We start from the raw sequence: 57671 nt of genomic DNA on the forward strand, positions 1-57671 counted from the left end.
CGGCCGCCGGCCGGCATCGCCCGATAGATGTTGCGCAGGATGGTCAGTTGGGTTTCCGGGGCGTAGTCGTGCAGCATCCATCCCAGGTGGATCAGGTCATAGCCGCCGATCGGCAGATCGCCGCTGATGACATCGCCCTCCACGACGTCAATGCGTTCGCCATAGCCTTGCAGCGTCAGCTTGTCGCGCAAAAACGCCGAGGCCTGCGGCAGTTCGCAGATCGCCAGTGCGATCCCCGGATAAGCGTCGGCGATCGCCATCGGCAGGCTGCCGATCCCGCTGCCGATATCCAAAAACGCACGGTGTTGCGAGAAGTCGTAATCGCGAACAAAGCCGGCGATAAAGGGCGCGGCGAATTTACCGAGAAACTCCTGGAAGTCCGCCACGTCGTCCGGATTTTGGTACAGGATGTCGAACCAACTGCGGTCATCGCCGAATACCGTGCGGCGCTGGTGGGCATCGTTTCGCACCGCCGTTTTCAGCTCGCCCCACAGCGGATACAGGAAGGTATCGATGTGGCGGCCCAGCCATCCCAGCCACTGCGGTTCGTCGCTCAACAGAAAAGCCCGGTGGGCGGCGGGCAGATGATAAAGGCCGTCTCGTTGGTCGAGATACCCCATGGCCCGCAGCGCGATGAGCAACTGCTCGGTCGAACGCGCCGGGCAGTCAAGCCGCGCGGCGATGTGCGCCGCGTCGGCGTCCCGATCGCGCAGCTGATCGAACAGCTTCAGCGCCAGCGCGGCGGTCAGCGCCTTGGCCTGGAAAAAGCCCATCATCTGATTGACGGCATCTTGCTTGGTTAAAGGCATTGCAGGCTCCCTAGTCTAAAAAGGTGGAGAGTTCCTCGCACACCGTGGCAAAGGCGCCGACGAAACGGTCGATCTCGGCTTTGCTGATGATGAGCGGGGGTTGAATACGGATCACCGTCGAGCTGTTGGCGGTAATGAAGGTCAGGATCTTGTGGTCCTGGCACAGCTTGGTGACGAATTTCATGCAGAACATTTCGCCGAGCGCCTGTTCCATGCGATCCATCGCCGCCCGCAGATGGGCTTGCACCGGATCGGGCAAGAATTTCCAGGTGGTGTGCCAATCGCCCGGCAGCCGGGTGGCGAATTCGCGGGCGGAGGCGTTGACCGCGCCGGTGAACGCCTGGTCGAACTGGATCCCCAGCATCAGGCCGCGGCCGCGCACCTCGCTGACGAACGGATAGCGGGCGGCGATCTCGCTCAGTGCCTGCTTAAAGTAGGCGCCCATCCGTTCGGCATGGCCGACCAAATCCTGCGCCAGGATCTCGCGCAGCGCGCTGAGGGCGACGACCGAGGCGAGGTTGCCGCCGCCGTAGGTGGAGCTGTGCACCAGGAAGCGATCCGCCGTGCCATAGGCTTTTTGCCAAAGATCGGCTCGGCACAGCGTGGCGCCGATGGGGATCAGGCCGCCGGACAGGGATTTCGACAGCATCAGCACGTCCGGCTCGATACCGTCCCATTCGCAGGCGAAAAGTTTGCCGGTGCGCCCAAGCCCGGTTTGCACTTCGTCCACCATCAGCAGCACGCCGGTCTCGCGGCAGAGCTGCTGCACCGCCTGCAGGTAACCGGCGGGCGGGATATGCACGCCGCCTTCGCCCTGGATCGGTTCGATCATCAGCGCGCCGACGTCTTCACGGTTCAGCGCTTCCCGCAGCGCGGCGAGATCGCCGAACGGCACTTCCACCATCGCGTCCAGCAGCGGTGTGAAATAGCGGCGGTGTTTGTCTCGTCCGGTGATGGACAACGCGCCCAGCGTTTTACCGTGGTAACTGTTGCGCAGATAGGCGATGCCCGGCTTGCCCGTCGAGGCCTTGGCGATCTTCATCGCGGCCTCGACGGCTTCGGTGCCGGAGTTGCTGAAGAACACCCGGCCCATGTTGCCCGGCGCCAGACGACAGAGCACTTCGGCCAGCTTGGCGGTCTGTTCGGGAATGGAAATGTATTGAATGAAGTTGGGGCCTTGAGCGTCGAGGTAGTTTTTCAGCGCGTTGACCACTGGCTGCGGGTTGTGGCCCAGGTTTAGGCACCCGTAGCCCGCCACCATGTCCAGGAAAGCCTCGCCCGCATCGTCATACAACTGGGTGCCGGCGGCGCTGCGGAAAACGTTGTCGCAGCGCTGCAACTTGAGGAAGTCCACCATCATGGGGTTGATGTATTGATGATAGCGGTCGAGGGTGTCTTCCCTGGCCGGCGTTTGGGCGATGACCGCGTCGATAAACGCCAGGCGCGATGCGGGCAACGCCGCATCAGCCGATTCCCCGGCATAGATGTCATGGTGGTAGTAGCGCTTGAGATTGGTCACGCTCTGCCGATCGATGCGCTCGCCGTACGAGGCCAGCGGATAGGCGAAGAACCCGTGGCGCTCGGCGATTTCACCGATCTCCAGCACTTTTTCCGGCGCCAGATAGCGGCCCAGCGAAAAGTTTTCCCGCCGGTTTTCCAGCGCCAGCACAATGGTTTCCGCCATGCAGCCGTTCAATTGTTGCTTGATGGTGACGTTGAGCGATTCTCCACCCAACTTGACCGCATCGGTGGCGGTGACGCAGCCGCCGTCGATGATCAGAATGTCATCCCGCGCCGGGCGCGTTTCCGAAGCGATATCGCGCGGCAGCGCCACGTCGATGAAGATCGAGCCGGGTTGCAGTCTGGCGGGGTCGATCACGCCGCCGGCGGAGGTCGCGGCGGCAAACAGTTTGCAGCGCGGGTAGAGATCTTCGGGATCGCTGGTCAGGGTGACGCGCGAGTGATACTCCTCGGGCAAATGGCTGAGCAGTTCGCTGCGATCATGGTTGCCGGCGCGGTGCAGCAAATGGAGAGAGAAACCGTGCGCCAGCAGCAGACGGCTTAGCGCCAGGCAGATCGATCCCGGATAGCCGACGATGGCGACGGGTTCCTCCTCCGGGCGGATTTCCAGCCAGGACTGGATCTGCATCAAGGCCTTGTAGCCGGCGTAGGTGGTCAGCGAGTTGCCGGAGGTGACCGGCACCGGCGACTTTTCCGCAGTGGCTTCGCCGCGTCGCCCAACGATAGAGGTAAAACCGCCGAGACCGACCAGTTCGGCGCCATCGCCGGCCAGCTCTTCGATGCCTTGGACCACCCTGGCGGCGATACCGCGTGCGTCGGCCAGCATTTCATCCGCCACCAGCGGCATGTATTTGATCACCCCTTCGCAAGTGGCGCCGGTCGCCGAGGTGATCCTGGCGAAGTTCATAAAGGGAACCAGGTTTTGTCGTTCCCACAGTTCACGCGTATAGCCGCTGTGCTGCTCGGTCGAGTTGCGTTGCAGCAGATCGAGCATTTTGACGTAACGTTTCAACCCCAGCGAGGTGGGATGAGCGATGAATCCGAATTTCATGAGGTGGCTTCCTGTGTAGGATCTTGGTCGAAGGCGGTGCTGGTCGATTCGGGCTGTTGGGCCGCCCAGGCTTTGCGCTCCTGCAGGGCGTCGTGGTCGCTCGGATCGCGCTGCCAGCCTTTGGCGGTGGCCAGCGAGATACCGTCGCCTTCATTGTTGTGCCCCAGCACCACGGAGAACAGATTGAGTCGGTGCGGCGTGGTCAGCGCCTGGCGAATGACGTCTTCGTCGAAATGCGTAAGCGTTTTGCTCTGGATATGGAAGTTATTGACCGTTTGTTCGACGTCCGGCTGTTCGACGTTCACCAACCGCATTTGCCGTGAGGTGCGGTTGAACAGAATGCGTTCCTGATAGGTATTGATGACGGACAGCCCGCCGTTGCATAAATAGAAGACGGTGATGCTTTTATTCAGCAACTGCGGATGGGTAAGAATGTTGTCGATAAAAGCCGGCAGGATGTCCGGTACGATCCCTTTAGCGCCGTCGCCGATAAACGCCATCACGTGGCTTGGGCTGGTGTAAGCCAGGTAGCCGGTGGCCAGCAGAGCGTCGCCCATCAGGGCGCGGCCATACCAGCCGGAAAAGCCGCGGCGCGTTTTGGCGACGTTGCGCGCGGCGGAGATGCCGCACCGGCCGACGTCATATACGCCGGTAAAATCGAACCCCTCCGTTTCGATCAGCTCTTCAATCACTCGGTTCAACTGGCAGAAGAAGTAGTTGGCCGACATGGGCAGACTGGGAAGCTGGCTGACCACGTCGGAAGGCGAATCGAGATAGGCGGCGATCAGCGCGCGGCGTCTTTCCCGCAATGCCGGATCGACGTCGAGATGCGCTTTCACCGTGCGCAGGAACGCCAGACAGTTCATGTGCAGGTGCAGATCGGCATAGGGCGACAGATGGCGCTCATCGTGCGTGAGCTGCACCAGGTGAACCTTGCGTTCCAGCCTGCCGTCGGAGAAGGGGGTGGTGATCTGAGCGACGCGGCTTTTGATCATAAACAGGCTCTGCTCGCTCATGGCGTTGAGCTTGTCGTTGGTGTGCAGGAAGTTGTAGACGCGTGGGCTGTAGCCGTAAATCGCCAGGGTGCCCAGGTAGTGGGGATTGCGCCGACCCTGATAATATTTCGGCGCCGAGCCTGGATGGGCCAACGAGTCCACCAGGGCGATGCCGGCGGCGTCGGCGATGTCATGGATCAGGGCGTATTCGTCGTCGCTGACCGGGCCCAGCTGCCACACCAGCCGTTCCGGCCCGCGGTTGATCAGCGCTATCGCCTGTGCCAGGCTTTCGCTCATCGGCAGCGGATCGTCCGCCGACAGAACCGGGATCGGCGAGGGATCGCAGACGGCGCCCTCCAGCGACAGGGTCGACTCCAGCACGTTTTGCGTCGCCAGAATCACCACCGGCCCCTGGCCTTGATGATAAAGGCGGAAGGCTTCCGTCAAACCGGTGCCGATCGTTTCGACGTCATCGATATAAACGAACGGGATGCGGCGGGCGACGAGCACTTCACGCATGTCTTCCGTCGGCGTCAGCGTTCCCTGGAAGCTGTACCATTGATTGCCGCGGTTTTCCGCCGCGACGATGATGCCCTGGGCGGCGGTTTCCTTGAGGTTGGCCAGCGTCCCCTTGAATTCATCCATCATTCCGGAGGTCACTACGCCGAGGAACGGCATGCGATACAGCTGCCAGTTGGCCATGGCGCCGCAGGCGATGGCGTGTTCGTTAGGGCCGCGCAGGATCAGCGCGCCGCGCGCCTCCGCATGCCGATCCAGATAGCCGATCAGATTGGAGATGATCGACCCGGTGTAATAGGACACCAGCCAGCGTTCGGCAGCGGTACGCTCGAAAAATTGAATCAACTGCTCACCCAGCGTGTTGTGCAGCGCCAGCGCGCCGATCGGCTTGACCCGGCGGTTGGTGTAGTTCATCTCGAAGAAGTCCATCCACAGGCACAACAGCTCGGTTTGGAAGATCGCCGGATCTTCGCTGCGCACGATTTCGCGGTATTGCTGCGGCAGGTAGCGGAAGGGCGATCGCAGCTGGCGAATGAACGCAACGGTGGAGAAGGTGGTGTAAAACGCGGGAATGCCGCTGCGCTGCAAGGCGCTGTAAAAGGCGTCCAGATCGCGATCGATCTGTTCGATGCTGTCATCGACGCCGGCCGGCGTGGTCTGATCGTAGAACAGCATGCCCAAATGAAATTCGGGACGCTGTTCCAGCGCATGGGTATAGATGATCTTGCCGGTGGCTTCGGCCAGGCTGGCGCATTGGATGATGCGAACGTTGATAGCCTTGTTTTGGCCTTTGAGAAAGTGCAGCGCCTTTTCGCGCGCGGCCTGATAAAGCGAGTCCGCCGCCAGATCCAACAGTTTCAGCGGCATCTCGGACTGGATATGCACGCGGTTGAAAACATAATCGCGGATATCGTTCAGTACGCTGAGCCCGGTTTGGAAAAACGCCGGGTTGCGCGTCACCACCACCACGCCGACCGTCAGAGTGTCGGGATCTGCGTCGGTGCGGCAGGCCTGGCGCTCCGCTTGCCACACTTGCTCGTAGGCGGCGGAGTTGGTGAGTCTTGCTTGTCCTGTCAGGGTCGTCATGATGAGTTCCTTGTGCAGCCAAAATGGAGTGACGGCTTCAGCCAGGCGGGCAAATTCGGCACGACAAAGCCCGCGACGGTCTCTGCAGGCGGCGGTTGCCGCGCGCATCACCTTCGTTGAATTGTGCTGTTTTCAGGCGGATGGTTTACCTTCGCCGGATGTGGTGCTGACTAGCCATCGGCACGTTCTCCGCGTTGAATAATGACCGTCCCGCTGTCGCCGTCGAGAATCAAGGTGTCGCCGCTGTTGATCAGCTGGGTGGCGTTCTTGAGATTGACCGCCGCGGGGATGCCGAATTCGCGTGCGACGATGCAGCTGTGGGACAGCGCGGAGCCGATATCGGTGACGATGCCCGCCGCCAGCGCGAAGAGCGGGGTCCAGCTGGCGTCGGTAAAGCGCGCCACCAGGATTTCGTTGGGCTGCAGCTCGCCGGCCTGCGCCAGCAGATCGGTGATGACGCGCGCCTTCGCCACCACTTTGCCGGGGCTGGCCGCCAGGCCGGACAGCATGCCGGCGGCGTTTTCCGCCGTGGGGGCTTTCATCCTGGGCTGATACCCCCCGACGATCGCCATCGGCGGCTCTTCCGCATGCAGGTTCAGCAGATGCTGGTGGCGATTGCGCTCGATCAGATCGGCGGCGAACGCCTCCTGCGCCGACTGTTCCCCCGCCATAAACGCGCGGAAGCGCTCGAAGTCCACATAGGGCAGATCGGCCTGTTTGACCAGGCCTTGCGCCTCCAGGCGCCGCAGCACTTCCAACATGATGCGGCGGTAGAACCAGGTTTCGGTGACGAAGGTTGGCCGGGTCGCTTCGCGGCGTTCGGCCATCACGCCATACAGCTTGGTGATGAACTTCAGCTTCATCCGGCCAAACCAGGGCATCGCTTTAAGCAGCGTCGCGCTGTCTTCATGGCGCAGCCGCTCTGTTTCCCGCAGTTTCGTGTGCAGATCCACCGGATGTTGCAGATACATTTTCATCACTTGCAGCAGGTAGCTGGGATCGTCGTTCCAGCGCGGAAGACTCAATTCGAACTCCTGGCGGCCACGGGCGCCGAACTCGAACAGGAAGGCGCTGAAGTCGCTTTGCCAGAAGGCGCGCGATTCGGGATCGGTGGGCAGGACGGTGACCAGTTCCTGTGCGCTGTGTCGCTCGAACACGGCCTTCAACGCCGGTTGACGATTGACCGTCTCCACCAGGCTGAGAATGCCCAGCGTGACTTCGATGGTGCGCAGGTTGTTCATCGACGCCTTGATGCGATTTTGCAATCCGTTGCCGCGGCCTTTGAGGTAACGTTCGCAGGTCAGCGCCAGCGCATCGTAGAGCGCGAACGACTGAAGGAAGAAGGGCATATAGGCGGCGCAGCTGTCGAGGAAGTAACCGTCGATGCGGCTGAGTTCCCGCTCCAGCTCCTGATGCGTCATGGTGGTCAGATCCAGCGCCAGAAAGCGGCGCGTCTCGCGCTGGCGCAGGGCGATCATGGCATCGACGGTCGCGCCGGCGCTGCGCAGGTTATGCCTCTGCTGTTTCAGCCAATGCCAGGCGCTCTTGAGATAAGCCCATCCCTGTACGCCGGGGCCATAGGGGTTTTTGTACCCGCTGAAATCGATATCGGCGGTGGCGTAGCGGGTCGTGAACTTCATTTCGTCGCGGGTGGGCGGGCATTGGCGGAGCATGTAGGCCGATCCGGAGATATTCAGATAGACGTAGCCTTGCAAATACCCCATATAAATCTGCCAATCGCCGATATCCGCCAGCCCCATGGTTTTGATCGCCGGGCCATGAATATGCTTTTGGTAGAACTGGCAAAACGACAGCCCCAGCGGCGTCATCAAGCCGGTGACGATCTCGCCGGTGTCCATTCGGGAGAAAAAGGCCCGTTCCTTGATCGCCGGATCGCTTTCCCACGGGTTGGCGTAAAGCATCTGAACCGGTTTGGCCTGCGTGGTGATCGGCCGCGCCTGCAGGAGCCACACGCGATCGTCTTTCACCGCCCATTCGATATCCAGTTCCGCGCCGTAAATCATCCGCGTTTGCCTGGCCAGCCTGGCAAGCTGTTGCAGCTGTTCCGGGGTTAGGCTGGGGGCGTCTCGCCTGACTTCAGGCGTTTGCAGCAGCGTGACCCGTCCCTGCGGATCGCGTTGGCAATAGTGCGGTTTGTGACGAATTTGCCGCTCGCGGATCTCGCCGCTCGCCTTATCCAAAATGAAGCTGTCGGTGGTGACCTGTCCGGAGACCACGCCTTCCCCCAGCCCCCAGCAGCTGTCGATGACGATGTGGTTGGCATCGCCTGTCAGCGGATCTTGGGTAAACATGACGCCGGCGGCGTCTGCATCCACCATGATTTGCAAGACGACGGCGATATCGCTCTGCGCCGCCGATGTCCGGCTATACTGGGCGGCGCGTTCCGCCCAGAGCGACGCCCAGCAGGATTGCACCTTGCGCACCACCTCGTCATCCCCGCGCACGTGCAGGTAAGTGTCGTATTGCCCGGCGAAAGAGTGGGTCAGGCCGTCTTCTTCCAGCGCCGAAGAGCGCACGGCGAGCGAGGCGCCGTCGCCCAACTGTTTGCAGGCGTGACGGATCGCCAGATCGAGCGGGGCGGGGATGGCGGTGCTCAAAATCATATCGCGCACGTTGCCCGGCGCGCCCGTGTCGAGCAGCGCTCCCGGCACGGCGAATTCGATAAACTGCCGGTAAGCCTGCGCGGTGATGCAAAACGCCGGCGGCACCGGCAAGCCCGCCTGAATCAAATGATTCAACGAATGGGCTTTGCCGCCCAGGCGATGGGGTTCCAGCGTTTTATCGCCGGAAAGTTCAACCACCAGGGTAGGATTCATGACATCACCTCCGCAGGCGTAACGGGCATTGCGAGGCGTTCTCTCACCGCTTTGGCGGCGTTCAGCCCGGCTAACACCGCGCTTTCGATATTACCGATGCCCACGCTGTCCTGATTGGCGAAGTGAATATTCTCAAACGGCATGCTGGCCTGGTGAAACACGCCCTGAGCCTGTTGTCCGGCGACCGAGGTCACCAGACCCGCGGGCCAGAACCAGATTTGAATGTCTTCAATGATGTCGGCGTCAATGCCCATGTTGCCCAGCACTTTGGCGATTTCGACATAGGTCTGTTGCTGCAGCGCCGGGAACTCGTTCTGCGCGGTGCGACCTTGCCGCTCTGGGCGAGTGGTCGGTTTGAGCAGGGTTAATACCCCGGTTTCCGCGCTGAGGTGATTGTCCATCCAATTGGCGATCAGGCAGGTGCCGGCTTTGCTCCAATAGTAAGGTGTGCGGGTGTTTTCCGGCTCGATCAGATAGCCGCCGAACGAGTGTTCGAGGATCGGCTTTTTCAACAGCACGTTCGCCAGGTAGTAATCTTCATGGCGGATCTGACGGATCGCCGCCAATTGCTCTTTGGGCAGGGTGGGTAACCAGGTGGGCACATGCGTTTTGGGGGCTGCCCAGATCACTTGTTTGGCTCTGATTTCGCTGGCCGCGCCATTGACGCTGAACCGGATCACCGTTTCGTCGCCGCCGGGCGTGATGGTTTGAAGCTGTACGCGGCTTTGCAGCCTGACGTTGTTTTGCTCCTCAAGATAGTCGAGCAGACCGGCGCTGATGCTGCCGTTACCGCCCGGCAGCGTGACCAGATTGCCGCGTAAATACCCCACCAGGAAGTGCAATCCGACATAGGCGGAGACTTCGCGAATATCGAGACATTCCACGCGCAGCGTGGTGCTGACGGCATTCTCTACCAGCTTGCCGAATTTTCTCGGTGGCCGCAGATCCGCCGGGATCTGATCCAGTTTGTGCGGTTCGAACAGATAAGTGTACAGCGGGATAGTGTCGAGCAGCGCCATATTCGCTTTGCTCCAGGCGCTCTGCGGCGTCCAGGGCAGGCTGGGGTACCGCTCGCCGCGCGGCGAGAAGGTATCGAGGAAGGCGTACAGATCGGCAAAGATCGGATCGCCCAGCTGTTTTGCCGCGATAACATAAGGTTTACCGATCAAGGCATGCAGGAATAGTTGTCCCGTCAGGCGCCAGACGGCGGGTTTCAGCAGGTAGACCGGCTGTTTGAGAAAACCAACGACGACTTCACCCAGGCATCGGAGCAGCAAGAAGGTATCGAAAAACACCAGCGTGTCCTTTTCATTGGACTTGTAGGCGCCGCTCAGACCGATTTTCTTCAGCAGTTGCAACATGAACGAACCCGGCAATGGCTCCTGGAAGCAGACGCCGGCGATGGGAAACTTCAGGCGATTCACCGCGCGGTAGCGCGCGTTGCCGCCAAAGGAAGCGCTTTTTTCCAGCACCAGAACCCGGCGTTCGGTCAGTTCGCTGGCCGCGGCCAAACCGGAGACGCCGCCGCCGATGATCACCACGTCATACTCGCCGTCCAGCGTGGGGGTTACCGAGCCGGCTGACGCCGGCGTGGGCGTGGAAAAGTCGCGCGTGGGGAACGTGCGTGGCTTGGGTTTGCGGTGGTGTTGCTGCCGCAGCATGTACAGCGCCGCCAGCGCGAAAATCGCATCGAGCAATATGACCTGCGGCTGGGCGCGGTGCAGGATCGTGACAAATCCCGCCATCATCAGCAGCTGGCAGTAGATGATCAATGTCGTCCAACGCGGGTTGAACATCAAGACCGCACCGGAGGCAAACAGCGCCACGCCGATCAGCGCGTTAACCGCTGTACCCTGCGCCGCCAGCCAAGCCGTCGCCCCGGCGTACCAGGTGCCCTGGTTCGCCACGGCCGCCTGCTGCAGAATATCGGCGACGTTTTCCAACTGAGGGAAGGCTTTCGCCAGGCCGGCCAACATATAGAGCACGGCAAAAACGCGTTGAACGATCATCATGCGCCTCCCCGCAGACCCAGCTTGCGGGCGACAATTTCTTTTTGTATCTCGTTGGTGCCGGAGAAGATCCGGCTGGGGATCACGTTCAGCAAGTGGCGCACCAGACCGAGTTCTTGATCCATGCCGGCTCCGCCGAAGATTTGAATCGCGTCCAGCGCGGACTGCACGGCATATTCGGAAATCAACAGTTTGCTCATTGCGATGTCGATCTCGGCATCCTGGCCCCGATCGTGTTTCCAACAGGCGCGGTAGAGCATTAGCCGACACTGTTCCAGACGCAGTTTCATCTCGATGATGCGGTTGGAGACGGACTGAAATTGGCCAATCGCTTTGCCGAATTGTCGGCGTTGTTTGGCATAGTCCAGCGCGCTGTCGAACACGCGCTCCATTGCGCCGATAAACAGAGCCGACAGGCAGCCTTTTTCCCAGATCATTGAATCGTGGAAGATGGCGCCGCCGGCGCCCGGCATGCCGAGCCGTTGGGCCTCTGGAATGAAGACGTCGTTGAAGGTCAGTTCGCTCCACGGGCAGTTGGAGAGGCAATCTTTCGGGCTGACGGCGCCTACGTTTAAGCCTGGCATCCCTTTCTCGAGCACAAATGCGGACACGCCCATAAAGCCATGTTCGGGATGGGTTTTCGCATAGACGATGAAGATGTCGGCAATCGGCGCGTTGGTGATGAAAATTTTGTTTCCGTTGAGCCGGTAGCCGCCTTCACAGGGTTGAGCGGTTGATTTCATGGCATAAATATCGGAACCGGCGTCCGGCTCCGTCGCCGCATTCGCCGCGATCAGTTTTCCGGCCGCCAACGCTTCGAGATACTGCGCTTTTAATGCTTCGGAACCGAAGCGGGAAAGCGGGATCACGCAGGCGCACAGATGGGCGCAGAGCGAAAAGGACATGCCGATGTCGCGGCTGCCTTTACCCAGCGCTTCAATCATCAGCGCAGTATCGAGCGCGCTCATGCCCAATCCGCCGAACGCGGTCGTCACGGGGGCTCGGGTAAAACCATAGGCGGCGGCTTGTCGCCACAAATCCAGGCTTAATACCTGCCGTGAAAGCCGATCATGCGCATCCTGATCCAGCACCTCGCGGGCAAAACGCTGAGCGGATTCGCTTAGAGCCTGCTGCTCGCTTGATAAGTTAAAATCCATGACGAACTCCGCCATCGGGTTGAGAGATTAAATTAGCTAATATTTCTAGTTTGGAGGTGGCCAAAACTCAAACAGGCGCAGTAATGGCAAATGTAAATAAATGTTTATTTGTGTGGTCTATTATTACAATTTTGTTAATTTGTGTTTTTATTTTGTTGTTTTAATTGTGTTTTATTTTGTGTTATTTATACACAAAAATTTACATATAATAAAAATCTTAATTTGATCAAATTTTAATAGGTTAGATTGTCTATTGTTTTTTGATGAATACTTTGCAGGTGAAGTATCTATCTTTTGGCTGTGGCTATCGGTTTCTCATCGCTATCGACGGTGGGCGTTGAGGCTTGGTGAGTGGCGGAAAGCGTCTTAAGATAGAGGGTGAGCAGGAGCATTCCGGAGGAAAAAATGAATATTAGCGACGTCGCGAAAAAGACCGGGTTAACCAGCAAGACGATTCGTTTTTACGAAGAGAAAGCGCTGATTACCGCACCGATCCGCAGCGATAACGGTTATCGCCATTATTCCGCCAGGCACGTTGAAGAGCTGACGCTGCTGCGCCAGGCGCGGCAGGTGGGCTTCAACCTGGACGAGTGCCGTGAGCTGGTGGCGTTGTTCAACGATCCGGCCCGCCACAGCGCCGACGTGAAGGCGCGCACGCTGCAGAAGGTGGCGGAGATCGAAAGGCACATCAGCGAACTGGGAGAAATGCGCCAACGCCTGTTGACGCTGGCGGAACAATGTCCGGGCGACGAGGGGGCCGAGTGCCCCATCATCAATAATCTGGCGGGATGCTGTCGTTCGAATTAACGGCTGATGGCGCGGATCACCAGTGTGACCCCTTCCACCGCCACCACTTCCACTTCGGTGCCGGCGGGCAGATCTTCCGCCGCCTGCGCGCGCCAGCTGCTGTCGCCGATATTGATGCGCCCCATGCCGTTGTGCATCGGCTCCGTCAGCGTGGCGCGGGTGCCGATCAGCTGACGGTTGCGCTGGTTGAGCACCGGTGAACCGCCGGACGCGGCCGCCGGGCGCCGGCGCAGCCAGTACCACCACAGGTAGGCGACGACGACGGTCAGGACGGCGAAGATCACGCCTTGCCATTCCCAGGTGAGCGTCGGCAGCAGCCAGATCAAGGCGCCGACCAACAGCGCCGCCACGCCGCTCCACAGCAGGTAGCCGCCGGCGCCGAGCATTTCCGCCGCCAGCAACACGCCCCCGAGGGAGAGCCAGAACCACAGCGGATTCGCCGCGATCAGTTCGAGCATGATTATTTGCCTTTGCTTTCTTTCAGCAGTTCGGTAATGCCGCCGATCGAGCCGAGCAGGCTGCTGGCGTCCAGCGGCATCATCACCACTTTGCTGTTGTTGGAGGAACCGATCTTCTGCAGCGCGTCGGTGTATTTCTGCGCCACGAAGTAGTTCACCGCCTGAATGTTGCCGCTGGCGATGGCGTCGGACACCAGCTGGGTGGCGCGCGCCTCGGCCTCGGCGGCGCGCTCACGCGCTTCCGCCTGCAGGAACGCCGACTGGCGTTCGCCCTCGGCCTTCAGGATTTGCGATTGTTTCTCACCCTCGGCGCGCAGAATGGCCGCCTGGCGCACCCCTTCCGCCTCCAGGATGTCGGCGCGCTTGGTTCGCTCGGCCTTCATCTGGGCGTTCATCGAGGCGATCAGTTCCGCCGGTGGGCGCACGTCGCGGATCTCGATACGGGTGATCTTCACCCCCCAAGGGTTGGTCGCTTCATCGACGATGTGCAGCAGGCGGCTGTTGATGCTGTCGCGCTGCGACAGCATTTCGTCCAGCTCCATCGAGCCGAGCACGGTGCGGAAGTTGGTCATGGTGAGGTTGACGATCGCCTGTTCGAGGTTGCTGACCTCGTAGGCGGCGCGCGCCGGGTCGACGACCTGGATAAAGCACACCGCATCGATGGCGACGTTGGCGTTATCGCGGGAAATCACTTCCTGCGAAGGGATGTCCAGCACCTGCTCCATCATATTGATTTTACGGCCGATGCGGTCCATGAACGGCACCACCAGGTTCAGGCCCGGCATCAGCGTTTTGGTGTAGCGGCCGAAGCGTTCTACCGTCCATTGGAACCCCTGCGGCACAATTTTGACGCCGGCGAACACCACAATCAGCGCGACGACGATCACGATGGGAATAAAAGTAAGCATGCAAACCTCCTGTCAGACATATGTAAACAGATATTACGCCAGCGCCGGAAAAATGCCTACCGATACCGCGACTTAATCCAGGGCGTTGGTGATTCCGCCATAAGCGGAACCGCTGTTCCGAACAGGGAGAAAAACGTTATTGAAATAAGTCTGGCACAGTTGGCAGATAAGTATGCCTAAATGGCATGATTTCAATAATTTTTATTCATTTCATGATGTTGCTCGCCTTGGCTAGAGTAAAAACACCCCCGTGTTTACCGTCAAAAATTTGTCATTTTTATTTGCGACTATGCTTTTTGAAATGACATTTCGGCCAAGGATTGTTATGGATTCGCTCAGTGTTGATGAACTCGCCCAGAAGAAAGACCGCTGGTATCGCATTGTAGAGGAGATGCTGGCCGAAGCCGGCGTCGCCATCAACGGCCCGCGCGCCTGGGATATCCGGGTGCATAACCCGGCGCTGTTCAAACGCATTTTGCAGGAAGGCTCGCTCGGCTTCGGCGAGAGCTATATGGACGGCTGGTGGGAATGCGAACGGCTGGACATGCTGTTTACCCGCATTCTGCAGGCCGGCGTCGATGAGCGGCTGCCGAAAAGCCTGAGCGACATCGCGCGCATCGCCTATGCCCGGCTGTTCAACCGCCAATCGCGCAAGCGCGCCTGGCAGGTGGGCAAAGAGCATTACGACATCGGCAACGACCTGTTCCGGGCGATGCTCGATCCTTACATGCAATACTCCTGCGGCTACTGGAAAGAAGCGCAGACGCTGGAGCAGGCGCAGCAGGCCAAGCTCAGGATGATCTGCGAAAAACTGCAGCTGAAACCGGGCATGACGCTGCTGGATATCGGCTGCGGCTGGGGCGGGTTGGCGCAGTTTGCGGCGCAAAACTACGGCGTCTCGGTGCACGGCGTGACCATTTCAGCCGAGCAGCAGAAGCTGGCGCAGGCACGCTGCGCCGGGCTGGACGTCGAGATCTTGCTGCAGGATTACCGCGATCTGGATCGTCAGTTTGATCGCATCGTGTCGGTCGGCATGTTCGAGCACGTCGGGCCGAAAAACTACGAGACCTATTTCAGCGTCGCGGCGCGCAACCTGAAGCCCGATGGCCTGTTTTTGCTGCACACCATCGGTTCCAATCAAACCGACCTTAACGTCGACGCCTGGATAGACAAATACATCTTCCCCAACGGCTGCCTGCCTTCGGTGCGGCATATCGCCGAGGCCAGCGAAGGGCGTTTCGTGATGGAGGATTGGCACAATTTCGGCGCCGATTACGATCGCACGCTGATGGCCTGGCTGGAGAATTTCAAACGGGCGTGGCCGGAATTGGCGGGCGGTTATTCCGAGCGCTTCGAGCGCATGTTCACTTATTACCTGAACGCCTGCGCCGGCGCGTTTCGTTCGCGCAACATTCAGCTGTGGCAGGTGTTGTTCAGCCCGGCGGGCGTGGAGGGCGGGGTGCGGGTCTATCGCTAATTCCCGTCATCTTTCAAGCTGCTTCTGTGTTGGCTGCGTTTGCGCGTCCCGGTCACTGACTTGAGTAGGTTCCCGGGGACTTGCAAACACAGCCAACAACGATGCGGCTGGAAAGAAGCAGGGTATATCAGTACAGCAGGGAGTACAGCTGGCGGCGATATTTAGCGGCCAGCGCGTCGCCGGTGCCGAGTGCGGCCAGAATGTCCATCAGGGTCTTGCGCGCGTTGCCGTTGGCGGCGGCCAGATCTTTCTTCAGATGCCCCATCAGCAGTTCCAGCGCTTCTTCGTTACGCCCGACCTGATGCAGTTGCAGCGCCAGCTGCACCGCCAGCTCGACGTTGTCCGGCTCTTGCTGCACCTGCTGTTGCAGCTGTTGGATTTCCGGCGTGTCCGCTGCCTGCTTCAACAGTTCAATCTGCGCCACCAGGCCCTGATAGCGGGTATCGCGATCCTGCAGCGGGATAGTCGCCAGCACCGCTTCGGCATCTTCGCTGCGGCTGAGCGCGATCTGGGTTTCGGCCAGCGTCAGACCGATGTCGCTGCGCTGCTGGCTGCTCTGCCAGGCGTCTTTCAGCAGCGGCAGCGCTTCGGCGGCGTTGCCGGCGGCCAGCAATTCCTGCGCCTGCGCCAGTTTCAGATCTTCTTCCTTCGGCAGGAAACGCTGCAGCAGGTCGCGGATCGCTTCTTCCGGCTGCGGGCCCTGGAAGCCGTCGACCGGCTGGCCATCTTTAAACAGGTAGACCGTCGGAATGGAACGCAGCCCGAACTGGGAGGCGATCATCTGCTCGGCGTCACAGTCCACCTTGGCCAGAATGAACTGACCGGCGTATTCCGCCGCCAGCTTGTCCAGCACCGGCGTGAGCTGCAGGCAGTGTTGGCTGCGCTCGGACCAGAAGTAGAACAGCACCGGTGTGGACATCGATTGTTCCAGCGTCTGGTGCAGGTTAGTTTCGTTAATATCAACAACAGCTTGAGCTAGCATCTTTTTTCTCTCTGATCGTGCGGAGCCATGGGGTGTAAATGGGGGCGCGCCGCCATTCTTCAACCCCGTCGGGCGAATTAAGCGTTGCTGCGCAGCAGCCAATCCAGACAGCGGCCCGGCAAAATGCGGCGCAGCACGCTCATCGCGTGCGCCAGCAGGGTGACCGGATAGCGCAGTTTGGCGCGCGGGCTTTCCAGCGCGTGGCGCAGTTTGGGCAGAATGGCCTCCGGCGGCAGCGTCAGGCGCTTGGCGATGCCGGGGTTGTGCACCGGCTTGTCGCTCTGCGCCTGGTTGACGTTCTGGCTAAAGTGGGTGGAGATCGGCCCCGGTTCGATCAGGCTGACCTGAATGCCGCTGCCGTGCAGCTCCATGCGCAGCGCGTCCGACCAGGCTTCCAGCGCGAACTTGCTGGCGGCGTAGGCGCCGCGCCCGGCGCTGGAGACCAGACCCATCACCGAGCTGGTCTGAATGATGCGCCCTTCGCCGTGCGGCAACATTGCCGGCAACAGCAGCTGGGTTAGCTGGTGGGTGCCGAACAGGTTGGTGGCGAACTGTCGCTCCAGCTGGCTGCGCGAAATGCGGCTGAGCGGGCCGTAAACGCCGAACCCCCCGTTATTGAACAGGCCGTACAGGCGGCCGTCGGTCAGCGCGATCACCTCGGCGGCGGCGCGCTCGACGCTGGCGCTGTCGTCCAGATCCAGCTCGATGCCTTCCAGCCCGAGCTGGCGCATGTTTTCCACGTCCTGCGGCTTACGGCAGGCGGCCAGCACCCGGTAGCCGCGGTTGCGCAGATCCTGCGCCGCAATCAAGCCAATCCCGCTGGAACAGCCGGTTATCAATACCGCTTTTTGCATAACTTTACCTAGTGAACGACCCTAATTTAGTGAGACTCATGCTTTACTAGCGGTTCCAGGCGCTCCGCCATCCATGTGGCGATAAACGGCTGAGCGTCCCCATTGGGGTGCAATCCGTCATCCTGCATCCATTCCGGCTTTACCACCACCTGTTCCATATAGAACGGCAGCAGCGGAATGTTGAACTGCTTGGCCAGCGCCGGGTAGACGGCGCTGAACGCCTCGGTATAGCGGCGGCCGTAGTTAGGCGGGATGCGGATCTGCATCAGCAGCGGCTGCGCGCCGGCATGCTGCACCCGTGTGATGATTTGGCCGAGATCGCGCTGTACGTCCTGCGCCGGGAAGCCGCGCAGGCCGTCGTTGGCGCCCAGCTCGATCAGCACCCAGCGCGGCTGATGCTGTTTCAGCAGCGCGGGCAGACGCGCCAGCCCCTGTGCGGCGGTGTCGCCGCTGATGCTGGCGTTGACCAGCTGCGGCGCGCCCGGTTTTTTCTGCCACTGTTCGGCCAACAGCGTCGGCCAGGCCCGCTCGATCGGCAGGCGATAGCCGGCGCTTAAACTGTCGCCCAAAATCAATAAGGTATCGGCGGCGGCAGCGCGTAAACTGAATAATCCCAACAGCAAAAGGAAGGGAAGATGCCAGCGGAAAACGTTCTTGAAGTTCATCATCTTAGTAAACACGTTGGTCAGGGTGAGCATCAGCTCACCATCCTTACCGGAGTCGAGCTGCTTGTCAAACCCGCGCAGACGATCGCCCTGATCGGCGAATCCGGATCGGGGAAATCGACCTTGCTGGGCATTTTGGCCGGGCTGGACGACGGCAGCGAGGGCGAGGTGCGTTTGCTCGGCGAGTCGCTGACCGCGCTGGACGAAGAGGGGCGCGCCGCGCTGCGCGCCAGGAACGTCGGCTTTGTGTTTCAGTCGTTCATGTTGGTGCCGACGCTGAACGCGCTGGAGAACGTGCAGCTGCCGGCGCTGCTGCGCGGTGAGAGCGACAGGCAGAGTCGCGAGCAGGCGGTGCAGTTACTGGAACAGCTGGGGCTGGGCAAACGTCTCGATCACCTGCCGGCGCAGCTGTCCGGCGGCGAGCAGCAGCGCGTGGCGCTGGCGCGCGCCTTCAGCGGCCGGCCGCGGGTGCTGTTCGCCGATGAACCGACCGGCAACCTCGATCGTCAGACCGGCGATCGCATCGCCGACCTGCTGTTCTCTCTCAACCGCGATTTTGACACCACCCTGATCCTGGTGACCCATGACGAAACCCTGGCGGCGCGCTGCCAGCGGCGGTTGCGGCTGCGTGAAGGCAAGCTGTGGGAGGAAGCATGATCTGGCGCTGGTTCTGGCGCGAATGGCGCTCGCCGTCGCTGCTGATCGTGTGGCTGGCGCTGACGCTCTCCGTCGCCTGCGTGCTGGCGCTGGGCAGCATCAGCGATCGCATGGACAAAGGGCTCAGCCAGCAGAGCCGCGATTTTATCGCCGGCGATCGGGTGCTGCGCAGCGCGCATCCGGTGCCGGAAGGCTGGCTATTGGACGCGCAGCAGCAGGGGCTGAAGGTGAGCCGTCAGCTGTCGTTCACCACCATGACCTATGCCGGCGAGCGGCCGCAGTTGGCGGACGTGAAAGCCACCGATCTGACCTATCCGCTGTACGGCAAGCTGGAAACGCGCCCGGCCAACATCAAACCCGAACCGGGCAGCGTGCTGGTGGCGCCGCGCTTGCTGGCGCTGCTGAACGTGAAAGTGGGGGATTCGCTGGAGGTGGGCGACACTACGCTGCGCATCGCCGGTGAAATCGTTCAGGAGCCGGACGCCGGCTTCAATCCGTTCCAGACCGCGCCGCGCATCATGATCAACCTGGCGGACGTCGATAAGACCGGCGCAGTGCAGCCGGGCAGCCGCCTGACCTACCGCTACATGTTCGCCGGCGCCGAGCCGGATATTCAGCGTTACGAAGCGCGGCTGACGCCGCAGTTGACGCCGGATCAGCGCTGGTTCGGGCTGCAGGAATCCGGCAGCGCGCTCGGCAAGTCGCTGCAGCGCTCCCAACAGTTCCTGCTGTTGTCGGCGCTGCTGACGCTGCTGTTGTCGATCGCCGCTGTGGCGGTGGCGATGAGCCACTATTGCCGCAGCCGCTACGATCTGATCGCGGTGCTGAAAACCCTTGGCGCCGGGCGTGGCGCGCTGCGCAAATTGATCGTCGGCCAGTGGCTGGCGGTGATGGCGCTGGCGGCGGCGTGCGGTGGAGCAATCGGGCTGGCGTTTGAAGCGTTGCTGATCCGCCTGCTGAAGCCGGTATTACCGGCTGCGTTGCCCGCCGCCGGCGCCTGGCCGTGGCTGTGGGCGCTCGGCGCGCTGGTGCTGATCTCGCTGCTGGTCGGGCTGCGGCCGTATCGCCAGCTGCTGGCCACCCAGCCGCTGCGGGTGCTGCGCCGCGACGTGACGGCCAACGTCTGGCCGCTGCGCTACTTCTTGCCGGTGACGGCGGCGATCGTGGTGGCGCTGTTGGTGGCGCTGATGGGGGCCAGCACGCTGCTGTGGGCGATCCTGGCGGGCATGGCGGTGCTGGCGCTGCTGCTGGGCGGCATCGGCTGGGGCAGCCTGCTGTTGCTGCGCCGCATCACGCTCAAGAGCCTGGCGCTGCGGCTGGCGGTCAACCGCCTGCTGCACCAGCCGTGGGTGACCATCAGCCAGCTGGCGGCGTTCTCGCTGTCGTTCATGCTGTTGGCGCTGTTGCTGGTGCTGCGCGGCGATCTGCTCGAACGCTGGCAGCAACAGCTGCCGCCGGACAGCCCGAACTATTTCCTGCTCAACATGACCGAGGCGCAGGTGCCGCAGGTGAAAGCCTTCCTGCAGCAGCACCAGATCAAGCCGGAAACCTATTATCCGATCGTCCGGGTGCGCCTGACCGAGATAAACCAGCAGCTGGCGACCGAGCGGGTGCATGAAGACGATCCGGGCGGCGAGGCGGTGAACCGCGAGCTGAACCTGACCTGGTTGGCCGATCTGCCGGATCACAATCCGCTGGTGGCGGGCAATTGGCCGCCGAAAAGCGGCGAAGTCTCGATGGATGAAGGCATCGCCGGGCGGCTGAAGATCAAGCTGGGCGACACGCTGACCTTCAGCGGCGATACCCAGGTGTTCAGCGCCAAAGTCACCAGCCTGCGCCAGGTGGATTGGGAGAGCCTGAAGCCGAACTTTTACTTTATCTTCCCGCCGGGCGCATTGGACGGCCAGCCGCAGACCTGGCTCACCAGCTTCCGCTACGACGGTGACGGCCAGATGCTGACCCAGCTCAATCGCCAGTTCCCGACGCTCAGCCTGCTGGACATCGGCGCGATCCTGAAACAGGTCGGCGGCGTGCTGCAGCAGGTCAGCCGCGCGCTGGAGGTGATGGTGGTGCTGGTGGTGCTGTGTGGCGGCCTATTGCTGCTGGCGCAGGTGCAGGTCGGCATGCGTCAGCGCCGTCAGGAGCTGGTGGTGTACCGTACGCTGGGGGCCGGCAAACGGCTGCTGCGCCGCACGCTGTGGTGCGAGTTCGCCCTGCTGGGGCTGGTGGCGGGCATCGCGGCTGCGGTGGGCGCCGAGGCGGCGCTGTGGCTGCTGCAGAGCCGGGTGTTTGACTTCCCGTGGACGCCGACGCCGGTGCTGTGGTGGGCGCTGCCGCTGGCCAGCGCGCTGCTGCTGTCGCTGTGCGGCGGCTGGCTGGGCGTGCGCCTGCTGCGCGGCAAGGCGCTGTTCCGCAGTTATGAGGGGTGATGTTGGCTTAGCTCGATGAAAAAAGGGGTTAGCTTAAGGCTAACCCCTTTTGCTTTCGGCGGCGTGCGCTTTAGGCCAGCTTCTGCTGTGCCCAGGCCAGCCCGCTTTGGTACTCGCCCGGCAGCAGCGGCGCGAGCGCCTGCAGCGCCTGGCGCAGATCGGCGGCGCTCGGATCGTTCAGATTGAGGTGGCCGACCTTGCGGCCCGGGCGCACCTCTTTCTCATACCAGTGCAGATGCACCAGCGGCAGCGACAGCCACTGTTCGTTGACGGCGGTGCCGATCAGGTTGACCATCACCGATGGCGTGCTCACCACCGGCTGCGGCAGCGGCAGGCCGAGGATGGCGCGCAGGTGCAGCTCGAACTGACTGATGGACGCGCCGTTTTGCGTCCAGTGGCCGCTGTTGTGCACGCGCGGCGCCAGTTCGTTGATCAGCAGCCGATCGCCGACGATAAAGCACTCCATCGCCATCACGCCGACGTAGTTCAGCTCGTTCAGGATCGCCGCCAGCATCTGCTCGGCCTGTTGCTGCAGCGCCGGATTGGGCTGCGGCAGCGCCACGCTGGTGCGCAGGATGCCGTCTTCATGCAGGTTATGGGTCAGCGGGTAGAATACCGAACGGCCGTCGTGGCCGCGCGCGCCCACCAGCGACACTTCGCCGGAGAAATTGATGCCTTGCTCGACGATGCACTCGCCATAGGCGTCGGCCGGCAGTTCGGCTTCCTGGCCCGGGCGCAAGCGCCACTGGCCGCGGCCGTCATAGCCACCGACCCGGCGTTTGACGATCGCCAGTTCGCCCAGCGAAGCGAATACCTGCGGCCATTCGGCGGCGCTCGCCAGCAGCTGCCACGGCGCGGTCGCCAGGCCGAGCTGGTCGAGCAGCTGTTTTTGCGTCAGGCGATCGGCCAGACGCGGGAAGATGTCGCGGTTGACGAAGGCGCTGTGGGTCGCCAGTTCGCGCGTCAGCGCGGTTTCCGGCCAGCGTTCGATCTCGGCGGTAATGACGCTGTTCTGATACGGCACCGCCTCGGGTTCGGCATCGATGCCGATGGGGTAGACGGCGATGCCCAGCGGTTCGCCGGCCTGGCGCAGCATGCGCCCCAGCTGGCCGTTGCCCAGTACGCAAACCGGCTTCATGCGTCCTCCCGCGGATCGGGGTGGTTCAAAACGTCTTCAGTCTGCGCCTGACGCCAGTCCGCCAAACGCTGCGCCAGCGCGGCGTCGTGCAGCGCCAGGATCTGCATCGCCAGCAGCCCGGCGTTGGCGGCGCCGGCTTTGCCGATCGCCAGCGTCCCCACCGGAATGCCGCGCGGCATCTGCACGATGGAGTAGAGGCTGTCTACGCCGCTCAGCGCGGCGCTTTGCACCGGCACGCCCAGCACCGGCACCAGGGTTTTCGCCGCCAGCATGCCCGGCAGATGCGCCGCACCGCCGGCGCCGGCGATGATCACGTCAAAGCCGTTGGCGGCAGCCTGCTCGGCGAAGCTGAACAGCTTGTCCGGCGTGCGGTGAGCGGAAACGACTTCGACATGGAAGGGGACATCGAGCTGGGTCAGGACTTCGGCGGCGAACTGCATGGTGGCCCAGTCACTTTTCGATCCCATTACAATTGCGATTTTAGCCCCGGCATTGGCGGCTGAAGCGGCGTTGGCTCCCATGGGTGTAAGGCTCCTGTGATTTGTCTGGCGTCGGCTGAAGGCCGAATGAGGGCGTAGAGCATACCATGAGCGCACGGCGAGGAAAACGGTTGCGTCGCCGGTTTTCACCGGCGAAAGCGCGAATTTTCACTCGCGCGCCTGCGCGGAACTCAGAATGGGAATTGGATCAGCTCGACGGCGTCGGCGCTGACTTTGATCATCGATCCTTCGACGTGCCAGGCACCCAGCACCGCGCGATGGGCTTCGCCGTTGTTCAGCGCCAGCCGGTGCACCGCCGGGCGATGAGTATGGCCGTGGATCATCCAGTGCACGTCGTGGCGCAGCATCGTTTGCTCGACCGCCTGCGGGTTGACGTCCATGATGGCTTCCGACTTGTACTGGTTGGATTGCTGGCTGCGGGCGCGCATGTTGGCGGCGATCTTCAGTCGCCAGCGCAGCGGCAGCGCGAGGAACAATTTTTGAATCAGCGGGTTGTGCACTTTACGGCGGAATTGCTGATAGGCTTGATCGTCGGTGCACAGGGTGTCGCCGTGCAGGATCAGGATCCTGCGGCCATACAGCTCCAGCACTTTTTCTTCCGGCAGCAGCTGCATGCCGCTGGCGCGGGCGAAGCGCTTGCCGAGCAGAAAATCGCGGTTGCCGTGGATGAAATAGCAGGGCACGCCGGCCTGTTCCAGCGCTTTGAGCGCCGCGGCGATCTCCGCGTGCAGCGGCTCGGGATCGTCGTCGCCGATCCAGGCTTCAAACAGGTCGCCGAGGATGTACAGCGCGTCGGCGTGCACCGCTTCGCGCCGTAAAAAACGCAGAAAACCGGCAGTGATTGCCGGTTCCTGTGCGCACAAGTGCAGATCTGCGATGAACAGCGTACTCATGCAGCCGCGATTACTCGCTGACGGTCACGCTGTTGATGACGACGTCTTCTACCGGTACGTCCTGGTGCATGCCGCTGCGGCCGGTTTTCACGCCTTTGATCTTGTTGACCACGTCCATGCCTTCAACCACTTCAGCGAACACGCAGTAGCCCCAGCCCTGCACGTTTTCGCCGCGGAAGTTCAGGAAGTCGTTGTCAGCCACGTTGATGAAGAACTGTGCGGTGGCGGAGTGCGGATCGTTGGTGCGCGCCATTGCCAGGGTACCGATGGTGTTTTTCAGACCGTTGTTGGCTTCGTTCTTGATGGTCGCGTTAGTCGCTTTCTGGTTCATGCCCGGTTCGAAACCGCCGCCCTGGATCATGAAGCCGTTGATCACACGGTGGAAGATGGTGTTGTCGTAGAAACCGGCGCGGCAGTAGTTCAGGAAGTTTTCAACGGTAACCGGCGCTTTGTCAGCAAAGGTCTTGATAACGATATCGCCGTGATTGGTGTGGAAAGTAACCATAGTTTTAATCCTAACAAGGTGAAGTGAGACGTCACGTAAAGCGAGTGAACATTCAGACCGCCCTTATAACATATCCGCCCCAGCGAGTCAGCAGCGGCTCAACCGCGCACTGTCTGTGGTAATTGCATTTGTGTTATATTATAACAATTGTGCCGGCCGGCGAATTTCGCGCATTTTATTCGCGTGAAGTCAGCAAAGCTTGGCCTTAACCTTGCAATAGATCAGGCTTCAGGTTTCAATACGCTACCGGGCGTAAAACCTGAAGCCCGGTTATCTTTTTTGTTATCACGCACACCACGGAATCTCCCGATGCTAAAGATTTTTAATACCCTGAGTCGTCAAAAAGAGGAATTCAAACCCATTCATGCCGGGAAAGTGGGCATGTACGTGTGCGGGGTAACCATCTATGACCTGTGTCACATCGGCCACGGTCGTACCTTTGTCGCTTTCGACGTGGTGGCGCGTTATCTGCGCTATCTCGGCTATTCGCTGAACTACGTGCGCAACGTCACCGACGTAGACGACAAAATCATTCGCCGCGCGGCGGAAAATCATGAGACCTGCGACCAGCTGACCGAACGCATGCTGGCGGAAATGCATGCCGACTTCGACGCGCTGCTGATCGATCGCCCGGATCAAGAGCCGCGCGCGACCCAGCACATCGCCGAGATCATCGAGATCACGCAGCGCCTTATCGATCGCGATCACGCTTACGTGGCCAGCAACGGCGACGTGATGTTCTCCATCGACAGCGATCCGCAATACGGCCTGCTGTCGCGTCAGGATCTGGATCAGCTGCAGGCCGGCGCGCGCGTGGAGATCGACGACGTGAAACGCAACCCGATGGACTTCGTGCTGTGGAAAATGTCCAAGCCGGGCGAGCCGAGCTGGCAGTCGCCATGGGGGCCGGGCCGTCCGGGCTGGCATATCGAATGCTCCGCCATGAACTGCAAACAGCTGGGCACCCACTTCGACATCCACGGCGGCGGTTCCGATCTGATGTTCCCGCACCACGAGAACGAGATCGCGCAGTCGAGCTGCGCCCACGACGGCCCGTACGTCAATTACTGGATGCACTCCGGCATGGTGATGATCGACAAAGAGAAGATGTCCAAATCGCTGGATAACTTCTTCACCATCCGCGACGTGCTCGGCCATTACGATGCGGAGACGGTGCGTTACTTCCTGATGTCCGGGCACTATCGCAGCCAGCTGAACTACAGCGAAGAGAACCTTAAGCAGGCGCGCACCGCGCTGGAGCGCCTCTATACCGCGCTGCGCGGCACCGACGCCGATGCCGCGCCGGCCGGCGGTGAAGCGTTCGAAGCCCGCTTCCGCGAAGCGATGGACGACGACTTCAACACTCCGGAAGCCTACTCGGCGCTGTTCGATCTGGCGCGCGAAGTTAACCGCCTGAAGAGCGAAGACATGGCGGCGGCCAACGGCATGGCGGCGGAGCTGCGCAAGCTGGCGAAAGTGCTCGGCCTGCTGCAGCAGGAGCCGGAGCAGTTCCTGCAAGGGGGCGCACAGGTTGACGACGGCGAAGTGGCGGAGATCGAAGCGCTGATCAAACAGCGTAACGAAGCGCGTGCCGCCAAGGACTGGGCGCTGGCGGACGCCGCTCGCGATCGCTTGAACGAGATGAACATCGTGCTGGAAGACGGGCCGCAGGGCACCACCTGGCGCCGTAAGTAAGCCGGCCGAAGTGAAAACAAAAAAGGCGCTGAATTCAGCGCCTTTTTCTATGGCTGCAGGTTAGGGTTTAACCATGACCTTGCCGCCGTTGAACTCCACCACCTGATCGGCGACGATCTTGCAGCGCTTGCGGGTTTCGACCTTGCCGTCGACTTTCACCAGCCCTTCGGCGATGACTTCTTTGGCGGCGCCGCCGCTTTCACACCAGCCCTGGAACTTCAGCAGATCGCACAGTTCGACGTGGGGATGATTGTCCAGATTGAAAATTTCCATACTGCCTTACTTATTTAGGTTGAACGTCGTGATATTCCTCGCAGGCCTGCAAGGTATTTTGGATCAGTGTAGCCACGGTCATCGGGCCAACGCCACCCGGCACCGGGGTGATGTAGGCGGCGCGCTCGCTGGCGGCGTCAAAATCGACATCGCCCACCACTTTACCGCTTTCCAGACGGTTGATGCCGACGTCCACCACGATGGCGCCCGGTTTGATCCAGTCGCCCGGGATGAAGCCCGGTTTGCCGACCGCCACCACCAGCAGATCGGCGTTCTCGACGTGATGACGCAGATTTTTGGTGAAGCGGTGGGTGACGGTAGTGGTGCAGCCGGCCAGCAGCAGCTCCATGCTCATCGGGCGGCCGACGATGTTGGAGGCGCCGACCACCACGGCGTTCAGGCCGTAGGTATCGATGTTATAACGCTCCAGCAGGGTGACGATGCCGCGCGGCGTGCACGGGCGCAGCTTGGGCGCGCGCTGGCACAGGCGGCCGACGTTGTAGGGGTGGAAGCCGTCGACGTCTTTATCCGGATGGATGCGCTCCAGCACCTTGACGTTATCGATGCCGGCCGGCAACGGCAGCTGCACCAGAATGCCGTCGATTTCCTCATCGGCGTTCAACTGGTCGATCAACGCCAGCAGCTCGGCTTCACTGGTGGCAGCGGGCAGGTCGTAGGAGCGGGAGAGGAAGCCGACTTCATCGCAGGCGCGGCGCTTGCTGGCGACGTAAATTTGCGAGGCCGGGTTCTCGCCGACCAGCACAACCGCCAGGCCTGGGGCGCGTTTGCCGGCCGCCAGACGTTGTTTCACTTGCTCAGCCACTTCGTTTCTAACCTGCTGCGCAATCGTTTTACCATCAATAATCTTTGCTGACATCAGTGTGGAAATCCATCAATTAAGAAAAGCGGGGATGCCGCTATTCTGTCAGAAGCTGAGCGCGCTGTCAGGCGCAGAATCACCCTCGCCGCCGTTGCCGAGGCCGATTTACGCTTTTTTTATGCCGGCTTCAGGAACCTCTACGCCATTTTTACCGGCATTTGCATACGCTGGGGCCATACACAGGGCGAAAGAGGGCAGGATCATGAGAGCGATAACCCGGCTTTATCCGTTGCATCACCAGCCTGGCGAGCAACCGGCGCAGCCTAAACATGTGGGGGAGACGGTGTTCGATTCTTCGCTGCATCCGGCGGACAGTGAGCAACTCACCGCGCTGCATCAGCTCGGCAAGCATGAGGCGGCGCCGTTGTGGCGGGCACGCCTGAATGCGCTGTGGCGGAAGTTATGCGTATGAAGGGCTGCGCCTGGGCAGGCTGCACGCTGTTGCTGGTTTGGGCATCGGGGAGCCAGGCTTCTTTAAACAGCGCACGCGCTGACGCCGCATGGGTTGAAAACGTGGCGGCGACTTGCAACACACGGGTGATTGAGCATGCCGATTGGGGGGACATTGCCGCAGTGGTTATGTCTGCTCGCCTCTGCCAGCGGCGGGACAACGGGCGGCAAGGGCGTGAGCACGCGCCGATTTACGTAGGCGCCGGGCTGGCTCAGCGTAACGGCGCCCGTTGACGAGAACCCTCGCCGCGCGGGCGCTGGTGGAAAAAACGCCATAAAGCACGGCCGCCGTCGTAACGTCATGAAAAGGCATTGACTCGCTAACCTCTGACCGTATAATCGCAACCCGCAGCCGCAGGTTGCCGCATCTCAATGCGCCCTTAGCTCAGTTGGATAGAGCAACGGCCTTCTAAGCCGTAGGTCATAGGTTCGAATCCTATAGGGCGTGCCATTTTGAAGTCAACACACCTCTACTGAATTCGCTTTTTATCCTTTATACTCCCTGAAATTACTGAATTTTTCTGTCTCGAGCTCTACCGAGGTCAACTCAGTTATACCCAAATCAAGCGGTATCTGGGGGCCTTTGAGGGGGCTCATCTCGTTCAATGGAAATTAGGGGCCCCTTTATGCCACTAAATGCACGACAGATTGATACTGCAAAACCCAAAGAAAAAGAATACAAGCTCACTGACGGGGGCGGCCTGTATCTGCTGGTAAAGCCTAACGGTGCGAAGTACTGGCGCTTGAAGTATCGTTTTTTGGGGAAAGAGAAAAAGCTCTCTATCGGTGTTTACCCTGACATCTCTCTGGCTGATGCTCGCCTGAAGCGTGAGGAGGCTCGGAAGATCATCGCCTTAGGCGGTGATCCTGGAGAAGAGAAGAAAGCTGAGAAGTTGGCTAAAAAAGCCAATGCCGAAAATACCTTTAAAGCTATTGCAGTAGAATGGCATGGGTACAAACGATCTAACTGGTCGAAAGGCTATGCTGACGATCTGATGGAGGCCTTCGAGAACGATATCTTCCCTGATATTGGTAAGCGTCCCATTGCTGAGATCAAGCCTCTTGAAGTGCTCAGCACACTACGCAAACTCGAAAAGCGAGGTGTGCTCGATAAGCTGCGTAAAATCCGCCAGGCCTGCAATCAGGTGTTCCGCTATGCCATTGTTACCGGCAGAGCCGAAACGAACCCTGCCTCAGAATTGGCGAGTGCGCTGACTGCACCTAAATCTACCCATTACCCCCATTTGCTAGCTGATGAACTTCCTGATTTCTTACAAGCCCTTGCTGCGTATACAGGTAGCCCGATCACCCGACTGGCTACTCGAATTCTGATGTTGACTGGCGTTCGCACCGTCGAGCTCCGCCAGGCTGAATGGAAAGAGTTTGATTTCGATAAACGTACTTGGGAAGTCCCGGTTGAAAGAATGAAGATGCGCCGCCCGCATCTGGTCCCTCTATCCGATCAAGTTTTGGCATCACTTCGTGAAATTCAGGCGGTGACGGGCCGTTACAACCTGGTGTTCCCTGGCCGTAACGACATTACGAAACCGATGAGTGAAGCGAGTATTAATCAGGTACTAAAAAGGATTGGGTATCATGGCAAGGCTACAGGGCACGGTTTCCGGCACACGATGAGTACTATCCTGCATGAACAGGGCTATAACACGGCATGGATCGAATTACAGCTTGCTCATGTGGATAAGAACACCATTCGTGGCACTTACAACCATGCACAGTACCTGGAGCAGCGCAGGGAGATGTTGCAGTGGTATGGGGATTATGTGGATGGGTTAATGAATAGGATAGTGTTATCCGAATCTTTTGGGAAAACAGGATGACTCAAGGAGATGCAGGGCCATGACGATGGTCCGGCATCCCCGCCCACGATTACTCAGGTATTCCGATGACAATTTCATCAGCATTAAACCAGCCTTGGTCCATCACGAATCGGCGAACTTGTTCCGGTGACGCTGCATAGGCTACGAGGGCCAGGCTTTGCTGCGCCCTGCTGCAGGTAACATAGAACAGTCGGCGAACTGCTTCAACCGAGGGATCGGTAACGCTTTTTGCCCCGAAAAGGTTCTCATATTTGAACATAAAACCCCGGGCTTCTTCATCGTCCATAATGACCATCACACGTTCGAATTCGAGTCCTTTCACACCTTGGTGAGTATCGAAAGGCGCTTTTCCAGATACGTAGGATGCAAATTTTTCGACCTGAGAGAAAGGGGCAAGTAAAAACTCGCCTATCGCCATTGTACGCTCACTCTGGTGGTCGGCATCACTTTCATCGACATACGGTGTTACGCTAGGTAGCGTATTATCGCTTGCTATACAGAGCTGCAGAGATTCAGGAATAGGCAAGAGCGCGCTATCCGCTACGAAGCGAAGGACATCGCCAAGCGAAGGATCAGAACCCTGTGCGAACAATGCCATAAGGCGTTCCATTGCTGCCGATGCTAACTTCAGTTGCGAGCGTTGATCTGCTGCGTATTGCAAGGCATCTGGGCTGACTAGCGACGATCGTTTTTTTAGAATTCTGGCTATGGAAAAACGGTCTTCGGCAAACTTTGCCTGAATTAATGGCAGCATCTCATCAGTAAAGAATCGAACGCAGGGTAAAGAGCCATCAATAAGATTGGTTCGCCAACTTTTCACTCTATACAAAGGGGCAAACAGCTCTAAAAAGCCTAACCGACTGGCGGCCATGTGATGTTCCAATGTGAGGCATTTGCAGAGTGCCAAATTCCGCCATTGTTCATCATCGGCAACCTCGGCCATATGCATCGCAATTTTTTGCTCGGCAGCAGGTTTATCAACGGTATGATTAGGAAGCACGAAAAGCCTCACACTGCCTTCAAGGCTGTTGGTTCGTGGCCGTTGTATCTGTTTGTCCACTGCGCTACGTACGGCGTTAATTAATTTTACGATGCGTTTTGGGCAACGGTGATTCATCTGTTTTCCGGGGGTTGCCCAGTCGGCAGGCAGATTGTTATCCAGTCCGTCTTTACCATCGCTATAAATACGCTGCATCATGTCGCCAATCAGGCCGAGAACGAATGTCTCTTTATGTTGAGCCTGAACGGCAAATAAGGCATCTATCAGATGTTTATTGGTATCCTGACTCTCATCGATAAGCAGAATGGGGTTACGGCCGATCAAGATGTTCTGCATGGTCGGTTTTATTGTTAAAAAATAGGCGGTGAGATGAATCACCTCCGCATGATTCAGCGAATCGCGGCCGAGATTTTCTCCGGTTGGGCTGTAAACGAAACGTTTAACGTTATCGAGGCTTTGAAGGCGTTTGGTTTTCGAGGCGATTTTTTTTAAGCGGGTTATTGATGCCTTCTTACCTTTTCTCCCTTTCGCTTCTTCCGCTTCAAGTTCTGCGATATCGGCGGTTATTTTCGCGCGAAGCCATTCGCGGATATCACGGTTAAGCCCTTCTATCAGCGACCAGGCGAAGCTATGTATAGTCGAAACAGCGATAGTCGGATCAAAATCCAGGCGGCGTTGAATTTCTTCGCTCGCCGCATTGGTATAAGTGATGACAGCGACTCGTTGTCCTTTCAGCCGAAGTTCATCCCCGAAGGTGTCGCGCACATACTGGAGAGCGGATACCAGCGATCTTGTCTTTCCTGAACCAGCGCCGGCAAAAAGGAAGAAGCTTTTTGGGGAGCCGAGGTCAAGACATTTTCTGATTTCTGCATCAGCCGGCATGTCTATCTCATCGTCGGGAATTATCGCTTCCAGTCTGCTCATTCTCCCACCCCCGCTTTTCCAAGAACATCATGTTCTTTACGTTTTAGCTGTTCTGCTAGCCAGACTAACCCTTCGTCAATGTACTGAGGGACCTTCAGCCGATCGATTTCCTCACTAAAAAGGACATCGAGAGCGAATTCGGCCTTTGCCCCATTTTTCAGTGCCTCAAATATCCTTGTTGCCAACTCGCTGAGATCGGCGGACTCCTTTAGCGCTTCACGAAACTTTGCGATGAGCCCATAACCGTCCAGGTTGGCGAATAGCCCCGGATTTTCATACACGAGGGCATCTTCGAAAGTGTTGGCTACTGCTTCAAGCGCTTCTTCAGACTTGAATGGCATGAAAATAGGTGTTTGATACGCCACCCGGATGGCATAGCCGCCTGGTTCGGCAAGCACTTTGCGCTCACTTTCCATGTCGAGGAGTGCATCGAAAGATTCTTCCTTAGGTAGCCACGTTTTCACTGTCTCATTGCGGGCTCGTTGGCCCATGCCTCGTTTCGGGACAACCGCAGCATTGGTGGTGCCGTCTTTGGCGTCAATGTCTGTGATGATCAGGGTAGTGAGACCCAGATGTTCAATCAAATTCTTCAATCGGTGTGCATGGCTCCCGCCTATTTCAAGCCATGTGATATAGCTACGCTTTAAGTAAGCATAGGCTTCACGCTCACGAACAAAATGGGGAACGAGAATACGCTCAGCAGGACCTTCCACGAGTATCGCTCCATCGGCGAAGAAGAGATCGCAGTGGGTAGCTTTCAAATATCGTTTCACGAAACGTTCGGTTTTGTCTTTGCCATCGAAGACTTCCGAAAGATTGATAACGGAAGTCAAGGGTACAGCACCGCTTTGTGCGAGTGCTGGTAGCCGCCGAAAGTAACGCAAAGACGAAAACTCAGCTTCATGGGTAAGGTGGCTGGAGTGGGTACTGATGATCAGTTGAGTTTGAAGGCGTGAAGAATCCTTTAGCTTGTCATGTTTTCGCAGAACACCGTAGGCTTGCTTAATAAAAACTTGCTGAACTTGTGCATGTAAATGCGCTTCAGGTTCTTCAATCAAAACTAGATGAAGCGGTTGAATGAGAGTTTCTTCCGCCACCTTTGATTTTCCAGCCTTTCCGACCTTCATCCAGTTATCACGAAATGCCATGAGTGCGAAGACGATGGAGACGAGATTTTGGTAACCAAGTCCGTTCGAATCTTCGGGAAGGCGATGTGCGCCAAAAGAACCGGTAACATGGGTTGGCACTTCGTATTGCACGGCGGACGGATGATTAAGCCCATCGATAGGCCTGATGTTGGTGGTTATTGTCAGCTTGGGGTCGGTAACGCCGGGATAGCCAATATTTTCCAGTTCGGTCAAGGCATCTGAGAAGCAATCTGCTAAACGCGTGCCGAAAGCCGTTTGTGCTTCATGCAATGCCATCAACGCCTGAAGGTCTTTGGGTTCCGGCGTATCGAAAGGATCCAAGTGTTGGCTATAGTAGTTGCGCAGCTGGCTGGAAAGTTTTTTCCCCATTCTGGGTTCAGCCATATCCTCACGTGATTCGTTACCCCGCGTATACCCTGTTTGATCGCTGTGCCCAAATCCACGCTGTGCGCTAATCTCGTCGATACGAATAAGACCATTAAACGGATCCCCGCCATCGATAGGGTCACTGCTTTCTGGGAGTGTTTGAGGGGAGGCTCTACCTTCTTCCGGCATTTTCAGTTTTGAAGGATCAAGCAAATAAGCACGGATCTCGAAAGTAGAGCGCATTCTTTGGGCTAAAAACTCCATCATCGAACGCGGCCAAAGTGCAAATGCGGTTGTGGAGCTTACTTGTTCACCGTACTCTTTAGCTTGGGCCATAACTTCGGCGGCTGCGCGTTTTGCCGTGAGATATTCGTGTTGCAGTGCGTCAGGGTCCTTGGGTTCAAAACGGAGGCGCACACCTATGCTTTCCCCATCCCAATCCAGCGTGGGCAAAATCTTTTGTACGTGATGAAGTTCATTTGGAGGAACGTCGAGCCATACATCCAGGAATGGTGAGAAGCGATCCCACTGAATCGGCTCTTGGTCATCAGGGGCTGCTTCCCATTGCATAGCTGCTGCATCAATTTGTGGCCAATAAGATAGGGTGAGGTCATTGATGGAGAAACCAGAGCGTTCAACCAGAAATCGACGAAGTGCAATCATAGCGGATGTTTTCCCGCTGTTGTTGGCTCCGACGAAAATAGTTGTTTTCTCTGAAAAATCTATATGAACTGCTTTCAATTTGCGAAAGTTAGCGATTTCTATGTGTTTTATCCGCATAATTACCCCACGAGATATCTTATTTTCGGAACTGCAAGCGTGGAAAGAGGAAGGTAATTCCCTATTTCTTATGTTGGCAGGGTTTTACTCATTAAACCATTAAATTAATACAGGTGTGCGAGCATGGCCAAGCCTTGTTTCGAAATCATGTGACCCACCTTTCATTGTTCGCTTTATATCGACAATTAATCTGGTATTAAGTAAGGCTAACCAAAATAATGATTTCAAACTAATCATTGCAACGGGAATGATTTCCTTGTGGATTTAATGAGTGAGATTTTAATAATATAAGCGACAGTCCCCTGCTTAGAAATTTGAGGGGGAGCTGCTGGCGGCTTCGCTATCGGTTTCTGGGCAAAGAGAAAGCGCTCGCTCTGGGAGTCTATCATGAAGTCTCGTTATCAGAAGCAAGGGAAAAACGCGATGCGGCGAGGAAGCTGATAGCTGAGGGAACTGACCACATTACTTGACTATTTGGATAGCATCTATACGAAGCTAAATGTCAACATTTAATGAAGAAAAGACCACGGTAACGGCATGTTTTTAGCGCTCTTCAGCCTTCTTTATCAAACATTGATAATTGGTGGATAATAAATTAACAATTATCAGTTAGTATTGAAGAAGTATTTATTTTTATAAATTCAACTGTAAAAGTAAAAAATAGCACTTGTAGGGTAAGTATCTTGAAAAAAAACATCATCTATGAATTGCTCTTGGGAAGGTTCGTTCCTGCTCCTGTATGGAGAAAGAAGAGCTTTCGTGCAAAGTTCTTACTTCGACTTATTTTATACTATTCAGCGACTAAAAAAGTACTATCCATTTTAACTCAAAAAAGTGAGTTAAAATGGGTGTTGTATAATCAACACACATTTCCTTGTAAGCCGCATCGACAATATTTGACGCGTAACCTCAATGCAAAACAACGCGCATCAGCAATTGTTAGCCATTACCAGTATGTGTCATCTCTTAATAGCAGAATACTGTCCAACGCATTGATAAAACGAGAAGAAACAGTTTTGGTCGAACTCATCGGCAGAGAAGAGACCCATTTTACTATTTCAGTATCCTGTGCGCATAAAGCTGAACGAGAAGGTGAGTCAACGTTATGGTTACGTGGCGACAATAAAGAGCTACTTGCCAGCATGACCTTTTCGGCCGTGTCTGAAGAAGGTGAATGGCATTTCATCATTGGTGGTCTACAAGGTCCTGGTCAGCACGTACCCCGCGAGGCTATCAAAGAAGCTACCCGTGCTCTGTCAGGCATTTTCCCAAAACGTGTTTTGATGGAATTTATTAGCCGCCTCGCTGAGTTCACCTCAGTGCATGCTATTTATGGCGTTAGCGATAATGGGCATGTCTTTCGCTCACTGCGCTATCGGCTGAGCAAAGGTCAGCATTTGCATGCAAGTTATGATGATTTCTGGTCGCTGATAGGTGGGATAAAACAGAATTCGTGGCGCTGGCAACTACCTTTGACGTTTGAAAGGAAATCATTGGAACATATCCCTAGCAAAAAGCGAGCGGAGTATCGTCGGCGATTCAAAATTTTAGATGATATAGCAGAGCAAGTTCGCACACTTAATACGGCGTGCCTATGCGCGAAATAAGTTTAATGAGGCTATCATGCTTATTATTGGGCAATTTTCAGTGAGTCAAGTAACCAGTACGTTGCTCCTCTAATTCAGAGAAAAAAATGTTGCCATCAGTCAGTCGGCCAGCCCGACAACCAATCGATTCTTCGTCACAAAATAAGACACTTTGCCAGCAATGTGACATGTTGGCAGTGTTGCCGCCGTTATCCCATGGCAGCAAAGCGGTATGCTCGCGCTGCAAAACCACGCTCAGCACCCGCTGGGACGAGCCGCGCAAGCGGCCGATCGGTTACGCCCTCAGTGCTTTGTTCATGCTGGTGCTGGCCAACATCTTCCCGTTTATCAACATGCGTGTCGCCGGCCTCGGCAATGAAATCCGGCTGATTCAAATCCCGGAAGTCATGGTGGCAGAAGACTACGCCAGTATGGCCACCTTGTTTATGGTGTTTGTGCAGCTGATCCCGGCGCTTTGCATGGTGGCGATCATCCTGCTCTGTGCCAAAGTGCGCTTGCCGCTGGGACTCAAAGGGGGGATGGCCCGTATTTTGTTCCAGTTCAAGACCTGGTGCATGGTGGAAATTTTCCTCGCCGGGGTGCTGGTCAGCTTCGTCAAGCTGATGGCTTACGGTGATATCGGCATCGGCAGCAGCTTCGTGCCGTATTGCCTGTTCTGCCTGCTGCAGGTGCGCGCCTTCCAGTGCGTGGATCGGCGCTGGCTGTGGCAGGACATCGAACCGGCGCCGTGCCTCGATCGCCCGCTGACGGTGGGGCGCACCGGCATGAGCCAGGGCGTGCGCTCCTGCGCGTGCTGCACGGCGATCCTGCCGGCCAGTCAGGTGCGCTGCCCGCGCTGTCACACCAAGGGCTACGTGCGCCGCCGCCACAGCCTGCAATGGACGCTGGCATTGCTGGTGACTTCTGTCATGCTTTATATACCGGCTAATCTGATGCCGATCATGGTGACCGAGGCGCTGGGCAACAAGATGAACTCCACCATCATGGCGGGGGTGATCCTGCTGTGGGGAGACGGTTCTTACCCGGTGGCGATGGTGATTTTCATCGCCAGTATCATGGTGCCGTCGCTGAAAATGCTGGCGATCGGCTGGCTGTGCTGGGACGCCAACGGCAGGAAGAAGCCGCGCGCCGACAGCGAGCGTATGCATCTGATTTATGAAGTGGTCGAGTTCGTTGGCCGCTGGTCAATGATCGACGTGTTTGTGATCGCAGTATTATCGGCGCTGGTGCGAATGGGGCAGTTGATGAGCATTTACCCCGCGACGGGCGCGGTGTTGTTCGCACTGGTGGTGATCCTCACCATGTTCGCCGCCATGACATTTGATCCCCGGCTGACCTGGGATCGCGCAAGTGAAACAATCAACAAGGAGCCGCAAGGTGACGGAAAATAATCATAGCGTCGCGGACGTTGAGAAGATCAAACGCTGGTCGCCGGTGTGGATTATTCCCATCGTGACCGCGCTGATCGGCGCCTGGATCCTGTTTTACCACTTCAGCCATCAGGGGCCGGTGGTGACGCTGGTTACTACGACGGCGGAAGGGCTGGAAGCGGGTAAAACCAAAATCAAAAGCCGCAGCGTTGACGTCGGGGTGGTGGAAACCGTCACGCTGAGTGATGACATGAGCAAGGTAATGGTGCAGGCACGCCTCAATTCAGGTATGGAGAAATTGTTGCACCAGGACTCCGCCTTTTGGGTGGTGAAGCCGCAGATCGGCCATGAAGGCGTCTCCGGCTTGGGTACGCTGCTCTCCGGTGCCTATATCGAACTGCAGCCGGGCAGCAAGGGTAAAGACGGCAAAGACAACTATCAGCTGCTCGACGCGCCACCTTTGGCCCCACCGGATGCCAAAGGGCTGCGCATCGTACTGGACAGCGAGAAATCAGGCCAGCTCAATGCCGGCGATCCAGTGCTGTTCCGCGGCTATCGTGTTGGCTCGGTGGAGACCAGCTACTTCGATCCTAAAGCGCGCGCCATGCGCTATCAGCTGTTCATCACCGCGCCTTACGACCAACTGGTTACCACCAATGTGCGCTTCTGGAAAGACAGCGGCGTGGCGTTCGACATGTCGGCGCAGGGCATGCGGGTGGAGATGAGCTCGCTGACCACGCTGTTTAGTGACGGTGTCAGCTTCGATGTGCCGGACGGTTGGGGCCGCGGTGAGCAGGCGAAAGAGAAGGCGGAATACCAGCTGTTCGACAACCAGCGCAGTACGCAGGATTCGCTGTATACCGAGTATAAGGAATACCTGCTGTTCTTCTCCGATTCGGTACGAGGCCTGCAGCCGGGCGCGCCGGTCGAGTTCCGTGGCATCCGCCTGGGCACGGTGGCGCAGGTGCCATTCTATAAAGAGGGCATGGCGCAGCGTCTGGATAACGATTATCGCATTCCGGTGCTGATCCGCATCGAACCAGATCGACTGCATAAACAGCTGGGCGGCAAATTCGATATCGAATGGCACCTGAAAGACGCCGAGTCACGCGGTCTGCGTGCTTCGATGAAGTCCGCCAACTTGCTGCTTGGTTCGTTGTACATTGATCTCGACTTCTATCCGCAGGAGAAACCGTGGAAAGGACCGCGTGAGGATTTCGGTTATCCGCTGATGCCGACCACCAGCGGCGGTCTGGCGCAGATCCAGCAGAAACTGATGCTGGCGCTGGATAAGATTAATTCGATGCCGATCAATCCGATGATCAACGAAGCGACCAAGACGCTGGCGGAAAGCCAGAAAACGTTGAAGTCGACGCAGCAGACCATGAAGTCGTTGAACGACATCATCGCCAGCAAAGAGATGCAGGCGCTGCCGCAGGATATGCAGAAAACGCTGCTGGAGCTGAACCGCAGCATGAAAGGATTCCAGCCTGGTTCACCGGCTTACAACAAGATGGTGGGCGACATGCAGCGCCTCGACCAGGTGTTGCGTGAGCTGCAGCCGGTGCTGCGCACCCTGAATGAGAAGAGCAACGCGCTGGTGTTTGAAGCCGCCGGCAGCACTGACCCTCAGCCGAAGAAGGCCACGAAATGATGAAATGGATCCCGGTAGCCCTGGCGCTGTTGCTCAGCGCCTGCAGCAGTTCACCACAGAAGACTTACTATCAGTTGCCGGCGCTGGGCGCGCCGGCGGTGGTCAGCAGCAGCGGCGCCTCCACGCGCCAGCTGTGGCTGGAGCACGTGAGCGTGGCGGATTATCTGGCGCAGAGCGGCGTGGTGTATCAGACCAACGACGTGCAGTATGTGATTGCACAGAACAATCTGTGGGCCAGCCCGCTCGACCAGCAACTGCAGCAAACGCTGGTCACCAACCTGAGCAGTGCGCTGCCGGGCTGGGTGGTCTCTTCGCAGCCGATGAGCAGCGATCAGGATGTGCTGAACGTGACCATCAGCGGTTTCCACGGCCGTTTTGACGGCAAGGCGATCATTCGCGGCGAGTGGGTGCTGAACCGTCAGGGGCGTTTGATCAAACGGCCGTTCAGTCTGGAGCTGAAACAGGGTGAGGACGGTTATGACGCCCTGGTACGCACCCTGGCGCAGGGCTGGCAGCAGGAAGCTCAGGCTATCGCTCAAATACTAAACCTCTGAGCGAAGGTTGTGCCAATCGAAAAGATACGCCAAATTCCTAGGGTAAAAGCACGTAGCTTTAAATAAGCAAGATTCATTGCCGCCATCTTCTGCTTGCGACTGATACTCGCTTTCTTGCTTGTTTCTAAACGAGCATGTTAAGCGCCATATGACGCATACTACCCAGGAGTTTAGCGGCATTACCGCGATCGACCTGACTGGCATCCTCATTCATCATGACATCGGGCACCTAGTGCAATCGGTTTTCAATTTCCCAGTATCCTCGAACAATGTTGGGAAAATGTTCGGATGTCAGCACTGCAGAACTGATATAGTAACGGTATCTAGCGACTCTTTCCCCCCCACTGAATCAATGCGATAACCTATCGCTATACCCAGTGTTTGAAGCCCCTGCCAGTCAGGGTAATGAGCAGCCAGTTCCTGTGCTGGTATTACGTAGTATTTGCGTGCTTCGATATGCCCATGTTCATACTCGATACTGCAGCCTGGATTTTCTTGAAGCAACGGTTCTAACGCTTTTTTACCGCCTTTTTCAGACTTATTTGGTTGCCCTTTACGGCTAGCAGATAATCGCCATCTTGCTTCACAACCGTAAGCGTTAAGCGAGCGCCGTATTGACTACTATTTATTGGCTTATTGGCGAGATCTCTACGTTCCATGGCCGCAGTTCGGCCACTTTGTTGCTCTGAGCCACTCCGGCGGGACGCTCAGGAATAGCGAAGGTAGGCTTCCGGATCGATACCGTTCAACCTGCATGTCCCGATAAATCCATACAGCATGGCTCCGCGCTCGCCACCGTGTTCGCTCCCGGAGAAGATATAGTTTTTGTTACCAAGACAAACCGCACGCAGCGAGCTTTCTGCTGCGTTGTTGTCAGTTTCGATCAGAACATCATCACAGTAGTAGCACAAGGTATCCCACTGATTGAGCACATAAGCTAACGCCTCTCCCGGCTGGGATTTTTGCCCGATTGCCGGGCGTTCTGCTATCGGGAGGCCACGTATTTCCTATTCTACTACGTAAAGCTCACCAATACGTTTTGCTGTCGCTGTTGAGTGCTTATATAGACGTCGTGGATTTGGCAGCGCGCATGGGCCTAGTATGCAGCTTCTGTTAACAGACCACCGTCACGCTCTGGGTTGAATCAGCTGTCTTACCTTGCAAAGGTATCCGCCTGCAACACACCATGATAATGGCGAAGATGTTGCTGAGGATGCTTCTCCAGCCGGTGTATCTCACGGGGAGGGTGTTCAGGGAGAAGTTTACGGTGACAGGACTGGCACTGCTGATAGGGTGCCTGCGGATCGTCTTCCTCTAGTTTTTTACCTGACCAATTACAACGCTATTCGCCGTCGCAAAAACGCTGATCATGTGGAGTGTTGAGCACCGTTCTTTTCGATTGTACACGCTACGAAGCACCTTACCATCGGTAGCAATCAGGCCACCGTGAGAGTGCGTGTGGACTATAGCATCCGTTTCAAAAAGCGCTCCTGAAACTGGTCAGGCCCAATAGAAGAAACCACTCTAGCAATAGTGTCATGAACAGGAATACCCTGATAGAACAAGCCTTTACTCTGAAGTCAATCAAGGTACGCTTCGTCAAAGTCTTCGATATCTTCCCAGCCATCCATGCCTGTAATGGTGACGCATATCGTCAGAAACAAGATGTCGAACAAAGGGTACGAAATTTTGGCTGACGATCGTGGTACTTGTATAACAGAAAAGTACCGAGAAAAGCATCAATGGATATCATGAACTCCCGCTAAAAGGGGAGTCATATGATCACAGCCATGTATGCTCGTCAAACAGAAATTCTTTGGTCAAATATGTTCGCAATCTTGCCCTAGTGTTAGAGCCATCAGAACGAGTAAAATACACCTGTAGCCAATTGGAACGAGTTGTTCGCATCCACCAGCGGGCTATTATTTACTCGGTTTTCCAGCATCGTATAACTTGCTTCAGCATAACCGGACCAGTTTTTGCTGAAGCCATGCTGCCAAGTAATGCTATAATCGAGACGATTAAATCCTTTTTTGGCATTATATTTTTGGAAGCTGGAGTGAAGGCTCTGCTTTTCGTTGACACCAAACCAAGTGTTATTAAACCGGGCATCACCATACCACGCAGTAGTGCTTAATGTAAGAGTGTCAGTTTCATTATTAACTACCAGGAAATTAGCTTTTAAATTATATTGCATACCCTGACTATCAGTAATTGGGGCAATAACATTTCCCTCGACTCCCATCCAAGGTGTTAACCACCACCCCGCAGTAGTTGTACTTGTCATAGCTGTTTTAATGGTACCCATACCCTTCAGTTTGTCTGAACCTTCTTTTAACCAAGAGTTATTGTTATCAGCACGACCTAATGAGTATCCGAGAGCCTGCCCAACATAGGCCCCATTATCAAACTGGTGGGTATACCCAAAGCCTTTTTCGGAGTTTATATATAAGGAACCATTACTCCAGCCTAAATAAGGTGCCGCAGCTATATCATATTTATCAGAGCCGATATATTTTGGCGCATATTTTGTTCCAAAGCCGATAGTAAACGTCGGTGCTGTATCAAAAGATGAGGCAAATGCAGGAGATGATATTGCAATGAGTATTACTGCAGTAAAATTTATTTTATTCATTAAAACGCTCGTAATGGTGTATGCTTCCTATTTGTGAAGTCGAGTATACCTACATTTAATCAATGTATCTGCAAGGTTGCATCAAGGGTTTGTCAATTGGTGGAGGTATTTTGGTTTCTGAAAGTATTATCGATGTCGCAAATGTGCCTGAAGGTTTATTTTAGCTCCTCATCTACTCTTGGAGCGTGAGCCAGATTCAAGCTATGAGGGAGAGTTGCAACATGGATAACAACAAGAGAGTTGTAAGTATCCCGACTTTAGTTCCACGCACTTTTTGAGATTTCCTGTTTTTCAGCCATCAGACGGTGTTCTTCCGGTGTCAGGTCATCCAGAGACTTATGAGGTCGCTTGCTGTTGTACTTCGTCAGCCAGCGTTCTGTGATTTCCCGTACCTCGTTCAGGATTCTGAACAGATATGAACCCAGTATTTCTGTCCGGTAGGTCCGGTTAAATTGTTCGATAAAGGCATGCTGCGTCGACTTTACAGGCTTTATAAATTCCAGCATAGCACAATGCACTTCAGCCCATTGTGTCAGTGAGACTAATTCCGGAACAGTGTCCGTACACTTCAGCGGGTATCCGCGATTTGCCACTAGCCTGTGTACTACTGGATGACATGCTGAGCCGGGATATCTGCCTTCAGAAATAGCGGTCTTGCGACAGACATCTTTGACGGTACTCCCGGCCTCGATGGACTTCAGAATGGCAATGAACTGGTGTTCAGTGAGTCGGGCTTTACGCATAACGATCTCCTCAAGGAATATAATCAGTATGTCGGAAGATTTTCAAAATTTAATGATTCGTTTTGCCGGGATACTTACAGTTGTGCCAAGAGAAAGGATGCGAAAACTGCAACAGTTAACATTTGGCGCAAGGAATATCGTAGCATTTCATCTTAGGGCAAAAGCCTAAAAGATAAAATGCTCCATCAATATTATGCCAAACAAGGCAGCGGCGATAAATCTGGCACAGTCGTTTGGTTGCTACAACGAATGCTCCCTCGTTGAAAATAATGATATAGCCCACAACGAAATTTATAGGCAGGGATTTATCGCAATCGTAAGAGAAAAAACAAAAAAACAGACTCATAAAAAGTAATCGAGACCCATTGATAATGTGTTCTAACATGCTGGTACACATTGAAAGTCTGCCAAGTAAGGTAGGAACCCATCGCTGGAGGGAATTACAGTTTCACGATAGCCAGAAGAGCTATCACTTAGCTGAGTGATAGCTTTAAGATAATAAATTGTGTCACAAAACCACTGGCATCTATAGCGCAGTGGTTATTGTCATCATGATACATGAGAAATATCAGTGACTTTAGTAACCGAAGCGTTCAAGCCTATTGGATGGCGATGAGTTCAACAACTCCATTTATAACAAACTGAACCCCCATACAAACAAGCAAGAATCCCATCACTCTCGAAATAGCATCGATTCCCGCAGTGCCTACAAGCTTCATTACACCCAGTGATGCTCGAAGTGATACCCATAAAATCAATGAGATAGCTATCGCAATTAGAGGTGGCGCGGTATATGCTACCCACAAATCCAGATGTGATGTTTCAGCGCTGAATGTTGACGCGGCACTGATCAACATAGCAATAGTGCCTGGTCCTGCCGTACTGGGCATTGCCAATGGGATAAACGCTATATTTTTTGTTTTTTCTTTCTCACTACCTTGAGGTTTATTAACATTTTGTGGAAATAACATGTTAAAGCCAATAAAGGCAACAATCATCCCACCAGCAATTCTTAACCCAGGAATAGATATGCCAAATGTGTTAATAACGGCCTTGCCGGCATACCATGCAACCATCATAATCACAAAGACATAAAAAGCTGCCATGGCTGACTGCTTCTTTTTTTCTTTTTCAGTCATGTCGCCTGATAGGCCAAGAAAAAGAGCCACTGTGGTTAAGGGATTCACTAACGGCAGCAATAAAACCAACCCCAACCCAATAAGTTTAAATAACTCAAACATATATCCACCTTCTTTTATGAGTCCCCCGAAATGATCTCCGGGGGTAGGTTTTATCGAGACGTCTCCCACTGCAGAACGGCACTGATTGCAGCCGGCAATACAGTAAGGGTAAATATAGTGGCAACTAATAACCCACCAATAATGGCATAGGCCATTGGCCCCCAAAATACCTGAAACGCAATAGGGATCATCCCTAATATTGCAGCACAAGCCGTCAAGAGTATAGGTCTGGAACGATGCAATGCTGCCTCAATTATCGCCTCAGTATTGTCTGCACCTTGTGCTCTGTTTACTTCCACTTCTTCAATAAGGATAACGGCGTTGCGAATAATCATGCCCGATAATGCAATCACACCAAGAATAGCGACAAACCCCATCGGCGTTCCAGTGGGCAACATAGCGGCAACGACACCAATCAAACCGAAGGGGGCAATCAACAGCGCTAGCATCATGCGTGAAAAACTACGCAACTGTACCATCAGCAAGATCAACATCACCAATAGGGTCACTGGCAAAACGGCGAATACCGAACTGTTACCTTTCATGGCTTCAACGACACTTCCGCCTTCGGTAATGTGGTATCCCGGTGGCAAACTTTTACGTAATTCATCGACAACAGGCTCCAAGCCCTTAGATACACCGGACGCATTCAGCCCTGGTGCAATATCTGTTTGCACCGTGATGAAAGGCTCGCGTTGCCGCCGCCACTGGATAGGCTCAGCCAACGTATAACTTATCGTTGCAATCTGTTTCAATGGTACAACACGCCCATCGGCTGTAGTCAATTGCAAGTCCGCAACGGTTTCAATATCTCGACGCGAATCTTCTGAAGCCCGCAATAAAACGTTAACCTGACGATTTTTGTCTCTGATCGTCGTCACAGCCGAACCAGAATACATTTCAGCAAGGGCACTGGCGACATCTTGAGAGCTTAGTCCCAAGGCCCTTGCTTCCGTCTGATTGACCTTTATATAGAGTTCTCGTTGTGGCTCACCCGCAGTGAGATTGACTTCTCTCGTCTGCGGGTTTTCGCCTAACTTTCCAGCTAACTCAGTAGATATCTCACGGATCTTAGTAAGCTCTGGGCCAGAAACGCGATATTTCAACGGCCAGCCCACCGGGGGGCCTAGCTCTAACGCCGAAGCACGAGTAACAAGATGACCAAAATCTTTTTGTAGAATGTTTTCGAGCCTAGACTTTACAGCATCGCGTTCTTCAAGCCCTTTGGTCACCACCACTAATTGAGCGATATTTTCGTTATCAAGTAACAGATCCATTGGCAAATAAAACCTTATAGCGCCCGAGCCAACATACGTCGTGAAATACTCAATATCGGGATCTTTCTTAAGAATCTCCTCTAAACGTATGGCTTCTTTTGCCGTATCTTCCTGCACGGCATTTCTCGGCAACGTCAGACTGACGAGCAATTCAGGTCTGTCAGAAGTGGGGAAAAACTCTTCTTCCATGTATGAAGTTCCGATAAAAGATATGGCAAGCAAAGTAACCGCCACGATACCAGTCAACCCTCTGCGCTTAAGGATGTATCGCAATGCGCTTTCGTACTTTTGCAGGATTTTACCTTTACCGTGGGAGTGTTCCTTCATCATCTTAGGTAAAAGCCACACGCCTATCAGTGGTGAGAAAAGAACAGCAACAATCCAAGAGTTGACGAGTGAAATCAACACCACCATAAACAGGGAATAACAGTATTCTCCCGCACTTGACGTTGCGAAACCGACCGGTATAAAGCCGGCGATCATTACCAGTGTACCTGTTAGCATCGGAAAAGCTGTCGTCGTCCAGGCTGCTGTCGCCGCCTTTTTGACAGGTTCTCCTTTCTCTAACCGCGACATCATGATCTCTACAGTGATCATGGCGTCATCGACCAGCAGCCCCAGCGCGATAATTAACGCACCTAGGGAGATACGCTGTATACCTATGCCGGCAATTTCCATACCAATGAATGTCATAGCCAATACTAGCGGAATTGAGGCTGCAACGACTAATCCGGCACGAGTTCCTAATGAGAGGAAAGAAACAGCCAACACAATGACAACCGCTTCAAGGAGCACTTTCATAAAGTTCCCCACGGCGTCATGTACTACAGTCGACTGATCGGCCACTTTTGTTACGTTGATACCTGCGGGTAAGCGGCTGGAAATATCATCCATCTTTTCGTTAAGCGCTTTACCGAAGTCCAACATATTGCCGGTAGGGGCCATGGAGATGGCCAAGCCGATCGCCGACTCCCCATTAACTCTAAAGGCCGGAGTCGGCGGATCGACTTCCTCGCGAGAGATGGTTGCAATATCCGTCAGAGGAACGTATCTATCCTGAATATGTAATGTCAGCTGTTTGAGGCTTTCTTCTGATGCAAAAGCGCCGCTGACTCTCAGCATGACTTTATCTTTATCGGTTCTGATTTCTCCCGCCGGAGTAACGGCATTTTGTGCGCTGATGGCGTTCTTGATTTTATCGAGCGTCAATCCCATACCCGCAATTTTCTGCGGTGAGAATGATAAAATGACTTGCTCTTCTTTTATGCCCAGCAGGTTAACTTTCCCTACATCTGGCAGTGTTAAGACTTCTGTGCGAACTCTATCAACCATATCACGCAATTCACGCTCGGTGAAACCTTCACGCGTGAAGCCATAAATAGTGCCGTAGGTATCAGCAAATTCATCGTTGACAGCAGGTGAAGTGACACCGGCAGGAAGCTGAGGGGAAATATCTTTTACTTTTTTCCTGACCGTATACCACAGTTCTTCAACTTTATCCGGCGGAGTGTTATCGCGCAGATATATGAAAATAACCGACTCACCGGGTCGGCTATAACTTTCTAAATAATCTAGATAGGGGACTTCCTGAAGCTTCTTCTCCAATGGGTCTGTTACGAAATTGACGGTATCCTCCACAGAGGCTCCAGGCCAACTCGCGGAAACAACAGCCGTTTTAATAGTAAATGCCGGATCCTCATTTCGTGGCAAGTTGTAGTAGCTCATCACCCCGGCAATGGTGACCACTAGCATAAAAAAAGCAACTAGTTGCTGATTAGCAAGAGCCCAAGCCGACAGGTTAAATTTCTTAGGTTTAGAGGAATTCATCAGAATTTATCCTCCAAGCTTACTTTCTCACCAGACCGTAATTTACTCACTCCGGCGATCACCACCTTGTCACCTGGTTTGATGCCATCAGAAATAAAGACGTCCTCAGAGCTATAGCGAATAATGTTAACTTTGTGCAACGTCAGCGTTGATGTATCCGATTGTACGATAAAAACGGCAGGATCGGCGCCATCACGTGTCAACGCAGATGCCGGGAGAACAAACGTTTCCTGACCTGGAATCACAATGCTTCCCTGTACCGTAGAACCTAAAGCCATTTTCTCCGGAGGGTGGGGCAGCGAGACTCTGACTCGCCAGGTCCGTGTTTGCTTATCAGCTTGTGGATTAACATCACGGATCATGCCCTCAGTCACAACAGAAGGATCGGAAAGCAGCGCAATCTTGACTTTATTATCGGGTAGGTCGCTATACAAAATAGCTTCTGGAACGTCAAATACAGCATCTACTCCCTTATCAAGAGAGAGTGTAACGACCCCCTGCCCAGCACTGACAGTTTGTCCCGGATTCAGGCTAACCGAAGTCACGACGCCATCTGAGGGCGCAACTAAGCGGGTGTAACTCAATTGTTCCTGAGCAATTTTCAAATTCGATTGGGCAGAAACACGCTTTGTCACTGCGACTTCAAGATTGACCTTTGCTTCATCAACCTGAGCCTGTGCGATAGCGCCGGTTTTAAGCAATGACTGCAACCTTTTGAAATTTAGAGAAGCTAGGCGCTCCGCAGAAACAGCACCTGCCAGCTCAGCTTGCATACTACGCACCTGATTCTCGTTATTCCTAGGTTCTAAAGTCGCGATCGTTTGCCCGGCTTTTAATTTCGCCCCTACATCGACTGGACGGCTGAGGAGCCGACCGTCAATACGAAACGAGAGTTGAGATTCTTCATGGGGACGAATTTCTCCGGTATGCTTTATCAAAACTCCGCTAACCGGATTATCGACGACAAGGGTTCGTACGGAACGTATAGGCACCTCCTCCTTCTTTGCATTATCATCACACCCTGGCAATAGCACAAACACTGGAATAATAAACAGTTTCCAGTATTGAAATAGGAACACGCTCTTGAGCGTATTTATTGTTCTGAATAAACCTACTGACATAAGACATTCTCCTGATGACCTGTAGAAGAATTAAACCTTTTTTAAGTGTAGATTTAGTCAATTTTTTTACAAGAAATCATCAAGACACTATTTTCATTGGAAGAATTAGTAAAAATAGCATCCCGCCATCAGGATGATTCTGAGCACTGATACTGCCACCATGCTCTTGGCTTATTGCCATAGCTATAGAAAGACCAAGTCCACTCCCACCCAGATTTCTCGACCGAGAACCCTCCTCTCTTGAGAATCGTTCGAACATCATAGGCAAAAACGCTTCACTGACTCCCGGTCCATAATCGCGAAAACCGACGATAACTTTATCATTTGAATGATTAATAGTGATTGTCAGTTTATTGCCGGAATGAGCGTAACGCAGTGCATTTTTTATGATAATTGTGACAACTTGCCCAATTCTGAACGCATCTGCATAGACAAATACGGGGGTGGTACTTTCAAATTCAATCGTAAAACATTCTTGAGAAACTTCTGCCTTTAGCCATTGCAAACGCTCATTAATCAAATCACAAATATTTATATTGTATTTTTCTAATGACAATGCTCCAGCTTGGGATAGCGACAACATTTGAAGATCATCAATAAGACGATTAAGGTTCACCAATGGCTGCATGACTAAACTTAATTGTTCCCTACCAGGCTCAAAAACGCCATCCATAATTCCCTGAAGCCGTGCGATTGAAGCCGTCAGTGGAGAGCGTAATTCATGCGCCATTGCAATATGAGAGGCTCGAAGCTCATTTTCATAATAAGTAAGTTTCTGGGTCATCTCATTGAAATTGTAAGTTAGAGCAAGAAGTTCTTCCGGTGCTTTATTTTCTATTTTTGCTTGAACAGAGAAATCCCCATCGGTGACTTTCCTTGCTGCAGAAACCAAGTTGAAAAATTGTTTCGCCAACGGCCTTGACATATAAAGCCCCAGTGTAATCATTAAAGGAATAGCTACAATAATTAAAATCCCTAGCATAATCCAATCCGCCGAGGCGATCGATGGATCCGCGAAATCAAAGCCATACCAATAGTGAAAAAGGCTATAAAACCTGTACAAATCTTCATTTGGATTTGCAAGCAAATGCAGGAATTCCTTTCTAACATCCTCCGGCATTTCATGATACAAAATCCAATAATTATAAATAGCAAACCGCAACCACATGCAGAACGCTATAATGACAACCGCACCAATGGACTGAGAAATAACTCTCACGCAGATCCACTTCCAGAGAGAGACTCTTTTATTTTTCGCGTTCATTTGTTCCAATACCTATATCCCATTGCTCTAACTGTCAACAGTACATCATTCACTCCAACCGAATTGAGCTTCTTCCTTAAATTGTATATATGTGTATCAACAACCCGTTCAAATGCATCACTTTCTGGCAAGCACATATTCAACAATGTTTGTCGGGAAAAAGCTCTTTTGGGCGCTCGCATTAACACAGATAAAATTGAAAATTCGGTTGGCGTAAGTTCCACTGCGATTTTAATATGTTCGGTAGGGCAAACGTGAACTAACATTGCCTCTTCATCAAGTTGTACTGGGCCACAAATAATAAGCTCAGATCTTATATTCAATATACTCGTTCTTCTTAGCACTGCATGAACCCGAGCTACAACCTCTCCTGGGTTATACGGCTTCACTATATAATCATCTACCCCATGCCTCAACGAGGAAATCTTATCTTGTATTTCGCCGATTGCAGTCACCATGATGACGGGCACATCGCTCTTTCTACGCACTCGAGCCAGTATTTCATGGCCGTTTATCCCTGGCAGCATGACATCCAATAAGATCAAATCAGGTTGCCAGGAAAAAACCATCTCGAGGCCTTTAACACCATCACCCACTTTAGCAACAGTAAAACACTCTCTTTTTAGATAAGCTTCCAGGACCTCTGCAGCCCGCATATCGTCCTCAATGATTAAAACTCTTTTTCCTTCCATATATTAACCTGTTATTCAATTTCTCTGTCAATGTAAAGAACAATATAATGAATTTTAGCATTTTTTTAATAAGATAATAAACAAAAATCGGATGAAGTTTATGCTCAATGGCCAAAAATGGAATTCAGTAGACTTTCTCGATAGATAGGCCTAATGTTAAGTTTATTTTCATTTAAATTCAATTAGTTGGCATAAAACGCAATTAATCATCAAGAAAAAAAACAAAAATTGACACCATCTTGACAGACTTAAGCGATAATTGGGATTTCAATGGCAAGGAAAAGGGTTCAGGAAAAATGTAATGAAAGTGAGCAAAATGGAACAATCTAGAATGTTCATTACTAGTATCATAATTCTTTTGGAGAGGTATATTAAACAACCTATAAGTATCATTAACTTAATTGATAAAACAGGATACTCTAGATGGTATGTTCAGCGTAGGTTTTGCTCTTTGACAGGTATGTCGATGAAGTCTTACATCCGATCGAGGAAAATGACAGAGGCTGCTAAAGTACTCTTATCTACCGACAGAAAAGTCTTAGATATTGCAGTTGAGTATGGTTATCCTGAGCAACAATCTTTCTGTAGAGTATTTAAGAACCATTATGGTGTTTCTCCTACCACATTTCGTAAAGCGAACACACCTCGTGACGAGCTTTGGATGTCAGCTGAAAAATTGCTTGTTAAGTTCAAATCTAGTGATAAATCAATCTCGTAAATTATGACTTTTAATTTCAATGGTAAAAATAGATGATTACTAATCCTTTATCCCGAAAAGAATACTCAATTTGGATGTCAGCAACGGTAGCTTTTAGCTTTACATGGATAAATTTTTTAGTTCTCTATAAAAACGATCATTTATTCTTGCAGTCAGTTACGATTTCCGTTATCAACAATTCTTCGTTCTTTGATATGCTTATTTCATACTTCAGGGTTCTCCTTTATCTCCCTTGCGGTTTCTTGCTGATCATATTAAAACTGCTATTTTGTGCCCAACGACTCTGTGACACACGGTTATTTTCACTTGCTTGGCCGATTTCTCTGGTGATCTTCTTTTTCTTTTGGTTTGTTAATATCACTTTTCCCGGTCATCTCAATCTAGTATTGATCATCAAATCTTGCGTATTAACTTTGATCGGAATAATTCCATCAAGGCAACAAGAAATTGAATAAACATACTGGGTTAGATAAGGGATCTATTTATAAATAATATAAGAAAGCTTGATGAATAAAAATTGGCTAATCCGGTTAGCAGCACAACATTGGCAAGCCCGGAAGTTGCAATAAACATTTTTCACATAGAAACACAAAAATAATTTAATTACATCATAGGGGCAAACAACATACTAAAATCAAAGTCAGAGTATATTTGTGCGCCGACCAAAGCGACAAGAGCTATGAAAATTAGAATCTTGGTGATTTGCATTAAAAGATTACCCGCTTTAATTTTAGGGGCTTGTTTAACTACTCGTATTTTGTTTTTAAAAGCCATTGCAAGATCTCTTTGCTTTATACTCAGTGAAAACAAGTTCAACACAAAAATCATTAAACCACTTCCATCAGTAACACCAATGAAATTACATGATGCAAGATAAAGACGGAATCTTTTCCTACCATGCTCTATTATACCCCCCCTCCATTTTAGTTCCACTTAATTTTTAGGTTTCCATTTTTTCAGCCATCTGTTGGGACTCGGCAGCATCAGGCTATTTAGACATTAATGGGCCCTTTCTCTGATGGATTCCTTCGTTCAGCACCCTATGATTTTCTGTGCTTCATTCAAAGTTCTGAACTGATAAAAATCCAAAGTTTCTGCCCGATATCCCTGTAAAACATTCGATAGAAATATTCCATGTCAACTTTACAGACTTGATAAACTCCAGAATAACCCCATGATCTTCAGTCCATTGTGCCAGTGGCAGTGGGTTTAGAATCGGACTGTTAACGATCAGGATCTTCAGCAGATATCCGCGATTTTCCTCAACACTGCCCAGCATGCTAATCACTTGTTGTGCGCCGATACTCTGGTCAATTTCAATTACCAGTGCTTCGCAATTAAAGTCATCTACTACGCTGAAGGTCCGAAAGTGTCTATCGCACATCAGCGTATCGTGGCCAACTCTGATTAAGAGCTTCCTGCGTAGCCATCGAAAAAAGGGCAAAAATCATTATTTTCAACAAAACTATCTAAATAGCCCTGAGAAATTAAAGGGTTAGGGTGGGGATGAGCTGAACCAAAAGATACGATGTAATAATAATTAAAAATTTAAGTTTAGTAGTCTCAAAACGTGAAGCGGTTTAGAATTTTGCGTATCACCTTGTTTTGAATATGTTCGACTCAACTGGATTTATACCTATTTTTCCATCAACATTGACTCTCCTTTTTAGACCGGCTCCCGCGGGCCGTATCCAACGGCCCGCGGGAGTTGACGTCTAATACACTTCTGCATCAGGAAGAAAAACAGCTGATTGATGCTGCGATGTGCCATATCAGTCTCCCAGCCGATAACCAAAGCCACGAATACTTTCAGGGACATTTAGCAGACCCGCTTGCCAAAATTTCTTTCTGAGCTTGCTGATATGGCTATCTACGGTACGTTCATTGGCGTCATTTTCCGGCAAACAGTGCTCAAGCAATTCTTGTCGGGTAAAAACCCGCTTGGGGTAGCGAATAAGATGTGTCAATATCTTGAATTCGGTTGATGTTAATTTGTCGCCGATATCTTCACCGGAGATTTTTATTTTAACCTGATGATTTTCGATGTTAATGTAAATATTCTTGGTTGAGTAAACTGAGGAGTTTTTGTCGGCGCTGTGAAACTGTATTCTACGCAAGATAACATTCACCCTGGCGCTCACCTCTGCTGGATTAAATGGTTTGACAATATAGTCATCAGCACCGTTGCGGAGTGCATGAATTTTGTCAACATCTGTATCTAGTGCTGTTAGCATCATGATGGGGGTGTCGTGTGTCTTGCGAATTTCATTAAGTACCTGCCAGCCATCCATTAGCGGCATTTTGATATCCAGAATCACGAACTGTGGTGCTGAAGCCCGAAACAGCGCGACCGCTTGCTGACCGTTGCATGCAGTCACGACTTCGAAGCCCTCATTATTGAGATAGGCAGTAAGGATCTCACGAATGTCTTTCTCATCCTCTGCAAGAAGTACTTTAATGGTTTTCATTTAATCTCCACATTATGTATGAATACCATGTTTCTACACACAGTCTACACATCATCTCCACATGAAGTCAGTATAAACGTTTTATAATTAACTTCAGTATCATAAGCAATTAAATTTTATCGCAATGGCTTAGTAAAAATGAAAACTAGTTTCATTTATGAAAAGTCCAGTTACTTGAAATGTGACTCAGGTTCGGAGACAGCGGGGATGAGTGAGGCATTGGTGGTTGGAGATAAACAATGTAGTGGATAAAAAATGGTCTTGTTAGCTAATAGCAAGATGAATGTTACGTGACATGAGCGAAGCACAGTAAGAGTGTGGAAAAATTGTGAACAAATAGGGGGGGGGCCGAGAGCCTGATGCAGCATGGTGTTTTCTAAAGGATAAACAGTGGTGACGATACACTGTAGGGATGAATGTTGGAAACAGAGGGGCTTCGGATCGCAGAGTTAATCCGCCAGCAAATTCATTGACTGAACAAGTTTTCCTGATTGTGCGAGTTGCACTCAGCGTTAAAAAGATATGTGTTCTGGAGCTAAATTCAGTGACAACGAGTTATAATTAGCGATTAAGTGTGACTATATCATATGGCATACTAGTATCTAGTTCCGTATTGTATTAGCTGCTGAAATATATTTATCTGCAAACTTTCCTTGAGAGAGGGGATTAGATTCGCTTTATTCAAATAATAATATTTACTCCATTGATGAGATGATTGCTGGTTGAGGATAAAAACTTGATGCATTATTTTTTGTTAGATTTTTTCATTAGAGGGTTCTATGTGGTTTAGCAGATTTAGGCAAGCATTCCTAGCATTGCTACTACCTTGGCTATTTGTTTTTCTTATCCAGATGTTGGGGCGTGCTTATTTATTTTACACTAATAAAACACCAGGGCTATTGACGGATTTTTCTCATGATGTCATACGGATGTTCTGGATTGGAGGCCTGTTCGATGTCCGCGTTGCCTGTTTGATTTTTGTGCCTTTCTTATTAGTCGCCGCCAGTTTTTCAGTGGATAGGCGTGGTTTTATTATATGGCAACATTTTTGGCCCTGGATGGCTGCCGTGTTAAGCTTGATAGTCACAGCAATTACAGTTGGAAATGTTTTTTATTATGTAACTTATGGGCGTTTTATTGATGTTTTTGTGTTCGGGTTAGTTGATGATGATACCACTGCTGTATTAAAAACGGTTTGGAAAGAATACCCGGTTATATGGGTTTTACTTTTTCTTATATTGTTTTTTTCTATTGTGTTAAAAATTTACTGGCGCTGGCAGTATTATCTGAGTCATAAGAAAGGAGGCACGCTCAGGCTGTCGGTATCTATTATTAATACATTACTTGTCATTCTTGCTTGTGTTGTCGGCATGCGCGGTTCTGTCGGAACTTTTCCTTTGCGGCAGAGTGATGCTCAAGTTTCAGAAGTAAAAATGCTAAATATGCTCACTCCTAATGGAGTGATTGCTCTTAACTGGGCTTTCAATGCTTATGCTGAAAGCGGTAATTTTTCAGCAGCTACGGATGAAGAAGGTAGCAAGTTATTAAGTCAGTTTTTGGGGGGAAGTTCGGCACCTGGCCTTCGGTCTTTTATGACTCAGACTGATGCAAATCCGTATGTGAAAAAAAATCCGCCAAATGTTGTACTGTCTGTAATGGAAAGTATGGGGTACCACCTGGCGAGTTTCGACAATCAAGAAAGAGATTTACTGGGGGCCTTAAGAAAGCACTGGTTGGCTGATTGGCGTTTCGACCGTTTCATTTCTGAAGGTGATGGTACGATTGATACTTTGAGTCGGCTTTTTATTCGTAGCCCGATGAGCAGTATCGGACAGACTAGCGCTCAAAATGTCAATTTTGCCAGTAATATGTTTAAACCCTTCTTAGCAAATGGCTATAAAATTATTTTTGTAACTTCAGGAAATGGTGCCTGGCATAATCTCAATCAGTTTCTTCCTCATTTAGGTGTCAGCGAATTTATAGAGCAGAATGGTCTAAAAAAACGCTACCCTGAGGCGGAAATCGGAACCTGGGGCGTCCCGGATGAATATATGTTTCGTTATATGACCGAGCGTTTGAAAGAGGCGGAAAAAAAAGGAGAGCATGTGTTTATCATGTCGATGTCAACAACACATCATCCTCCTTACAAAACGCCTAAAGGTCACGAAAAAAAGCATATTGATCTAACTGTTCAAGAAAAACTAAGATTAAGAAAATTAGCAGCTGATGAGGAGTTGAATGAGGTTATGAGCACCTTATACTATTCTAATGATCAATTAGGGCGGTTTATTAGCTGGGTTAAGTCTGAGACGTTAGGTTCGCATACTATTGTTGCAGTCACTGGTGATCATAATATACGGGGGATAGGTTATCCAGAGCCTCAAGAGTTAGCACTTGGCCATGCTGTGCCATTTTATATTTACGTTCCTCTGAACTACCAACATAGCAGCTATTTCGATGGTAATAGGGTTGGAAGCCATAAAGATATTCTACCGACGCTATATCAACTTAGTCTTTCGGATACATTATATTATCGCACGGGGTGCAACTTGTTGGCTCAGCATTTGGATGGTACTTGGTGTAATGGATATAATCCTGAAATCACGATTACAAATGAAGGTGCCTGCATTTTTACCGGAAAGCCTGAGTTTCGGCCTTGGAAAAATAAATCTGGACTGCTTCTTGCTAGCCCTGAGCGCATGGATTTAATCAAAGGGAAAGAATGCCATCGCTGGGAGGCATTTACAGGACTTTTGTGGTGGCAATTAAATCGTCAGGTTCACGGCGGTAAGTAGGGATGTTTTTTTGATTTTTGCATATTGCGAAACTGGTTGTTATTAACAATTTAAAATACGCTATGGCGGATGGAGTAGTGTGCCTTTTGACGTATTGCATCGCTCATGCTCTAGGTATTAGTTACTAGCCAAAGATGAGGTGTTACGGTATGGAAGGGGGCTTTTATCTGTGCGTTTGATAAATTTTTTACTGGTTGCTATATGTTTTTTGGTCTTCAAGATTACCGCTAAATGACTCTTTAATATTTTTCCGTTTTTCTAATGGAGTTGCATCTTAAGGTTAAAAAATTCAAGTTCCCCCCCAGTAATGGAGCAGGCCTCGCGATAAAGAGATGCTGCGTGTGATCTTTATTGTTAGCAGTGGGTTTTACTTTCTAGCTATAAAACCTTTTTATATTGCCGAGGCGACTGTTTTTTACAAGAAATTTATAGGTCGCCCGTAAAGGGCGTTTCTACAGGAGACCGTTAGCATCGTGAAATATCAAGTTTACCCATCGATAATGACGCAGTTTAGTTCTGCGCCAAAGTCTTACTCTTATCTGACTCTGTTAATTACTGCGGCTTTAATTATTTTGGTGGGTAATGCATCGGGTGATATTTATCCCCTGGTTACTGCCAGTGGCGCTTTTATTTTTTTTTGTGGGCTGGTTTATTTGATTTCTGCGAAAGCGATGTTTTCCGTGTCAGCTGGCAGCCTACTGGTTATCGTGCTGCAGTTTATTAATCAACTCAAGGTGCATTATTATAAAGATAAATTGATGTTCCCTGACTTCTACATGTTGGCAGACCTATCCAATGCGGATACGCTGCTTCATTACCCGGCCGCTGGACTGGCCCTAGTCGGGCTGGGTGCTTTTGTCATCTTCACTCTCATTGTTGGATGGCGTGCGGTACCGCGCCGGCATGGATTTACACCACAATTGATTGCTATTTCCATCTTGGTAGCCAGCGGTTGGTTGGTAAGCCAGTGTGTTATGCGTTATCAAAACGACTGGGTAGGTCGACTGCCGGGAGGAACTGGCGTTGTGTCTAATTTGGTTATGTCGAGTAGCCAGACGGACTATGATCCGCCGTACTTTTCTGATGATAGAGAAGGGGATTTCATCACTCGCGCGGCCGTCCTCCACAGAGAAACTAAAGCCGCTTCAAGTCTATATCCCGACATTGTGCTGCTGTTGCAAGAGTCAACCACTGATCCGCGATTGTATCAAGTGCCGACTCCAGCGTTGCTACCGCATTTATCCATGTTTGAACAAGGAAATGCTGTGAAAGCACAAACACTCTTGAGGGTGCAAACATTTGGAGGAGGGACCTGGCTATCGGAGTTTGCAGTTCTCACGGGACTGCGCAGTGATGATTTTGGTGCTAGGAAAAATGCGGTATTTTACTCGGTTATCGACCATGTGAATGATAGCCTTTTCAAACAGATGAAAGCCAATGGTTATTATACCGTGGTACTCACTCCATTCAATAAGTCAGCCTATAATGCCGGCCACGCCTATACTATGATGGGGGTCGATAAGATTATCCAGCCACAGGAGCTGGGTTATCCCGGTAGTCTGCAAGATAATTTGTGGCATATCACCACAGCAGACATACTGCATTACATCAAAAAAATCTTAGATATTCATACTGATAAGCCTATTTTTGTCTATGCACTTACCATGTATGAGCATGGTCCTTACGCTTCTGATCATAGGGATGACTATCAACTATCCTCGGTGGTAAAAAACAAAGATTCTGCATCTAAATTCAGTCACTATATGGAAAAAATAAAAAATTCTGACGTAGCGATGTCAGAATTTTTCCAGTTTGTCGACCAGCGCCAAAAGCCAACAATGTTTATGTATTTTGGTGACCATCAGCCGAGCATAGATTGGGCTAACGGCTATACGACATCGCTAACAGATGCCTCTCATCTTACGCAGTTTAGCCTGAGAGATAACACCAATATGCGAACAGTATCAGACCTGGGATCGGTGACTGATATAGCTTTTCTGGGAGGGATACTGCTGGAACAAGCTAACTTGAAGGTATCACCATTCTACCAGGCCAATATCGACATGCGTCATCTGTGTAAAGGAGCTTTGAACG

41 protein-coding genes, 1 tRNA gene and 4 pseudogenes (2 of these 46 cut by a window edge) are annotated in these 57671 nt (G+C 53.3%); 16 read left to right on the top strand and 30 right to left on the bottom strand.

The window, feature by feature from the left end; translation table 11 throughout:
• The 6 genes from MMS95_RS04645 to MMS95_RS04670 form a co-directional block, all read right to left on the bottom strand.
• Window positions 1-809, bottom strand: the 5' portion of a protein-coding gene (locus MMS95_RS04645) for a methyltransferase (RefSeq protein WP_004940222.1). Its footprint begins 208 nt before the window's first position; 809 of the gene's 1017 nt are visible here — the first part of the coding sequence; it begins with the start codon at window positions 807-809; its stop codon lies beyond the left edge, outside the window.
• Between the two features lie 10 nt (window positions 810-819).
• Window positions 820-3381: an aminotransferase class III-fold pyridoxal phosphate-dependent enzyme gene (locus MMS95_RS04650; protein ID WP_015376883.1), complete on the bottom strand. Its 2562-nt coding sequence runs from the start codon at window positions 3379-3381 to the stop codon at window positions 820-822.
• On the bottom strand, window positions 3378-5981 hold the full coding sequence (locus MMS95_RS04655; RefSeq protein ID WP_021504653.1) for a hypothetical protein: 2604 nt from the start codon (window positions 5979-5981) through the stop codon (window positions 3378-3380). Before MMS95_RS04655 ends, MMS95_RS04650 begins: the two co-directional genes overlap by 4 nt.
• 170 nt (window positions 5982-6151) lie before the next feature.
• Entirely contained in the window at window positions 6152-8818 is a 2667-nt protein-coding gene (locus tag MMS95_RS04660; protein WP_015376885.1) for a PEP/pyruvate-binding domain-containing protein, read from the bottom strand.
• Window positions 8815-10830 (bottom strand): FAD-dependent oxidoreductase, encoded by a 2016-nt coding sequence (locus MMS95_RS04665; RefSeq protein WP_226882939.1) that lies wholly within the window; start codon window positions 10828-10830, stop codon window positions 8815-8817. Before MMS95_RS04665 ends, MMS95_RS04660 begins: the two co-directional genes overlap by 4 nt.
• The gene (locus tag MMS95_RS04670; protein WP_226988558.1) at window positions 10827-11999 is read right to left on the bottom strand and encodes an acyl-CoA dehydrogenase family protein; all 1173 of its coding nucleotides are present in this window, start codon (window positions 11997-11999) and stop codon (window positions 10827-10829) included. Before MMS95_RS04670 ends, MMS95_RS04665 begins: the two co-directional genes overlap by 4 nt.
• Before the next feature lie 390 nt (window positions 12000-12389).
• Between MMS95_RS04670 and cueR the strand changes: the two genes are divergently transcribed.
• Window positions 12390-12791 carry a Cu(I)-responsive transcriptional regulator gene (gene cueR / locus MMS95_RS04675; protein ID WP_015376888.1) on the top strand — a complete coding sequence of 134 codons (402 nt, stop codon included), beginning with the start codon at window positions 12390-12392 and terminating at the stop codon, window positions 12789-12791.
• Here the strand turns inward: cueR and MMS95_RS04680 are convergent.
• Together MMS95_RS04680 and MMS95_RS04685 are read right to left on the bottom strand one after the other, a co-directional pair.
• Entirely contained in the window at window positions 12788-13249 is a 462-nt protein-coding gene (locus MMS95_RS04680; protein ID WP_015376889.1) for an NfeD family protein, read from the bottom strand. The genes cueR and MMS95_RS04680 overlap by 4 nt on opposite strands.
• 2 nt (window positions 13250-13251) lie before the next feature.
• A complete protein-coding gene (locus MMS95_RS04685) occupies window positions 13252-14157 on the bottom strand; it encodes an SPFH domain-containing protein (protein WP_004940203.1) in 906 nt (301 codons plus the stop codon).
• A gap of 325 nt (window positions 14158-14482) precedes the next feature.
• Here MMS95_RS04685 and cfa point away from each other — a divergent pair, with 325 nt between their 5' ends.
• Window positions 14483-15634, top strand: a complete 1152-nt coding sequence (gene cfa, locus MMS95_RS04690; protein WP_015376906.1) for a cyclopropane fatty acyl phospholipid synthase — start codon at window positions 14483-14485, stop codon at window positions 15632-15634.
• A gap of 127 nt (window positions 15635-15761) precedes the next feature.
• On the opposite strand, the gene MMS95_RS04695 is transcribed toward cfa, so the two are convergent.
• From MMS95_RS04695 to tesA, 3 genes are all read right to left on the bottom strand, one after another.
• Entirely contained in the window at window positions 15762-16616 is an 855-nt protein-coding gene (locus MMS95_RS04695; protein WP_076740492.1) for a co-chaperone YbbN, read from the bottom strand.
• Window positions 16617-16693: 77 nt separating this feature from the next.
• Window positions 16694-17470, bottom strand: a complete 777-nt coding sequence (locus MMS95_RS04700; RefSeq protein ID WP_004940195.1) for an SDR family oxidoreductase — start codon at window positions 17468-17470, stop codon at window positions 16694-16696.
• A gap of 26 nt (window positions 17471-17496) precedes the next feature.
• Complete coding sequence (gene tesA, locus MMS95_RS04705; RefSeq protein ID WP_198524994.1) at window positions 17497-18135, bottom strand: multifunctional acyl-CoA thioesterase I/protease I/lysophospholipase L1; 639 nt, start codon at window positions 18133-18135, stop codon at window positions 17497-17499.
• On the opposite strand from tesA, the gene ybbA reads away from it, so the two are divergent.
• A complete protein-coding gene (gene ybbA, locus MMS95_RS04710; RefSeq protein ID WP_004940192.1) occupies window positions 18106-18792 on the top strand; it encodes a putative ABC transporter ATP-binding protein YbbA in 687 nt (228 codons plus the stop codon). The two genes, tesA and ybbA, sit on opposite strands and share 30 nt — an antisense overlap.
• Entirely contained in the window at window positions 18789-21221 is a 2433-nt protein-coding gene (gene ybbP, locus MMS95_RS04715; protein WP_242141426.1) for a putative ABC transporter permease subunit YbbP, read from the top strand. Before ybbA ends, ybbP begins: the two co-directional genes overlap by 4 nt.
• Before the next feature lie 70 nt (window positions 21222-21291).
• Here the strand turns inward: ybbP and purK are convergent, their stop codons facing one another.
• The 4 genes from purK to ppiB all read right to left on the bottom strand — a co-directional run bounded on the left by purK (window position 21292) and on the right by ppiB (window position 24257).
• Entirely contained in the window at window positions 21292-22359 is a 1068-nt protein-coding gene (gene purK, locus MMS95_RS04720; RefSeq protein WP_060440542.1) for a 5-(carboxyamino)imidazole ribonucleotide synthase, read from the bottom strand.
• Window positions 22356-22880 (bottom strand): 5-(carboxyamino)imidazole ribonucleotide mutase, encoded by a 525-nt coding sequence (gene purE, locus MMS95_RS04725; RefSeq protein ID WP_004940188.1) that lies wholly within the window; start codon window positions 22878-22880, stop codon window positions 22356-22358. Before purE ends, purK begins: the two co-directional genes overlap by 4 nt.
• A gap of 149 nt (window positions 22881-23029) precedes the next feature.
• Window positions 23030-23752, bottom strand: coding sequence for a UDP-2,3-diacylglucosamine diphosphatase (locus MMS95_RS04730; protein WP_172574532.1), 723 nt, complete (start codon window positions 23750-23752; stop codon window positions 23030-23032).
• Window positions 23753-23762: 10 nt separating this feature from the next.
• Window positions 23763-24257 (bottom strand): peptidylprolyl isomerase B, encoded by a 495-nt coding sequence (ppiB, locus tag MMS95_RS04735; RefSeq protein ID WP_004940183.1) that lies wholly within the window; start codon window positions 24255-24257, stop codon window positions 23763-23765.
• 309 nt (window positions 24258-24566) lie between these two features.
• Here ppiB and cysS point away from each other — a divergent pair, with 309 nt between their 5' ends.
• Complete coding sequence (gene cysS, locus MMS95_RS04740; RefSeq protein ID WP_015376913.1) at window positions 24567-25952, top strand: cysteine--tRNA ligase; 1386 nt, start codon at window positions 24567-24569, stop codon at window positions 25950-25952.
• A 60-nt stretch (window positions 25953-26012) separates the two neighbouring features.
• Here cysS and ybcJ read toward each other — a convergent pair whose 3' ends face one another.
• The gene (ybcJ, locus tag MMS95_RS04745) at window positions 26013-26225 is read right to left on the bottom strand and encodes a ribosome-associated protein YbcJ (RefSeq protein WP_015376914.1); all 213 of its coding nucleotides are present in this window, start codon (window positions 26223-26225) and stop codon (window positions 26013-26015) included.
• Between the two features lie 10 nt (window positions 26226-26235).
• Window positions 26236-27102, bottom strand: a complete 867-nt coding sequence (gene folD, locus MMS95_RS04750; RefSeq protein ID WP_004940177.1) for a bifunctional methylenetetrahydrofolate dehydrogenase/methenyltetrahydrofolate cyclohydrolase FolD — start codon at window positions 27100-27102, stop codon at window positions 26236-26238.
• Window positions 27103-27307: 205 nt separating this feature from the next.
• Between folD and MMS95_RS04755 the strand changes: the two genes are divergently transcribed.
• The 3 genes from MMS95_RS04755 (at window position 27308) to MMS95_RS04765 (ending at window position 29393) form a co-directional block, all read left to right on the top strand.
• Window positions 27308-27517 carry a hypothetical protein gene (locus MMS95_RS04755; protein ID WP_015376915.1) on the top strand — a complete coding sequence of 70 codons (210 nt, stop codon included), beginning with the start codon at window positions 27308-27310 and terminating at the stop codon, window positions 27515-27517.
• A gap of 412 nt (window positions 27518-27929) precedes the next feature.
• Window positions 27930-28006, top strand: a tRNA-Arg gene (locus MMS95_RS04760).
• Window positions 28007-28181: 175 nt separating this feature from the next.
• A complete protein-coding gene (locus MMS95_RS04765) occupies window positions 28182-29393 on the top strand; it encodes an integrase arm-type DNA-binding domain-containing protein (RefSeq protein ID WP_032730959.1) in 1212 nt (403 codons plus the stop codon).
• 49 nt (window positions 29394-29442) lie between these two features.
• On the opposite strand, the gene MMS95_RS04770 is transcribed toward MMS95_RS04765, so the two are convergent.
• Both MMS95_RS04770 and MMS95_RS04775 read right to left on the bottom strand, forming a co-directional pair.
• Complete coding sequence (locus MMS95_RS04770) at window positions 29443-31317, bottom strand: UvrD-helicase domain-containing protein (RefSeq protein WP_242141427.1); 1875 nt, start codon at window positions 31315-31317, stop codon at window positions 29443-29445.
• Entirely contained in the window at window positions 31314-33611 is a 2298-nt protein-coding gene (locus tag MMS95_RS04775) for an AAA family ATPase (protein ID WP_242141428.1), read from the bottom strand. Before MMS95_RS04775 ends, MMS95_RS04770 begins: the two co-directional genes overlap by 4 nt.
• Window positions 33612-33913: 302 nt before the next feature.
• Here MMS95_RS04775 and MMS95_RS04780 point away from each other — a divergent pair.
• The 5 genes and pseudogenes from MMS95_RS04780 to pqiC all read left to right on the top strand — a co-directional run.
• Window positions 33914-34069 (top strand): annotated as a pseudogene (locus MMS95_RS04780) (Arm DNA-binding domain-containing protein); the annotation flags it as partial.
• Window positions 34070-34294: 225 nt separating this feature from the next.
• A complete protein-coding gene (locus MMS95_RS04785) occupies window positions 34295-35218 on the top strand; it encodes a VirK/YbjX family protein (protein ID WP_242141429.1) in 924 nt (307 codons plus the stop codon).
• 86 nt (window positions 35219-35304) lie between these two features.
• Entirely contained in the window at window positions 35305-36609 is a 1305-nt protein-coding gene (gene pqiA / locus MMS95_RS04790; protein WP_277951780.1) for a membrane integrity-associated transporter subunit PqiA, read from the top strand.
• Window positions 36596-38242: an intermembrane transport protein PqiB gene (pqiB, locus tag MMS95_RS04795; RefSeq protein WP_004856914.1), complete on the top strand. Its 1647-nt coding sequence runs from the start codon at window positions 36596-36598 to the stop codon at window positions 38240-38242. The genes pqiA and pqiB overlap by 14 nt, the downstream gene beginning before the upstream one ends.
• Window positions 38239-38796 (top strand): membrane integrity-associated transporter subunit PqiC, encoded by a 558-nt coding sequence (gene pqiC, locus MMS95_RS04800; protein WP_242141431.1) that lies wholly within the window; start codon window positions 38239-38241, stop codon window positions 38794-38796. Before pqiB ends, pqiC begins: the two co-directional genes overlap by 4 nt.
• Before the next feature lie 625 nt (window positions 38797-39421).
• On the opposite strand, the pseudogene MMS95_RS04805 reads toward pqiC, so the two are convergent.
• The 8 genes and pseudogenes from MMS95_RS04805 to MMS95_RS04840 all read right to left on the bottom strand — a co-directional run.
• Window positions 39422-40015: pseudogene (locus tag MMS95_RS04805) on the bottom strand (transposase); the annotation flags it as partial.
• Between the two features lie 639 nt (window positions 40016-40654).
• Window positions 40655-41431: a MipA/OmpV family protein gene (locus MMS95_RS04810; RefSeq protein WP_242141432.1), complete on the bottom strand. Its 777-nt coding sequence runs from the start codon at window positions 41429-41431 to the stop codon at window positions 40655-40657.
• Between the two features lie 257 nt (window positions 41432-41688).
• A pseudogene (locus MMS95_RS04815) lies at window positions 41689-42065 on the bottom strand (transposase); the annotation flags it as partial.
• A gap of 708 nt (window positions 42066-42773) precedes the next feature.
• Entirely contained in the window at window positions 42774-43415 is a 642-nt protein-coding gene (locus tag MMS95_RS04820) for a MarC family NAAT transporter (RefSeq protein WP_242141433.1), read from the bottom strand.
• A gap of 50 nt (window positions 43416-43465) precedes the next feature.
• Window positions 43466-46519 carry an efflux RND transporter permease subunit gene (locus MMS95_RS04825; protein ID WP_004856898.1) on the bottom strand — a complete coding sequence of 1018 codons (3054 nt, stop codon included), beginning with the start codon at window positions 46517-46519 and terminating at the stop codon, window positions 43466-43468.
• The gene (locus MMS95_RS04830) at window positions 46519-47640 is read right to left on the bottom strand and encodes an efflux RND transporter periplasmic adaptor subunit (protein WP_004856895.1); all 1122 of its coding nucleotides are present in this window, start codon (window positions 47638-47640) and stop codon (window positions 46519-46521) included. Before MMS95_RS04830 ends, MMS95_RS04825 begins: the two co-directional genes overlap by 1 nt.
• Before the next feature lie 79 nt (window positions 47641-47719).
• Window positions 47720-48904: an ATP-binding protein gene (locus MMS95_RS04835; protein WP_028018370.1), complete on the bottom strand. Its 1185-nt coding sequence runs from the start codon at window positions 48902-48904 to the stop codon at window positions 47720-47722.
• Window positions 48901-49596 carry a response regulator transcription factor gene (locus MMS95_RS04840; protein WP_028018371.1) on the bottom strand — a complete coding sequence of 232 codons (696 nt, stop codon included), beginning with the start codon at window positions 49594-49596 and terminating at the stop codon, window positions 48901-48903. The genes MMS95_RS04835 and MMS95_RS04840 overlap by 4 nt, the downstream gene beginning before the upstream one ends.
• Window positions 49597-49897: 301 nt before the next feature.
• Here MMS95_RS04840 and MMS95_RS04845 point away from each other — a divergent pair, with 301 nt between their 5' ends.
• Window positions 49898-50314, top strand: a complete 417-nt coding sequence (locus MMS95_RS04845; RefSeq protein ID WP_050482927.1) for an AraC family transcriptional regulator — start codon at window positions 49898-49900, stop codon at window positions 50312-50314.
• Between the two features lie 603 nt (window positions 50315-50917).
• Here the strand turns inward: MMS95_RS04845 and MMS95_RS04850 are convergent.
• The 3 genes and pseudogenes from MMS95_RS04850 to MMS95_RS04860 form a co-directional block, all read right to left on the bottom strand.
• Complete coding sequence (locus MMS95_RS04850; protein ID WP_242141434.1) at window positions 50918-51247, bottom strand: hypothetical protein; 330 nt, start codon at window positions 51245-51247, stop codon at window positions 50918-50920.
• A 111-nt stretch (window positions 51248-51358) separates the two neighbouring features.
• A pseudogene (locus MMS95_RS04855) lies at window positions 51359-51744 on the bottom strand (IS3 family transposase); the annotation flags it as partial.
• A 342-nt stretch (window positions 51745-52086) separates the two neighbouring features.
• Window positions 52087-52782: a response regulator gene (locus tag MMS95_RS04860; protein WP_242141435.1), complete on the bottom strand. Its 696-nt coding sequence runs from the start codon at window positions 52780-52782 to the stop codon at window positions 52087-52089.
• A gap of 779 nt (window positions 52783-53561) precedes the next feature.
• On the opposite strand from MMS95_RS04860, the gene MMS95_RS04865 reads away from it, so the two are divergent.
• Together MMS95_RS04865 and MMS95_RS04870 are read left to right on the top strand one after the other, a co-directional pair.
• Window positions 53562-55577, top strand: a complete 2016-nt coding sequence (locus MMS95_RS04865; protein WP_004856879.1) for an alkaline phosphatase family protein — start codon at window positions 53562-53564, stop codon at window positions 55575-55577.
• Between the two features lie 500 nt (window positions 55578-56077).
• Window positions 56078-57671, top strand: the 5' portion of a protein-coding gene (locus MMS95_RS04870; RefSeq protein ID WP_004856877.1) for an LTA synthase family protein. The gene runs 77 nt beyond the window's last position; only the first 1594 of its 1671 coding nucleotides appear in the window; it begins with the start codon at window positions 56078-56080; its stop codon lies off the right edge, out of view.

It is taken from the genome of Serratia sp. PGPR-27 (genome assembly GCF_022678525.1).
Taxonomy (GTDB): Bacteria; Pseudomonadota; Gammaproteobacteria; order Enterobacterales; family Enterobacteriaceae; genus Serratia; species Serratia nematodiphila.

Excerpts from the sequence above, each read along its gene's own strand:
- MMS95_RS04835 (WP_028018370.1), bottom strand. The coding sequence starts at position 48,904 with ATGAACGCGAAAAATAAAAGAGTCTCTCTCTGGAAGTGGATCTGCGTG.
- purE (WP_004940188.1), bottom strand. The coding sequence starts at position 22,880 with ATGGGAGCCAACGCCGCTTCAGCCGCCAATGCCGGGGCTAAAATCGCA.
- ybbP (WP_242141426.1), top strand. The coding sequence starts at position 18,789 with ATGATCTGGCGCTGGTTCTGGCGCGAATGGCGCTCGCCGTCGCTGCTG.
- purK (WP_060440542.1), bottom strand. The coding sequence starts at position 22,359 with ATGAAGCCGGTTTGCGTACTGGGCAACGGCCAGCTGGGGCGCATGCTG.
- pqiC (WP_242141431.1), top strand. The coding sequence starts at position 38,239 with ATGATGAAATGGATCCCGGTAGCCCTGGCGCTGTTGCTCAGCGCCTGC.
- MMS95_RS04665 (WP_226882939.1), bottom strand. The coding sequence starts at position 10,830 with ATGATGATCGTTCAACGCGTTTTTGCCGTGCTCTATATGTTGGCCGGC.
- MMS95_RS04700 (WP_004940195.1), bottom strand. The coding sequence starts at position 17,470 with ATGCAAAAAGCGGTATTGATAACCGGCTGTTCCAGCGGGATTGGCTTG.
- MMS95_RS04825 (WP_004856898.1), bottom strand. The coding sequence starts at position 46,519 with ATGAATTCCTCTAAACCTAAGAAATTTAACCTGTCGGCTTGGGCTCTT.
- MMS95_RS04730 (WP_172574532.1), bottom strand. The coding sequence starts at position 23,752 with ATGAGTACGCTGTTCATCGCAGATCTGCACTTGTGCGCACAGGAACCG.
- pqiA (WP_277951780.1), top strand. The coding sequence starts at position 35,305 with ATGTTGCCATCAGTCAGTCGGCCAGCCCGACAACCAATCGATTCTTCG.
- folD (WP_004940177.1), bottom strand. The coding sequence starts at position 27,102 with ATGTCAGCAAAGATTATTGATGGTAAAACGATTGCGCAGCAGGTTAGA.
- MMS95_RS04650 (WP_015376883.1), bottom strand. The coding sequence starts at position 3,381 with ATGAAATTCGGATTCATCGCTCATCCCACCTCGCTGGGGTTGAAACGT.
- MMS95_RS04775 (WP_242141428.1), bottom strand. The coding sequence starts at position 33,611 with ATGCGGATAAAACACATAGAAATCGCTAACTTTCGCAAATTGAAAGCA.
- MMS95_RS04845 (WP_050482927.1), top strand. The coding sequence starts at position 49,898 with ATGAAAGTGAGCAAAATGGAACAATCTAGAATGTTCATTACTAGTATC.
- cysS (WP_015376913.1), top strand. The coding sequence starts at position 24,567 with ATGCTAAAGATTTTTAATACCCTGAGTCGTCAAAAAGAGGAATTCAAA.
- MMS95_RS04685 (WP_004940203.1), bottom strand. The coding sequence starts at position 14,157 with ATGCTTACTTTTATTCCCATCGTGATCGTCGTCGCGCTGATTGTGGTG.
- MMS95_RS04830 (WP_004856895.1), bottom strand. The coding sequence starts at position 47,640 with ATGTCAGTAGGTTTATTCAGAACAATAAATACGCTCAAGAGCGTGTTC.
- ybbA (WP_004940192.1), top strand. The coding sequence starts at position 18,106 with ATGCCAGCGGAAAACGTTCTTGAAGTTCATCATCTTAGTAAACACGTT.
- cfa (WP_015376906.1), top strand. The coding sequence starts at position 14,483 with ATGGATTCGCTCAGTGTTGATGAACTCGCCCAGAAGAAAGACCGCTGG.
- tesA (WP_198524994.1), bottom strand. The coding sequence starts at position 18,135 with ATGAACTTCAAGAACGTTTTCCGCTGGCATCTTCCCTTCCTTTTGCTG.
- MMS95_RS04660 (WP_015376885.1), bottom strand. The coding sequence starts at position 8,818 with ATGAATCCTACCCTGGTGGTTGAACTTTCCGGCGATAAAACGCTGGAA.
- cueR (WP_015376888.1), top strand. The coding sequence starts at position 12,390 with ATGAATATTAGCGACGTCGCGAAAAAGACCGGGTTAACCAGCAAGACG.
- MMS95_RS04860 (WP_242141435.1), bottom strand. The coding sequence starts at position 52,782 with ATGAAAACCATTAAAGTACTTCTTGCAGAGGATGAGAAAGACATTCGT.
- MMS95_RS04755 (WP_015376915.1), top strand. The coding sequence starts at position 27,308 with ATGAGAGCGATAACCCGGCTTTATCCGTTGCATCACCAGCCTGGCGAG.
- MMS95_RS04770 (WP_242141427.1), bottom strand. The coding sequence starts at position 31,317 with ATGAGCAGACTGGAAGCGATAATTCCCGACGATGAGATAGACATGCCG.
- ppiB (WP_004940183.1), bottom strand. The coding sequence starts at position 24,257 with ATGGTTACTTTCCACACCAATCACGGCGATATCGTTATCAAGACCTTT.
- MMS95_RS04865 (WP_004856879.1), top strand. The coding sequence starts at position 53,562 with ATGTGGTTTAGCAGATTTAGGCAAGCATTCCTAGCATTGCTACTACCT.
- MMS95_RS04655 (WP_021504653.1), bottom strand. The coding sequence starts at position 5,981 with ATGACGACCCTGACAGGACAAGCAAGACTCACCAACTCCGCCGCCTAC.
- MMS95_RS04820 (WP_242141433.1), bottom strand. The coding sequence starts at position 43,415 with ATGTTTGAGTTATTTAAACTTATTGGGTTGGGGTTGGTTTTATTGCTG.
- MMS95_RS04765 (WP_032730959.1), top strand. The coding sequence starts at position 28,182 with ATGCCACTAAATGCACGACAGATTGATACTGCAAAACCCAAAGAAAAA.
- MMS95_RS04840 (WP_028018371.1), bottom strand. The coding sequence starts at position 49,596 with ATGGAAGGAAAAAGAGTTTTAATCATTGAGGACGATATGCGGGCTGCA.
- MMS95_RS04670 (WP_226988558.1), bottom strand. The coding sequence starts at position 11,999 with ATGGCGGAGTTCGTCATGGATTTTAACTTATCAAGCGAGCAGCAGGCT.
- ybcJ (WP_015376914.1), bottom strand. The coding sequence starts at position 26,225 with ATGGAAATTTTCAATCTGGACAATCATCCCCACGTCGAACTGTGCGAT.
- MMS95_RS04680 (WP_015376889.1), bottom strand. The coding sequence starts at position 13,249 with ATGCTCGAACTGATCGCGGCGAATCCGCTGTGGTTCTGGCTCTCCCTC.
- MMS95_RS04695 (WP_076740492.1), bottom strand. The coding sequence starts at position 16,616 with ATGCTAGCTCAAGCTGTTGTTGATATTAACGAAACTAACCTGCACCAG.
- MMS95_RS04810 (WP_242141432.1), bottom strand. The coding sequence starts at position 41,431 with ATGAATAAAATAAATTTTACTGCAGTAATACTCATTGCAATATCATCT.